General features: G+C 60.0%; 55 protein-coding genes and 1 riboswitch (2 of these 56 only partly in view). Of the genes, 26 read left to right on the forward strand and 29 right to left on the reverse strand.

What is annotated here, in order from left to right; genetic code table 11:
• On the reverse strand, positions 1–294 hold the start of the coding sequence (locus tag JNB91_RS15150) for an Nramp family divalent metal transporter (RefSeq protein ID WP_220326347.1). 1,047 nt of this gene lie to the left of the window's left edge; the window shows 294 of its 1,341 coding nt (coding positions 1–294); its start codon is at positions 292–294; its stop codon lies off the left edge, out of view.
• Between the two features lie 157 nt (positions 295–451).
• Between JNB91_RS15150 and JNB91_RS15155 the strand changes: the two genes are divergently transcribed.
• Both JNB91_RS15155 and JNB91_RS15160 read left to right on the forward strand, forming a co-directional pair.
• Complete coding sequence (locus tag JNB91_RS15155) at positions 452–1,318, forward strand: S49 family peptidase (RefSeq protein WP_220326348.1); 867 nt, start codon at positions 452–454, stop codon at positions 1,316–1,318.
• Between the two features lie 57 nt (positions 1,319–1,375).
• Positions 1,376–1,567: a hypothetical protein gene (locus JNB91_RS15160; protein WP_148142878.1), complete on the forward strand. Its 192-nt coding sequence runs from the start codon at positions 1,376–1,378 to the stop codon at positions 1,565–1,567.
• A 3-nt stretch (positions 1,568–1,570) separates the two neighbouring features.
• Here the strand turns inward: JNB91_RS15160 and JNB91_RS15165 are convergent, their stop codons facing one another.
• Both JNB91_RS15165 and JNB91_RS15170 read right to left on the reverse strand, forming a co-directional pair.
• Complete coding sequence (locus tag JNB91_RS15165) at positions 1,571–1,951, reverse strand: type II toxin-antitoxin system RelE/ParE family toxin (protein WP_346269343.1); 381 nt, start codon at positions 1,949–1,951, stop codon at positions 1,571–1,573.
• Positions 1,882–2,172: a hypothetical protein gene (locus tag JNB91_RS15170; protein ID WP_220326349.1), complete on the reverse strand. Its 291-nt coding sequence runs from the start codon at positions 2,170–2,172 to the stop codon at positions 1,882–1,884. Before JNB91_RS15170 ends, JNB91_RS15165 begins: the two co-directional genes overlap by 70 nt.
• Positions 2,173–2,316: 144 nt before the next feature.
• On the opposite strand from JNB91_RS15170, the gene JNB91_RS15175 reads away from it, so the two are divergent.
• From JNB91_RS15175 to JNB91_RS15225, 11 genes are all read left to right on the forward strand, one after another.
• Positions 2,317–3,267: a glycine--tRNA ligase subunit alpha gene (locus JNB91_RS15175; RefSeq protein ID WP_220326350.1), complete on the forward strand. Its 951-nt coding sequence runs from the start codon at positions 2,317–2,319 to the stop codon at positions 3,265–3,267.
• An 84-nt stretch (positions 3,268–3,351) separates the two neighbouring features.
• Complete coding sequence (locus JNB91_RS15180; protein WP_220326351.1) at positions 3,352–3,903, forward strand: LemA family protein; 552 nt, start codon at positions 3,352–3,354, stop codon at positions 3,901–3,903.
• Positions 3,904–3,917: 14 nt separating this feature from the next.
• Positions 3,918–5,840 carry a DUF2207 domain-containing protein gene (locus JNB91_RS15185; RefSeq protein ID WP_220326352.1) on the forward strand — a complete coding sequence of 641 codons (1,923 nt, stop codon included), beginning with the start codon at positions 3,918–3,920 and terminating at the stop codon, positions 5,838–5,840.
• Between the two features lie 48 nt (positions 5,841–5,888).
• Positions 5,889–6,173, forward strand: coding sequence for a type II toxin-antitoxin system RelE/ParE family toxin (locus JNB91_RS15190; RefSeq protein WP_220326353.1), 285 nt, complete (start codon positions 5,889–5,891; stop codon positions 6,171–6,173).
• Between the two features lie 12 nt (positions 6,174–6,185).
• Entirely contained in the window at positions 6,186–6,482 is a 297-nt protein-coding gene (locus JNB91_RS15195) for a HigA family addiction module antitoxin (RefSeq protein WP_220326354.1), read from the forward strand.
• Positions 6,483–6,574: 92 nt separating this feature from the next.
• Complete coding sequence (gene glyS / locus JNB91_RS15200; RefSeq protein ID WP_220326355.1) at positions 6,575–8,728, forward strand: glycine--tRNA ligase subunit beta; 2,154 nt, start codon at positions 6,575–6,577, stop codon at positions 8,726–8,728.
• 72 nt (positions 8,729–8,800) lie between these two features.
• Positions 8,801–9,121, forward strand: coding sequence for a type II toxin-antitoxin system RelE/ParE family toxin (locus JNB91_RS15205; RefSeq protein WP_220326356.1), 321 nt, complete (start codon positions 8,801–8,803; stop codon positions 9,119–9,121).
• 1 nt (position 9,122) lies between these two features.
• Positions 9,123–9,437, forward strand: coding sequence for a helix-turn-helix domain-containing transcriptional regulator (locus tag JNB91_RS15210; protein ID WP_220326357.1), 315 nt, complete (start codon positions 9,123–9,125; stop codon positions 9,435–9,437).
• A 52-nt stretch (positions 9,438–9,489) separates the two neighbouring features.
• The gene (locus tag JNB91_RS15215; protein WP_220326358.1) at positions 9,490–9,741 is read left to right on the forward strand and encodes a type II toxin-antitoxin system ParD family antitoxin; all 252 of its coding nucleotides are present in this window, start codon (positions 9,490–9,492) and stop codon (positions 9,739–9,741) included.
• Positions 9,734–10,039, forward strand: coding sequence for a type II toxin-antitoxin system RelE/ParE family toxin (locus JNB91_RS15220; RefSeq protein ID WP_220326359.1), 306 nt, complete (start codon positions 9,734–9,736; stop codon positions 10,037–10,039). The genes JNB91_RS15215 and JNB91_RS15220 overlap by 8 nt, the downstream gene beginning before the upstream one ends.
• Positions 10,036–10,530: a 2-thiouracil desulfurase family protein gene (locus JNB91_RS15225; RefSeq protein ID WP_220326360.1), complete on the forward strand. Its 495-nt coding sequence runs from the start codon at positions 10,036–10,038 to the stop codon at positions 10,528–10,530. The genes JNB91_RS15220 and JNB91_RS15225 overlap by 4 nt, the downstream gene beginning before the upstream one ends.
• A 154-nt stretch (positions 10,531–10,684) precedes the next feature.
• Here the strand turns inward: JNB91_RS15225 and JNB91_RS15230 are convergent, their stop codons facing one another.
• The 4 genes from JNB91_RS15230 to JNB91_RS15245 all read right to left on the reverse strand — a co-directional run bounded on the left by JNB91_RS15230 (position 10,685) and on the right by JNB91_RS15245 (position 15,013).
• Positions 10,685–12,517: a methyl-accepting chemotaxis protein gene (locus JNB91_RS15230; protein ID WP_220326361.1), complete on the reverse strand. Its 1,833-nt coding sequence runs from the start codon at positions 12,515–12,517 to the stop codon at positions 10,685–10,687.
• Positions 12,518–12,796: 279 nt separating this feature from the next.
• Positions 12,797–13,273 (reverse strand): plant virulence effector HPE1-like domain-containing protein, encoded by a 477-nt coding sequence (locus JNB91_RS15235; RefSeq protein ID WP_220326362.1) that lies wholly within the window; start codon positions 13,271–13,273, stop codon positions 12,797–12,799.
• Between the two features lie 126 nt (positions 13,274–13,399).
• Entirely contained in the window at positions 13,400–14,671 is a 1,272-nt protein-coding gene (purD, locus tag JNB91_RS15240) for a phosphoribosylamine--glycine ligase (RefSeq protein ID WP_220326363.1), read from the reverse strand.
• Positions 14,672–14,812: 141 nt separating this feature from the next.
• Entirely contained in the window at positions 14,813–15,013 is a 201-nt protein-coding gene (locus JNB91_RS15245) for a hypothetical protein (RefSeq protein ID WP_220326364.1), read from the reverse strand.
• 227 nt (positions 15,014–15,240) lie between these two features.
• Here JNB91_RS15245 and JNB91_RS15250 point away from each other — a divergent pair, with 227 nt between their 5' ends.
• The 3 genes from JNB91_RS15250 to ubiA all read left to right on the forward strand — a co-directional run bounded on the left by JNB91_RS15250 (position 15,241) and on the right by ubiA (position 20,140).
• A complete protein-coding gene (locus JNB91_RS15250) occupies positions 15,241–17,541 on the forward strand; it encodes a Tex family protein (RefSeq protein ID WP_220326365.1) in 2,301 nt (766 codons plus the stop codon).
• Between the two features lie 172 nt (positions 17,542–17,713).
• Positions 17,714–18,970, forward strand: a complete 1,257-nt coding sequence (locus tag JNB91_RS15255; RefSeq protein WP_220326366.1) for a class I SAM-dependent methyltransferase — start codon at positions 17,714–17,716, stop codon at positions 18,968–18,970.
• A gap of 219 nt (positions 18,971–19,189) precedes the next feature.
• Positions 19,190–20,140 (forward strand): 4-hydroxybenzoate octaprenyltransferase, encoded by a 951-nt coding sequence (gene ubiA, locus JNB91_RS15260; RefSeq protein WP_220326367.1) that lies wholly within the window; start codon positions 19,190–19,192, stop codon positions 20,138–20,140.
• Positions 20,141–20,221: 81 nt separating this feature from the next.
• On the opposite strand, the gene JNB91_RS15265 is transcribed toward ubiA, so the two are convergent.
• From JNB91_RS15265 to JNB91_RS15285, 5 genes are all read right to left on the reverse strand, one after another.
• Entirely contained in the window at positions 20,222–20,788 is a 567-nt protein-coding gene (locus JNB91_RS15265; protein ID WP_112457416.1) for a DUF6101 family protein, read from the reverse strand.
• Between the two features lie 315 nt (positions 20,789–21,103).
• Complete coding sequence (locus JNB91_RS15270; RefSeq protein ID WP_220326368.1) at positions 21,104–21,484, reverse strand: winged helix-turn-helix domain-containing protein; 381 nt, start codon at positions 21,482–21,484, stop codon at positions 21,104–21,106.
• The gene (locus JNB91_RS15275; protein WP_220326369.1) at positions 21,481–22,941 is read right to left on the reverse strand and encodes an FAD-binding oxidoreductase; all 1,461 of its coding nucleotides are present in this window, start codon (positions 22,939–22,941) and stop codon (positions 21,481–21,483) included. Before JNB91_RS15275 ends, JNB91_RS15270 begins: the two co-directional genes overlap by 4 nt.
• A 2-nt stretch (positions 22,942–22,943) precedes the next feature.
• Positions 22,944–23,936, reverse strand: a complete 993-nt coding sequence (locus JNB91_RS15280) for an L-threonylcarbamoyladenylate synthase (RefSeq protein WP_220326370.1) — start codon at positions 23,934–23,936, stop codon at positions 22,944–22,946.
• A 32-nt stretch (positions 23,937–23,968) separates the two neighbouring features.
• Positions 23,969–24,577, reverse strand: a complete 609-nt coding sequence (locus JNB91_RS15285; RefSeq protein WP_220326371.1) for a DUF6656 family protein — start codon at positions 24,575–24,577, stop codon at positions 23,969–23,971.
• A gap of 148 nt (positions 24,578–24,725) precedes the next feature.
• Positions 24,726–24,961: riboswitch (cobalamin riboswitch) on the forward strand.
• Positions 24,962–25,053: 92 nt separating this feature from the next.
• Between JNB91_RS15285 and JNB91_RS15290 the strand changes: the two genes are divergently transcribed.
• Positions 25,054–26,298 carry an aromatic ring-hydroxylating oxygenase subunit alpha gene (locus JNB91_RS15290; protein WP_220326372.1) on the forward strand — a complete coding sequence of 415 codons (1,245 nt, stop codon included), beginning with the start codon at positions 25,054–25,056 and terminating at the stop codon, positions 26,296–26,298.
• A gap of 54 nt (positions 26,299–26,352) precedes the next feature.
• Here JNB91_RS15290 and JNB91_RS15295 read toward each other — a convergent pair whose 3' ends face one another.
• A complete protein-coding gene (locus JNB91_RS15295) occupies positions 26,353–27,249 on the reverse strand; it encodes an NmrA/HSCARG family protein (RefSeq protein WP_220326373.1) in 897 nt (298 codons plus the stop codon).
• A gap of 90 nt (positions 27,250–27,339) precedes the next feature.
• On the opposite strand from JNB91_RS15295, the gene JNB91_RS15300 reads away from it, so the two are divergent.
• The 3 genes from JNB91_RS15300 (at position 27,340) to JNB91_RS15310 (ending at position 28,981) form a co-directional block, all read left to right on the forward strand.
• Complete coding sequence (locus JNB91_RS15300; protein WP_430736288.1) at positions 27,340–27,753, forward strand: winged helix-turn-helix transcriptional regulator; 414 nt, start codon at positions 27,340–27,342, stop codon at positions 27,751–27,753.
• Positions 27,754–27,853: 100 nt separating this feature from the next.
• Positions 27,854–28,327, forward strand: a complete 474-nt coding sequence (locus tag JNB91_RS15305) for a BA14K family protein (protein ID WP_220326374.1) — start codon at positions 27,854–27,856, stop codon at positions 28,325–28,327.
• Between the two features lie 180 nt (positions 28,328–28,507).
• The gene (locus JNB91_RS15310; protein ID WP_220326375.1) at positions 28,508–28,981 is read left to right on the forward strand and encodes a BA14K family protein; all 474 of its coding nucleotides are present in this window, start codon (positions 28,508–28,510) and stop codon (positions 28,979–28,981) included.
• A 56-nt stretch (positions 28,982–29,037) separates the two neighbouring features.
• Here JNB91_RS15310 and JNB91_RS15315 read toward each other — a convergent pair whose 3' ends face one another.
• The gene (locus tag JNB91_RS15315) at positions 29,038–30,042 is read right to left on the reverse strand and encodes a transporter (RefSeq protein ID WP_220326376.1); all 1,005 of its coding nucleotides are present in this window, start codon (positions 30,040–30,042) and stop codon (positions 29,038–29,040) included.
• 214 nt (positions 30,043–30,256) lie between these two features.
• Between JNB91_RS15315 and JNB91_RS15320 the strand changes: the two genes are divergently transcribed.
• Positions 30,257–32,050 (forward strand): acyl-CoA dehydrogenase family protein, encoded by a 1,794-nt coding sequence (locus tag JNB91_RS15320; RefSeq protein ID WP_220326377.1) that lies wholly within the window; start codon positions 30,257–30,259, stop codon positions 32,048–32,050.
• Between the two features lie 180 nt (positions 32,051–32,230).
• A complete protein-coding gene (locus JNB91_RS15325) occupies positions 32,231–32,986 on the forward strand; it encodes a crotonase/enoyl-CoA hydratase family protein (protein ID WP_220326378.1) in 756 nt (251 codons plus the stop codon).
• Between the two features lie 86 nt (positions 32,987–33,072).
• Here JNB91_RS15325 and JNB91_RS15330 read toward each other — a convergent pair whose 3' ends face one another.
• The 3 genes from JNB91_RS15330 to JNB91_RS15340 all read right to left on the reverse strand — a co-directional run bounded on the left by JNB91_RS15330 (position 33,073) and on the right by JNB91_RS15340 (position 36,860).
• Positions 33,073–34,674, reverse strand: a complete 1,602-nt coding sequence (locus JNB91_RS15330) for a peroxidase family protein (RefSeq protein ID WP_220326379.1) — start codon at positions 34,672–34,674, stop codon at positions 33,073–33,075.
• Between the two features lie 189 nt (positions 34,675–34,863).
• Entirely contained in the window at positions 34,864–36,108 is a 1,245-nt protein-coding gene (locus JNB91_RS15335; protein ID WP_220326380.1) for a class I SAM-dependent RNA methyltransferase, read from the reverse strand.
• Positions 36,105–36,860, reverse strand: a complete 756-nt coding sequence (locus JNB91_RS15340) for a TlyA family RNA methyltransferase (RefSeq protein WP_220326381.1) — start codon at positions 36,858–36,860, stop codon at positions 36,105–36,107. Before JNB91_RS15340 ends, JNB91_RS15335 begins: the two co-directional genes overlap by 4 nt.
• 195 nt (positions 36,861–37,055) lie before the next feature.
• Between JNB91_RS15340 and JNB91_RS15345 the strand changes: the two genes are divergently transcribed.
• The gene (locus JNB91_RS15345) at positions 37,056–38,162 is read left to right on the forward strand and encodes an OpgC family protein (RefSeq protein ID WP_220326382.1); all 1,107 of its coding nucleotides are present in this window, start codon (positions 37,056–37,058) and stop codon (positions 38,160–38,162) included.
• Positions 38,163–38,168: 6 nt separating this feature from the next.
• On the opposite strand, the gene dxs is transcribed toward JNB91_RS15345, so the two are convergent.
• The 6 genes from dxs to JNB91_RS15375 all read right to left on the reverse strand — a co-directional run bounded on the left by dxs (position 38,169) and on the right by JNB91_RS15375 (position 43,104).
• A complete protein-coding gene (gene dxs, locus JNB91_RS15350; protein WP_346269345.1) occupies positions 38,169–40,088 on the reverse strand; it encodes a 1-deoxy-D-xylulose-5-phosphate synthase in 1,920 nt (639 codons plus the stop codon).
• Between the two features lie 130 nt (positions 40,089–40,218).
• Entirely contained in the window at positions 40,219–41,142 is a 924-nt protein-coding gene (locus JNB91_RS15355; RefSeq protein WP_220326384.1) for a pirin family protein, read from the reverse strand.
• 9 nt (positions 41,143–41,151) lie between these two features.
• The gene (locus JNB91_RS15360; protein WP_220326385.1) at positions 41,152–41,487 is read right to left on the reverse strand and encodes a HepT-like ribonuclease domain-containing protein; all 336 of its coding nucleotides are present in this window, start codon (positions 41,485–41,487) and stop codon (positions 41,152–41,154) included.
• Between the two features lie 16 nt (positions 41,488–41,503).
• Positions 41,504–41,815, reverse strand: coding sequence for a nucleotidyltransferase family protein (locus JNB91_RS15365; protein WP_220326386.1), 312 nt, complete (start codon positions 41,813–41,815; stop codon positions 41,504–41,506).
• An 84-nt stretch (positions 41,816–41,899) separates the two neighbouring features.
• Positions 41,900–42,166: an exodeoxyribonuclease VII small subunit gene (locus tag JNB91_RS15370; protein ID WP_220326387.1), complete on the reverse strand. Its 267-nt coding sequence runs from the start codon at positions 42,164–42,166 to the stop codon at positions 41,900–41,902.
• A 5-nt stretch (positions 42,167–42,171) separates the two neighbouring features.
• Positions 42,172–43,104, reverse strand: coding sequence for a histone deacetylase family protein (locus tag JNB91_RS15375; protein ID WP_220326388.1), 933 nt, complete (start codon positions 43,102–43,104; stop codon positions 42,172–42,174).
• A gap of 126 nt (positions 43,105–43,230) precedes the next feature.
• Between JNB91_RS15375 and JNB91_RS15380 the strand changes: the two genes are divergently transcribed.
• Positions 43,231–43,635: an acyl-CoA thioesterase gene (locus JNB91_RS15380; RefSeq protein ID WP_220326389.1), complete on the forward strand. Its 405-nt coding sequence runs from the start codon at positions 43,231–43,233 to the stop codon at positions 43,633–43,635.
• A gap of 14 nt (positions 43,636–43,649) precedes the next feature.
• On the opposite strand, the gene JNB91_RS15385 is transcribed toward JNB91_RS15380, so the two are convergent.
• The 3 genes from JNB91_RS15385 to JNB91_RS15395 are packed head-to-tail and all read right to left on the reverse strand — an operon-like array spanning position 43,650 to position 45,535.
• Entirely contained in the window at positions 43,650–44,213 is a 564-nt protein-coding gene (locus tag JNB91_RS15385) for a biotin transporter BioY (protein WP_220326390.1), read from the reverse strand.
• Between the two features lie 30 nt (positions 44,214–44,243).
• Positions 44,244–44,849: a CbiQ family ECF transporter T component gene (locus JNB91_RS15390; RefSeq protein WP_220326391.1), complete on the reverse strand. Its 606-nt coding sequence runs from the start codon at positions 44,847–44,849 to the stop codon at positions 44,244–44,246.
• Positions 44,849–45,535, reverse strand: coding sequence for an energy-coupling factor ABC transporter ATP-binding protein (locus tag JNB91_RS15395; protein WP_220326392.1), 687 nt, complete (start codon positions 45,533–45,535; stop codon positions 44,849–44,851). The genes JNB91_RS15390 and JNB91_RS15395 overlap by 1 nt, the downstream gene beginning before the upstream one ends.
• A gap of 109 nt (positions 45,536–45,644) precedes the next feature.
• On the opposite strand from JNB91_RS15395, the gene JNB91_RS15400 reads away from it, so the two are divergent.
• Positions 45,645–46,838, forward strand: a complete 1,194-nt coding sequence (locus tag JNB91_RS15400) for a winged helix-turn-helix domain-containing protein (protein ID WP_220326393.1) — start codon at positions 45,645–45,647, stop codon at positions 46,836–46,838.
• On the opposite strand, the gene glgB is transcribed toward JNB91_RS15400, so the two are convergent.
• From glgB to JNB91_RS15415, 3 genes are read right to left on the reverse strand one after another with little or no spacing between them, the layout of a single operon-like run.
• Positions 46,839–49,046 carry a 1,4-alpha-glucan branching protein GlgB gene (glgB, locus tag JNB91_RS15405; protein WP_220326394.1) on the reverse strand — a complete coding sequence of 736 codons (2,208 nt, stop codon included), beginning with the start codon at positions 49,044–49,046 and terminating at the stop codon, positions 46,839–46,841.
• The gene (gene treS, locus JNB91_RS15410) at positions 49,043–52,345 is read right to left on the reverse strand and encodes a maltose alpha-D-glucosyltransferase (RefSeq protein ID WP_430736292.1); all 3,303 of its coding nucleotides are present in this window, start codon (positions 52,343–52,345) and stop codon (positions 49,043–49,045) included. The genes glgB and treS overlap by 4 nt, the downstream gene beginning before the upstream one ends.
• Positions 52,346–52,368: 23 nt before the next feature.
• Positions 52,369–55,623, reverse strand: a complete 3,255-nt coding sequence (locus tag JNB91_RS15415) for an alpha-1,4-glucan--maltose-1-phosphate maltosyltransferase (RefSeq protein ID WP_220326395.1) — start codon at positions 55,621–55,623, stop codon at positions 52,369–52,371.
• Positions 55,624–55,950: 327 nt separating this feature from the next.
• On the opposite strand from JNB91_RS15415, the gene JNB91_RS15420 reads away from it, so the two are divergent.
• Positions 55,951–56,059 carry the 5' end (the start) of a Gfo/Idh/MocA family protein gene (locus tag JNB91_RS15420; protein ID WP_220326396.1) on the forward strand. The gene runs 890 nt beyond the window's last position, so the window shows 109 of its 999 coding nt (coding positions 1–109); the start codon lies at positions 55,951–55,953; its stop codon lies beyond the right edge, outside the window.

Raw genomic sequence — 56,059 nt, forward strand, 5'->3', positions numbered from 1 at the left:
TGCGATCGCTAGCCGGGCGCAGAGCGATTGCAGCACGATCGCCATCAGGTTTGAAAGCAGCGCGACCGAAAGCAGCGCGTAACCGAATTTCGACCCGCCGGCGAGCGAAGTCGCCCAGTTGCCGGGATCCATGTAGCCGACTGCGACAAGGTAACCCGGACCGGCAAAGGCGAGCACGCGCCTGAGCTTAGAACCGTGACGGGTGACATTGACCGATTGGTAGACATCCGACAGCGACGCCTCGCGGGCATCCTGCCGCCAGCCATTCTCGGTCTTTATGCGGGAGAGATCCATATGATCCTCGGATAGGAGATGCAGGTATCATGCTTGTTTGGAATGAAATTGCAAGTCATTCGCAATAAGCCGTGAACCTTCGTTGGAACACAGCGATTGCACTTGCCGTTCCAATGCCTACATGCATTGCTGAACCGATATTCTGGAAGGATCTTATATGGCTGGCTTGTTCAATCGTCTGCTCCCGAAGCGTTTTCGCAAGAAGGGATTGGCGATACCCGTCGTTCGTCTGCATGGGGCGATCATGACGGGGGGCAGCCAGTTCAAGCCGACCTTGAGCCTGGCGACCGCAGCGCCGATACTGGAAAAGGCCTTCGCCAACAAGGAGGCGCCGGTCGTTGCGATTTCGGTGAATTCGCCGGGCGGCTCGCCGGTGCAGTCGCGGTTGATCTTCCAGCGCATCCGGGCGCTTGCCGAGGAAAAGCAGAAGAAGGTGCTGATCTTCGTCGAGGATGTCGCGGCCTCCGGCGGCTACATGATCGCGCTTGCAGGCGACGAGATCTTTGCCGATCCGACCTCGATCGTCGGTTCGATCGGCGTCGTTTCCGGCGGCTTCGGTTTTCCCGAAATGCTGAAGAAGATCGGTATCGAACGCCGCGTCTATACCGCCGGCGAAAACAAGGTCATCCTCGATCCGTTCAAGCCGGAAAAGGATTCGGATATCGAATACCTGAAGACACTACAGGTCGAGATCCACAAGGTCTTCATCGATATGGTCAAGATGCGCCGCGGCGAGCGGCTGGCCGATGACGGCGAGATTTTCTCCGGCCTGTTCTGGACGGGTGGACGAGGCCTTGAACTCGGCCTGATCGACGGGTTGGGCGATATGCGCGAAGTCTTGAAACGTCGTTTCGGCAAGGATGTCCGTCTCGAACTGATCGGCAGCGCCCGCACGCTGTTCGGCAAGCGGCTGCCCGGCGTCGAAATGACCACGCCTGCCTTTGGTGAAATCGCTGCGCAAGCGGGGGCGGGACTTGCCGCCAGCATCGAAGAAAGGGCATTGTGGAGCCGATACGGGCTCTGACGCCCGACACGTCCCGTTTGAGAGCGGGGCGCATTTTCATAAGGACTTCGAGGGGAAATGGCCCAGCTCATATTCATGGCCGTGCTGATCTGCGGCGGATGGATGCTTTACAAGCGCTTCATCAAGGACGCGGAGAAACTGACGGCACGCCGCAAGCAGCAGGAAAAGGAACGCCAGACCGGCGCCGTCGGCACGCTGGAAAAGGATCCAGTGACGGGAGAGTATCGGGTGAAGAAGGAAGAGGAATAGCGGTTAGCGACGCTCTTTGACCATTTGTTCCCAATCGGATCCCGCGTAGCTGATGCAAAGGATCATAACTGTACGGGTGTCATCATCGACGGTGAAGCAGACGACGGCTTTTTCCGATGCAGGAACGGCGCGCAAATTCGGCCCTAATTCATTCCTGATCGATCCGATCTTCGGGAAATCGCTGAGTTTCGATATGAAATCCACGATTTCATCGACTTTGGCTTTGCCGACATTGAGGCCGGCATATGAAGATATATAGGCGGTGATGTCGAAAAGATCGGCTTCGACGAGTGGATGCTTGATGATCCGATAGGTCATCTGCGAGGCTTGTATTTCTCGTCGAGCTTGGTCTTGACTCGCTCGGCCATAGCCTTGCCATCCCACGGAAGGAATTCTTCAGGCTGAGTGGTCATACGTCGGCGTATCTCATCCCCCATCGCGGCAAAAGAAGCGCTTTGCTCCGGCGTCAATTCATCGGCTCGCATCAATTCCTCAAGCCCGGCCTCCACCACTTTTTCGACTGAGGGAAATTGGCCGTCTTCGACCATCTGTTCAGCATAGCGCATGTAGCGCTCAGAGAGGGTCACGGTGTTTTTGATATTCATGGTTACGGCTCCGGAATGTAACGTAAGCTTATCACGGATTTCGCCTTGGCATCAGGACAGATCTAATCGCATCGATAATCCTTGACCCGTTCTCCCTCGCGTGGCACTCGTCCGCATCCTCAATCAAACGATGCCGATATGCCCATGACCGATCTGCCAGAACATATGGACCCCAAGCGCTCTTTCCAGGCGCTCATCCTGACGCTCCATAACTACTGGGCGGACAAGGGCTGCGCCGTGCTGCAGCCTTACGACATGGAAGTCGGTGCCGGTACCTTCCACCCGGCCACCACCCTGCGCGCGCTTGGCCCCAAGCCGTGGAAGGCCGCCTACGTTCAGCCTTCGCGCCGTCCGTCCGACGGCCGTTACGGCGAAAACCCGAACCGCCTGCAACATTATTATCAGTATCAGGTCATCCTGAAGCCGAACCCGTCCAACCTGCAGGAGCTTTATCTCGGCTCCCTGAAGGCGATCGGCCTCGATCCGCTTCTGCATGACGTGCGTTTTGTCGAGGACGACTGGGAAAGCCCGACGCTCGGTGCGTGGGGTCTCGGCTGGGAATGCTGGTGCGACGGCATGGAAGTCTCGCAGTTCACCTATTTTCAGGCCGTCTGCGGCATCGATTGTTCGCCGGTTGCCGGTGAGCTGACCTATGGTCTTGAGCGCCTGGCCATGTATGTCCAGGGCGTCGACAACGTCTATGACCTGAACTTCAACGGCCGCGAAGGCGAAGAGAAGATCTCCTATGGCGACGTCTTCCTGCAGGCAGAGCAGGAATATTCCCGCCATAACTTCGAATACGCCAATACCGAAATGCTGCATCGTCACTTCATCGATGCCGAAAAGGAATGCCAGGCGCTGCTCGCTGCCGGTGCGCCGGGCGATGCCAATACGCTGCACAAATGCGTTTTCCCGGCTTATGACCAGTGCATCAAGGCATCCCACGTCTTCAACCTGCTCGATGCCCGCGGCGTGATCTCCGTCACCGAGCGCCAGAGCTACATCCTGCGCGTCCGCACACTTGCCAAGGCCTGCGGCGAGGCATTTCTGCTAACGGATGCCGGTGGTGCCAATTTCGGCGAAAAGGCCGCCTGAGGCTGCCGATCTTCAATTTCCGGTGACAATCCGGTCTTGGCGACATAGTCTCCCCCGCGGTTTAGCTACCTCGGGGGATTTTTTATGTACATCGCACTCGGCCTTGTCGCGCTCGTCGCTCTCTATGTGATCGTCATCTACAACGGCCTCGTACGTGCGCGGCAGATGGCGGAAGAGGCCTGGTCCGGCATCGACGTGCAGCTTAAGCGCCGCGCCGATCTCATCCCGAACCTGATCGAGACCGTGAAGGGTTATGCGGCGCATGAGAAGGGGACGCTCGAAGAGGTGGTGAAGCTGCGCAACCAGGCGCAGGCGGTACCAACCGGCGATGTCGCCGGCCGCGCGCAGGCGGAAGGCCTGCTATCCCAGGCGCTCGGAAAACTCTTCGCGCTCGCCGAAGCCTATCCCGATCTCAAGGCTAACCAGAACTTCGCCGAATTGCAGACCTCGCTGGAGACGATCGAAAGCGAGATCCAGATGGCGCGGCGTTATTACAACGGCTCGGCGCGCGACCTGAACATCAAGGTCGAGAGCTTTCCCGCCAATCTCGTGGCCGGTCCATTCGGCTTTTCCAAGCGCGAATACTTCGAGATCGAAAACGAGGCCGATCGCGCCGTTCCCAGCGTGAAATTCTGAAGCGGAGCCCGCTGATGTTTCGGCGCCTTGTTATCGCTCTTGCCTTGGCTCTGGCGGTTAACCTTCCGGCCGCTGCGGAGGAATATATCCGCAGCTACAATTCGGACATCAGGATCGCCGCCGATGGCGAATTGACCGTTACCGAGACGATCACCGTCAATGCCGAAGGCAACCGCATTCGCCGCGGCATCTTTCGCGATTTCCCGATGACGATGGAGGATGCGAAAGGCCGCACCATCAGGGTCGGTTTCGAGCCTGTCTCCGTCACCCGTGACGGCCGCCCGGAAGCATTTCATACGGAAACCATCGCCCGCGGCATCCGCATCTATGCCGGTGGCGAAAACACGTTTCTGTCCCCCGGCGTGCACACCTTTGCCATCACCTACCGGACCAACCGGCAGATCCGTTATTTCGACGATCATGACGAGCTTTACTGGAACGCGACCGGCAATGGCTGGCAGTTCCGTATTGCGCAGGCTTCGACGCGAGTGACGCTGCCGGGTGGCAGGGTCACGGATACCGCCGCCTTCACTGGCACCTACGGTTCCACCGCCCGCGATGCCCGCGCAAGCGCATCTGGCAATCAGGCGACATTCGCCACGACCCGGCCGCTGGGCAGTGAGGAAGGGCTCACCATCGTCGTCGGCTTCCCCAAGGGCATCGTTGCAGCGCCTTCCGCGGATCAGGAGAGCGCCTGGTGGTGGCGTGACAACCGCAACCTGTTCCTCGCCCTCGGCGGCCTTGCCGTCGCCGCACTCTATTACGTCATGGTCTGGCGCAGCGTGGGGCGCGACCCGCAAGGCGGCGTCATCGTGCCGCGCTGGGATACGCCGGCCGGCATTTCGCCGGCGCTGGTCAACTATATCGACAACAAGGGATTTTCCGGCGGCGGCTGGACGGCGTTTTCGGCAAGCCTGCTCGATCTCGCGGTAAAGGGCTATCTGACGCTCGAAGACCTGAAATCACGGGTCGTGGTAAAGATCAGCGGTAACGAGCGGGCGATCAAGCAACTTCCTCCCGGTCAGGCAGTACTGCTGTTCCAGATGGGCGCTGCTGGTGAAAGCTTTGCCATCGAAAAATCGAATGGCGAACGGGTGCAGGAGATCGGCAAAGCTTTCCGCCAGGCGATCGAGAAAGAGCATCGCGGGAAATATTACAGACACAACACGGTCTATGTCGTGCTCGGCGTACTGCTCAGCCTGATGGCGGCCGGCGCATTACTGATTTTCGGCGACATCGATCCGGATGATCTCGGCCTATTGCTCCCCTCTGTGCTGTTCGGAGCCTTCTGGTCCTTCTTCGCCGTCAAGGCGGGTAAGTCGCTGCTGCAGAAAAGGACGGTGGCCGCCCGCATCGGCGCGATCATCTCGCTGGCCATGTTCGGGCTTGTCCTCTTTTCCGTTGGCGGCACCTTTATCGTCGGTGCGATCGAAAGCATCGCGGATGGCCAGTGGCCGGTTTTCGCCGGCATCGGCGGCCTTGTCCTTATCAACGTCGTATTCTTCTTCCTGATGGGGGCGCCGACCCCGCTCGGCCGAAAGCTGATGGACGAGATCGAGGGCCTGCGCACCTATCTGACGGTCGCCGAAAGGGACCGGATGAACATGGTCGGCGCCCCTTCCATGTCGCCGCAGCATTTCGAAAAACTCCTGCCCTATGCCGTGGCGCTCGGCGTCGAAAAACCGTGGAGCGAGGCGTTCGAGGCATGGCTGGCAACAGCCGTTGCCGCCGGTGCCGCGGCCTATACCTCGACTTGGTATCACGGCGACGGTTTCGGCAGCTTCGGCGACCGCATTGGCGGTTTCTCGTCCTCCATGTCGCAGACGATCGCCTCCACCATCCCGACGCCGAAATCCTCGTCGTCTTCCTCCGGCTTCTCGACAGGCGGCGGGTTCTCCGGTGGTGGAGGCGGGGGAGGCGGTGGTGGAGGGTGGTAGTGGAGATGTTGTGATGTGTATCGTGTTGTGATACATTGAGGTTAGCTGATGGTCATTCGATCTTATGCCGACAGCAGAACGAAGGAAGTCGCCTACGGCAACGTTCCTAAAGGCTTTCCGGCCGATCTGGCAAGAAGAGCCGTGCGAAAGCTGGCAATGATAGAGAGTGCAAGAGAACTGACCGACCTGCGTTCGCCGCCGGGAAACCATCTGGAGGCATTGAAGGCCGACCGTCGGGGACAGCACTCGATAAGGATCAATGATCAGTGGCGGATTTGTTTCGTCTGGACGGATGCAGGCGCGGAGAATGTTGAGATTGTCGATTATCACTGAAGGATTTCAACAATGATGAGTATATTGCCCCCAGTCCATCCCGGCGAAATTCTCCGCGAGGAATACCTCATCCCACTGAAGCTGAGCGCAGGCATGCTGGCGAAAAAGCTGAATGTGCCCAGAACCCGGATAGAACGGCTGGTGTCGGAGCAGACAGCGGTAACGTCTGATACGGCGTTGAGACTGGCCCGATTTTTCAATACGACGCCCGAGTTCTGGATGAACCTCCAGACGAGTTACGACCTTAAAATCGAAAGCAAGACAAAGGCGGCGGAGATCGCAGCCATACCAGTCATGACGGCGGCCTAGCCGCCACTTTCCCAATCAGACCTGATGACTTTTGCGGATGGGCTTGCTAAGCCCGCCACGTCATTATTTTTAAGCGCAAAGACTTGAGCCCCATGCCCGACCTGCTTCTAGAACTTCGCTCCGAGGAAATTCCTGCCCGCATGCAGCGCAAGGCGGCGGGTGACCTGAAAAAGCTCGTGACCGACGCGCTGGTGGATGCAGGCCTGACCTATGAGGGCGCGCGCGAATACTGGACACCGCGTCGCCTGACGCTCGATATTCGCGGCCTGACCGCCCGCTCCGCCGATCTGCGCGAGGAAATCAAGGGACCATCCACCAAGGCGCCGGAACAGGCGATCGCCGGTTTCCTGCGCAAGGCTGGTCTTTCTGATATTTCGGAAGCCCAGGTCGCGACTGATCCGAAGAAGGGCGATTTTTATGTCGCCATCGTCTCCAAGGCCGGCCGCGCGGCGGAAGAGATCATTGTAGACGCGATGCCCGGCATCATCCGCTCCTTCCCATGGCCGAAATCGATGCGCTCCGGTTTTGCCTCCATGCCGAAGGGCTCGAGCTATGGCGGCATCGAGGGCAAGGGTTCGGAAAGCCTGCGCTGGGTGCGCCCGCTGCAGTCGATCATCTGCACGTTCGGCTCCGAGCATGACGAGACCAAGGTCATCCCCTTCGTCATCGACGGCATCACCGCCGGCAACGTCACCTTTGGCCACCGTTTCCATGCGCCGGAAGCCATCACCGTTCGCCGCTTCGACGATTATGTGGCAAGTCTCGAAAAGGCGAAGGTCATGCTCGATGCCGACCGCCGCAAGGACATGATCCTGCACGATGCGCGTGATCTGGCTTTCGCAAGCGGTCTCGATCTGGTCGAGGATGAAGGCCTGCTCGAAGAGGTCTCCGGCCTCGTCGAATGGCCGCATGTGCTGATGGGCACGTTCGAGAAGGACTATCTCGAAATCCCGGCCGAAATCATCCGCCTGACGATCAAGACCAACCAGAAATGCTTCGTCACCCGGCCTCAAGGCGCGGAAGAGGGCCTTTCCAACCATTTCATCCTGATCTCGAATATCGATGCCAAGGATGGCGGCAAGGAAATCATTCACGGCAATGGCAAGGTCGTGCGCGCACGCCTCTCCGACGCCAAGCATTTCTGGACCCGCGACCAGGGCGACCTGCCGGATCTCGGCACGCTGGTGGAGTCTGCCAAGAAATTCGATCTCGACCTGAAGAAGCCGCTCGACCAGCGCATGGCCAAGCTCGACGCGCTGAACGTCACCTTCCATGCCAAGCTCGGCACGCAGGGTGAACGCGTTACCCGTATCCGTGCTCTTGCAAAGGAGTTGGCCCCGATCGTCGGTGCCGACCCGATCCTCGTCGATCGTGCAGCCGTGCTCGCCAAGGCCGATCTTCGCACCGAAGCCGTCGGCGAATTCCCTGAACTTCAGGGCCTGATGGGCCGCCGTTATGCCGGCCTGCAGGGCGAAAACGAATCCGTCGCGATTGCCATCGAGGATCACTACAAGCCGCAAGGCCCGTCCGACCGCGTGCCGAAGGACAAGGTTGCTATCACCGTCGCGCTCGCCGATAAGCTCGATACGCTCGTGGGCTTCTGGGCCATCGACGAAAAGCCGACCGGCTCGAAGGACCCCTATGCGCTGCGCCGCGCGGCTCTCGGTGTGGTGCGCATTCTGCTGGAGCGGAGTGTCGAGTTGCCGCTGCTGGCGACCACGAAGGATGCCGACCTCCTGTCCTTCTTCCACGACCGCCTGAAAGTCTATCTGCGCGATATGGGCGCCCGTCACGACATCATCGATTCCGTGCTGACGCCACATACCGATGATCTCCTCCTCGTCGCCCGCCGTGCAGAAGCGCTGACCTCCTTCATCTCCTCCGAAGACGGCCAGAACCTGCTCGCCGGCACCAAGCGCGCCACGCAGCTGCTTGCCGCCGAAGAGAAGAAGGGCACCGCTATTGCCGAAGGCGTTTCCGACGAACTCCTGAAGCTCGATGCCGAAAAGGCGCTTTGGGCTGCGGTCCAGGTGGCCTCGAAGGAAGCCTCCGAAGCGGTTTCGAAGAAGGAATACCGCTCCGCCATGGAAGCCCTGTCGAAGCTTCGCGCGCCGGTCGACAAATTCTTCGAGGATGTTCTGGTCAACGACGAGGACACCGCCATCCGCGCCAACCGCCTGGCCCTCCTGAAGGCCATCCGCGAGGCGACCGGCACGGTTGCGGATTTCTCCAAGATCAGCGGGTAAGGTGCCAAAGCCCTTTTAACGCAGGGTAGTGTGATCTCTTGTCAATGGTGACATAAGTGTTACCATTGACCAATGAGGATCACCGAATATCTGGATGGGAAGGGACTTAGCCCATTCGGGCGGTGGTTTGCGAAGATCGATGCTCGCGCGGCGTCGAAGGTGACGATTGCTCTGGCCCGCATAGACCAAGGCAATCTCTCCAACGTCAAGCCGGTCGGGTCCGGTGTGCTGGAATACCGGATCGATTACGGACCGGGTTACCGTGTCTATTTTGGCCGCGACGGTGACGAACTCGTGGTCTTGCTGGTCGGCGGAACCAAGCAGCGGCAGCAGGATGATATCAGAGCAGCTCAGGCCTACTGGCGAGACTACAAATCTCGAAGAGGAGTTTAAGATGCCGTTGACCCGACAATTCAAACAGACGGTGAAGGAACGTCTTGATAGTGACGCAGCATTCCGCGCGGCTCTGCTTTCGGACGCAGTCTCTCTCCTGCTTGAAGGCGATCTGGAAACCGGCAAGAGCGTCCTGCGTGATTTCATCAACGCCACTATCGGCTTCGAAGCATTGGCGCGTGAGGTCGGCATGCCGGTCAAAAGCCTGATGCGCATGTTCGGCCCCAAGGGTAATCCGAGGGCCGACAATCTTTTTGCCGTCATCCGTCAGCTTCAAGAGAGTTCCGGCGTGCAGCTAGCGGTCGCCGCAGCCTGACAGCGCTTCCGATAGATGATAGATTGTGGGCTGTAGCCCACAGGAGCCTTCGATGAACAAGCCCGTGCAAGTGACCGTCAGCGATCAGGCCGCAAGCTTCGTCACGCGTGAACTGGAAAGCGGACGCTTCGAGACCGTTGACGAGGTTATCGAGGCCGGTCTTCGCATGCTCGAGGAAGAGCAGATGAAGATCGAGAGGCTGCGCGAGCTTTTGATCGAAAGCGAGAATAGCGGGCCTGCTGAGCCGTTTGATCGTGAGGCGTTGATGGCATCGGTTCGTGCATCATGGGCTGAACGTGGTTGAGATCAGGCTACGTCAAACAGCCAAGAGTGATCTGAGGGGCATCGCCCGCTATACCCGCGAGCAATGGTCGGAAAATCAGGCTGAACTCTATGTCGATCAGCTTCTGGATGTGATCGAGCAGATTGGGGACCATCCTTTTTCAGGTCAGGATATGGTCGATATCCGTTCAGGCTATCGCCGCCGTGCAGCGGGTCATCATTATGTGTTCTACGCCGTTATGGATGACGGGTCCGTAGAGATCGCCCGTATCCTCCACGAAAAGGTCGATATCCGCCGCCATCTCGACGAACAGCAATGACAGTTTCCAAAATCCTCATCAGCGCCTGCCTTCTCGGCCATGCCGTCCGTTATGATGGGAAGGGAAAGCCGCTTCACCATCCGGCGATCGATCGCTGGCGCCAGGAGGGGAGGCTGGTGACGATCTGCCCGGAGCTTGCCGGTGGCATGAGCGTGCCGCGGCCGCCTGCAGAGATCGAGAAGGGCATGACTGGGGCCGATGTGCTTGAGGGGCGGGCGCGGGTGATGGAGATCACCGGCGGTGATGTGACCGAGGCGTTTGTCGCGGGGGCCCGTCACGCTTTGGAATTTGCGCAGGCGCATGGCTGTACCCACGCGCTTCTGATCGATGGCAGCCCATCCTGTGGCTCCGGCTTTATCTATGACGGATCGTTCGGCGGGATGAAACACGCAGGCAACGGCGTGACGGCAGCGCTTCTGGAGCAGGCGGGCATCGTCGTGCGGTCCGATCGTCAGCTGGAAGAACTGGTCGAGTTGCTGGCAAAAGCCTGACGCCGCCCATTCGCAGCTATCGCGCTGATCACGAAGAAGTTCGGAAAAAGAGAAAGCCGCCGGACCATATTGTCCGGACGGCTTTCTTCCCCGCGTCCCCCGCGTAACTTTAAGAGAACCCCACCCGAGTTGGACGGAACCTCGATAGTGAAAATCAGCTTGCCATGCGCATCTGACCGGCCATGTCGCGCAGGCTGTCGGCATGCTTCGAACCGCTGACGCGGAAGCCGCGGATCAGGTTCAGCAAGTCTTCCGTGTCGACTGCGAGCGCTTCGGCGGAAGCCGTAGTCTCTTCCGCCATGGCGGCATTCTGCTGGGTTGCCTGGTCGAGATGGTTGAGCGACGAGGAGATCGAACGCAGCGTCGAATCCTGTTCTGCGGCGGAATCGGCGATCTTGCTGACGATGTCGCTTGCAGCCTTCACCTGGCTCGAGATGCGCTTCAGCGCTTCGCCGGCTTCACCTACCAGACGCACGCCGTTTTCCACCTGATGCGAGGAATGCGAGATCTGGTCCTTGATCTCCTTGGCGGCGGCGGCCGAACGCTGGGCGAGTTCGCGCACTTCCTGGGCGACGACGGCAAAGCCCTTGCCACTTTCACCGGCGCGCGCGGCCTCGACACCGGCATTGAGTGCCAAGAGGTTGGTCTGAAAGGCGATCTCGTCGATGACACCGATGATCTTTGAAATCTCGCCGGAGGACTGCTCGATGCCGCTCATCGCCTCGATCGCTTCGGCAACCACGGCATCGCTGCGGTTGGCTTCGCCGCTGACGGTGACAACACGCTGGGCTGCCTCGCGGGCGCCGTCGGCAGTCTGCTTAACGGCAACCGTCAGTTCGTCGAGAGCAGCCGACGTTTCTTCCAGGCTAGCCGCCTGGCGCTCGGTGCGCTGCGACAGTTCGTTGGAAGCACGACGGATTTCATCCTTCGAGCCGCCGATATCGATGCCCTTGGCATTGACCTTGGACATGGCCGCTTCGAGATGGCCGAGTGCTTCGTTGAAGTTGTCGCGCAGGCCGGCATAGCGGCTGCCGAGATCGCCGCAGCGAACCGTGAGGTCGCCCTTGGCTAGGTTTTCGAGAGCCGAGCCGATGGTGGAGACGACGCGGGCCTGCAATTCGGCCTCGTCGCGCTGCATGTCGAGGTTCTGCTGGCGCTCGCCGTCGAGTTCCTCCTGTTGACGTTGCTGGCGCTCTTCCATCGCATGGCGTTCGCGCACCTTCTGCTGCAGGGCTGCCGTGGCGCGGGCCATCAGGCCCACTTCGTTGGTCATGCCGGTATGCGGGATTTTCAGGTCGACATTCTCGTCGGCAACGGCGTTCAGCGCATTGCGGATATCGCCGAGCGGGCCGGAAATGTTGCGGATGACGACAAGCGCGAGAAGGGCAGCGATGACGAGGATGCCTGCGCCGATGCCGACCGCCTTCATGATGTCGCCGCGGATCTGGGCTTCCAGATCGTCGACATAGACGCCGGTGACGAGAACCAGCTGCCAGGGCTCAAAGGAAAGCGCATAGGAGCTCTTGCGGAAACCATCGCCCTGTTCGCCGGGCTTGGGCCCAAGGAAGTCGGCAGTGCCGCCGCCGGCGCGGCCGATCTTCACCAGCTCGTCGCGATACATGAAGCCCTGGCTGTCGGGCTTGCCCTTGAAATTCTGGCCGAGACGTTTGGGGTCCGGATGCAGGCGCATCGTCACGTCATAGTCGTAGGCGTAAAGATAACCGTCCGGCTTGAAGGTCATGGCGGCGACGGCTGCGAAGGCCTGTTTCTGTGCGTCTTCGCGCGTCAGCTCGCCGGCCGCTTCACGTTCCTGGAATTTCTTCAGGATGCCGATGCCGGATTCCACCTGGCTGCGCAGCATTCCGTAACGCTCTGCATAGATGGCGCTGGTGGATGCCCGCAGTTCGAAATAGGTGCCGACCGCGAAGGCGACCATTAATGTCAGCACGAGCAGGACGAGCTGATGGGAGATCTTCAGGTTCTTCATGGAATCCTCGCGACCGTACGGACCGCCATTGTCCGGCAGCCGAATAGACTTCAAGTGTTAGGAAGGAGCGCATCCTGCGCAAAATTCGTGCTGCATCGCACAAGGCTAAAAATGCCCTGTATATTTGAATAAAAATTTAAGGTTTTGCCGAATGGCCACCGATAACGGATATATTATCGATCGTTATCGCGATTTTTCTGCCGGACGCAGAATTTAGCAAGTCTGGGTAGAAGTATTGGTAATATTGTATCTTGCTGATGTCGAAATAAGTAATTCGAGTTATTCGCTCAACCTCAGTGGAGTCTCTTTGATTTGTTGCTCGCTGGAGGTGTTGTTGTCAACGGCGCCTGTCTTTGATTCCAGGTCGATCTGATCCGTTTGAAGGCCGGTAACCTGGACTTCGGTCTGAACGAATTTGCCGTTCTTCGTCGCAATGACCGCCTGCAACTGATCGACATTCATCCAGTCCGGAACCTTGCTGATATGGACGACCGGCGAACCGCCCATCCAGGCATCGGTGCGCACGATCTTCTTCTGGCCGTCGATCTCCATGATCGAAACCGATTGCACGCCGCCCTTCAGCGCGGGCACCTTGTAGTTGCTTTCATCGGCCTTTTTCAGAGGAGGGCAGGTCTTGCATGTCATGGCAAGCATGCTTGGTGTCGTTCCCTGCGTGTTGCCCGAAAACGGCAGGACAGACTGCGCCTGGGCAGTACCGGCGAAAAGCACGAAGGCTGTGAGGGCCAGATGGCGCATGATGCAAATCCTCTCTTTGCATCAAGCCTAGTCCATCAGTGGTTTCGATCCCGTCAGGAGAATCGGTAAATAACGGCTTAACCTGTAACGATTGGCCACATCACCCAAAGGCATGCGGCCGAGCCGTCAGGAATTCTCGCGCGCAGCAGCCCGCCAGCCGATATCGCGGCGGCAGAAACCGTTGTCCCACTCGATCCCCTCGACGAGAGAATAGGCCCCGGCCTGTGCCTCGCGGACATTGTGGCCGATTGCCGTGACGTTCAGCACCCGGCCGCCGGTCGCAACCAGTTGCCCGTCCTTGATGGCAGTGCCGGCATGGAAAATCTTCTCGCCTCTGCCGGTTGCCGGCAGCTTGGCGATCGGCGTGTTCTTGTCATAGGCGGCGGGATAACCCTTGGACGCCATGACCACCGTCAGCGCCACGTCGTCGCTCCACAGCGCTTCGACCTGATTGAGCGTGCCGGTTGCGGCGGCATACAGCAGTTCGAGAAGATCGCTCTTCAACCGCATCATCAGAACCTGGCATTCAGGATCACCGAAGCGGACATTGTATTCGATCAGTTCCGGACCCTTCTGGGTAATCATCAGGCCGGCAAAGAAGACACCGGTGAACGGATGGCCGCTTTCCGCCATGCCGCGGATCGTCGGCTCGATGATTTCCTTCATCGTCCGCTCGACCATTTCGGGCGTCATGACCGGGGCAGGGGAATAGGCGCCCATGCCGCCTGTGTTCGGGCCGGTATCGCCGTCGCCGACGCGCTTGTGGTCCTGCGCCGTTGCCAGCGCCAGCGCCGTCTTGCCGTCGGAAAGGCAGAAAAAGCTTGCCTCTTCGCCATCGAGATAGGCCTCGACCACGACTTCCGCACCGGCCGCCCCGAAGGCGCCGTCGAAGCAGTCGTCGATCGCGGCAAGCGCTTCCTCGACCGTCATTGCCACAGTGACGCCCTTGCCGGCGGCAAGCCCGTCCGCCTTGACGACGATCGGTGCGCCCTGCTCGGTCACATAGGCCTTGGCTTCCTCACCATTGGTGAAGCGGCGGTAAGCACCGGTCGGGATATTGTGGCGGGCGCAGATATCCTTGGTGAAACCCTTGGAGCCTTCGAGCTGGGCGGCTGCGGCCGATGGTCCGAAGACGACGATGTTCTTGGCGCGAAGCACGTCGGCAAGGCCGGCCACCAGCGGGCCTTCCGGACCGACAACGACGAAGTCGATACCATTGGTCAGGCAGAATTCGGCAACTGCGCCGTGATCATCGACATCGAGAGAAGCGATCTCGGCATGTTCCGCGATACCGGGATTGCCCGGAGCAGCATAAAGGGCAGTCAGTTTGGGAGACTGTGCGAGCTTCCACGCCAATGCATGTTCGCGGCCGCCTGAGCCGATCAGCAGAACCTTCATAAACCGCCCTCATGGTTGTTTTCAGTGGGGCGGTTAAGGCCCGTAGCCGCAAAGGTCAAGGGTCTGCGCGCGATATGCTCCCGGTTGGCGGCCGGCCCCACAGGGATAACAGGGTCGGCACGGCCTTGATGTTGAATGTTTCTAGAGCGTGAAATGCTCGTACTGGCGCAACGCCAGCGTCGTTTCGAAAATCAGTCGGTTTCGATAGGCGAGGAAGGGAACCGGTTCGTCTCTTTTGGCTGCATCTTTTATCTTTTCGCTCAGGTAGATGATGGCGGCCTCAAGCTCCTCGGAGCCCACCGCCTCATCACCGGCGAGTTGGGTGGCGATTTTTCTGGGCATTCATACCTCCATGCGTGCCGCATCATGCGGCGCGGCTAACTATAGGTAGGGCGATGAATGCGAGAAGATGTCACGTCTTTATCCACCGGGTGACGGTTATCGCTTGGTGAACGCCGGCCCGTTTTGGCACAGGTCACGTCATCATCCTGTGAGCGCAGGGCAGGGCGGTGTTGTCTTGCCGCAAAGTTTGATTATGGTCGCGCCTCCCGATCCAGACGAGGACTTCCATGGCCGCCGATATCCAGAAACTCAGCATTGCGATCGCCGCAGAAATCAACGCGCGCCCGGATCAGGCCAAGGCGGCGATCGGCCTGCTGGATGAAGGCGCGACCGTGCCCTTCATCGCGCGCTATCGTAAGGAAGTGACCGGCGGCCTCGACGATACGCAGCTGCGAAACCTCGCCGAACGCCTCGTCTATCTGCGCGAACTGGAAGCGCGCCGCGTCTCGATCGTCGACAGCATCAATACCCAGGGCAAGATGACCGATGAGCTTGCGCGCAAGCTTGCCGGTGCCGCCACCAAGGCGGAACTCGAAGACCTCTATCTCCCCTACAAGCCGAAGCGCCGCACCCGCGCCGAGATCGCCCGCGAGCGCGGCCTCGGGCCGCTGGCCGAAGCCATTTGGGCGGATCGCAACGCCGATCCGGCAAAGCTTGCGCAAGACTATGTTCAGGGTGAAGTCGCCGATGTGAAGACGGCGCTCGAGGGCGCACGCGATATCGTTGCCGAAACCATTTCCGAAAATGCCGATCTTCTCGGTCGCCTGCGCCAGCACATGCGCGATGGCGCGGTTCTTCGTGCCAAGGTCGTTGATGGCAAGCAGGAAGCGGGCGCCAAGTTCGCCGACTATTTCGATCATACGGAGCGCTGGGCAACCGTTCCCGGCCACCGTGCGCTCGCCATGCTGCGTGGCTGGAACGAGGAAATGCTGACCCTGACGATCGATGTCGATGCCGACGACACATCCCCGGTCAAGCCGGCGCAGCGCATCATCGCCGCAGCCTTTGAAATCCGCGGCTCGGGCAAGGGCGACCTGTGGCTGATGGAAGCCGCCGGCTGGACATGGCGCGTCAAGCTCTCTGTCTCGCTGTCGCTCGACCTGATGCGGGAGATGCGCGAACGCTCCGAAGAGGATGCCATCCACGTCTTCGCCCGTAACCTCAAGGATCTGCTGCTCGCTGCCCCCGCCGGTTCACGCTCGACCATGGGCCTCGATCCGGGCATCCGCACTGGCGTCAAGGTCGCGATCGTCGATGCCACCGGCAAGCTGATCGACACTTCGACCGTCTATCCCTTCCCGCCGAAGAACGACCTGCGCGGCACCCAGGCAGAACTTGCCTCGCTGATCCGCAAGCACAATGTCGAACTGATCGCCATCGGCAATGGTACGGGCAGCCGTGAGACGGAAAAGCTGGTGGCTGACATGCTGTCATCCCTGCCGGGGGCCAAGCCGACCAAGGTCATCGTCTCGGAAGCCGGCGCTTCGGTCTATTCCGCCTCTGAGACCGCTGCCGCCGAATTTCCGCAGCTTGATGTGTCGCTGCGCGGCGCCGTCTCCATCGCCCGCCGCCTGCAGGATCCGCTGGCCGAACTGGTCAAGATCGAACCCAAGGCGATCGGCGTCGGCCAGTACCAGCACGATGTCGATCAGGGCAAGCTCGCCCGTTCGCTTGATGCCGTGGTTGAAGATGCGGTGAACGCCGTTGGCGTCGATCTCAACATGGCGTCTGCGCCGCTTCTGGCCCGCGTTTCGGGCTTGAGCAAGTCGATTGCCGAAGCGATCGTCGCCCATCGCGATTTGAATGGCGCTTTCGAAAGCCGCAAGGATCTTTTGAAGGTCGCGCGCCTTGGCAACCGCACCTTCGAACAGGCCGCGGGCTTCCTGCGCATCGTCAACGGCAAAGAGCCGCTCGATGCTTCCTCCGTCCACCCGGAAGCCTATGGCGTGGCGAAGAAGATCGTCGCCGCCTGCGGCCGTGACCTGCGCACCCTGATGGGCGACAGCGCGGCCTTGAAGGCTGTCGATCCGCGCCAGTTCATCGACGAGCAGTTCGGCCTGCCGACGGTGAAGGACATTATCGCCGAGCTGGAAAAGCCCGGCCGCGACCCGCGCCCGAGCTTCAAGACCGCCACGTTTGCGGATGGCATCGATGAGATCACTGACCTGAAACCCGGCATGCTGCTGGAAGGCACCGTCACCAATGTCGCCGCCTTCGGCGCCTTCGTCGATATCGGCGTGCATCAGGACGGTCTCGTTCACGTCTCTCAACTGGCCGACAAGTTCGTCAAGGACCCGCATGAAGTGGTCAAGGCCGGCGATGTAGTGAAGGTCAAGGTGGTTGAGGTGGACGTCAAGCGCAAGCGTATAGGCTTGACGATGCGCAAGGACGGAGGCGATTCAGCCCCGCCGCCGCGGGGTCCGGGCAAAAATGAACGCCCCGCCAATCAAAAATTCATGAAGACCGAAAAGCCTTCTTCACAAGGCGCTTTCGGTGCAGCGCTCGCGGAAGCTTTAAAAAAGCGCTGAATTTTACAAGCCAAAAGCTCATTGCTACTCTTAGGTGTGCGCCGTCAAACAACCCGTTTGACGGCGTTCTGTTTCGTGTCATTTTCATGACCGGAATGTGCTTGCAGTCCGAGGAATAGGCGCTAGATTTCGAAAAATAGTAAGGTTCCCTTAGTATTCAGGAGGTGGGTCCGTGAACTCGTCCCTTCACGATCTTCTTAGCAAAATCATCAAGGTAGGAACTCTCACCGTCCGTGGGACGGGAGGCGAACAGCGATATGGCGGAGGGGGAGGTCGCTCAGTCGCCATCCGCTTCACCGATGAAGCATCGGAACTGGCGCTTCTGCGTGATCCGCAGTTGCAACTCGGCCAGCTCTACATGGATGGCCGCCTTCTCGTGGAAGAGGGTGACATTTATGAATTCCTGGCCCTGATCAAGGACAACACCCTGTCCGAAGGCCTGACATTCGGCATGATCGTCCGCGGCATCGGCCGCATGATCGAGGCGCAGTTCCGCAATCGCGTGCCGATCAACCACAATCGCAAGAACGTCTCGCATCACTACGATCTCGACGAAAAGCTGTTCTCGCTGTTTCTTGACGAGGACTGGCAGTATTCCTGCGCTTACTTCAACCCGCCCGGCATTTCGCTGGACGAGGCGCAGATCGCCAAGAAACGCCATATCGTGGCAAAGCTTCTGGCTAAGCCCGGCCAGAAGGCGCTGGAAATCGGCTCCGGCTGGGGCGGCATGGCGATGTATCTGTCGGAGAGTTCCGGTGTCGATGTGACAGGCATCACGCTATCGACCGAGCAGCTGAAAATCTCCCGCGAACGCGCCGCCAAGCGGGGCCTCGCCAACAGCGTGCGCTTCGAGCTGCAGGACTATTATTATCTGCCGCCGACCAGGAGCTACGATCGCATCGTCTCGGTCGGCATGTTCGAACATGTCGGCCGGCTGAACTACAGGAAGTTCTTCAACAAGGTGAATGACGTGCTCGCCGATGACGGCGTCATGGTGCTGCATTCGATCGGCCAGCCGTATCCGGCGATCTACAACAATCCGTGGATCGAGAAGTACATTTTCCCGGGTGGTTACATTCCGTCTCTGGCAGAGGTGCTTCCGGCGATCGAAAAGGCGGGACTACTCGTCTCCGACGTGGAAATCCTGCCGATGCACTATGCCTACACGCTGCGCCACTGGCGCGAGCGCTTCATGGCCAACAGGCAAAAAGCGGCGGCGCTTTATGACGAGCGTTTCGTCAGGATGTGGGAATTCTACCTCGCAGCTTCCGAAATGGCCTTCACCCACGAAGCCTTCCACATCTTCCAGATCCAGATCGTCAAGAAGCGCCAGGCGGTGCCCGATACCCGCGACTACATCTACGAGCGGGAAGCGGAGTTGCGGGCGTTTGAACAGAGCCGGTTGCCGCTGGACAAGATTGCGGTGTGATGCTGCCCGGCTGGGGGAAGAAGACCCCTCCCAACCCTCCCCAAAAGGGGGAGGGCTTAACCCAGCCGGCCTCTCCGGTGAGAAATTGGCGAGAAGCTGCCACGGGTCTTCTCCCCCCTTGTGGGGGAGATGGCCGGCAGGCCAGAGGGGGACTTGAAGGCGATGATCTTCCCATCTCCTTGACCACCCCAAATCCCCGGCGCTAGAAACTCGGCCATGATGACCAACACCCCAAATGATGCCGCCCGTGTGGCCGATGCTCCTTCCGACAATTTTGTCTATCGCGTCCTGCCGCGATCGCTGTGGGGATATTCCCAGCTTGCCCGCTGGGACCGCCCGATCGGCTGGCAGCTTCTGTTGTGGCCGTGCTTCTGGTCGATCGCTCTTGCGGCGGACGCGGCACCCGATGGCCTGGAGCCTTCGGCGGGCACGATCATCTTCTACCTCTTCCTGATGTTCGTCGGCTCGGTTGCCATGCGTGGCGCAGGCTGTGCCTATAACGATCTCGTCGATCATGACATCGACATGGAAGTGGCGCGCACCCGTTCACGCCCGTTGCCCTCAGGCCGTGTGTCCCGTTTCGGCGCTAAAGTGTTCATCGTCCTGCAGGCACTGGTGGGGCTGCTTGTCCTCATTCAGTTCAACACCTTCTCGATCGCGCTCGGCATCGCCTCCCTGGCCGTCGTTGCCATCTATCCTTTCGCCAAACGCTTTACCGACTGGCCGCAGTTCTTTCTGGGGCTTGCTTTCTCCTGGGGTGCCTTGATGGGTTGGGCTGCAATCTTCGGATCGCTTTCCTGGGCGCCGGTGTTCCTCTATATCGGCGCCGTCGCCTGGACGATCGGTTACGATACGATCTATGCCTATCAGGATATCGAGGATGACGAGCTAATCGGTGTCCGATCGACGGCCCGTCTTTTCGGCGACAACGCCAAACCCTGCATTTTGGGCCTCTACGGCGTGACGGTGTTTTTCTTGCTGTTTGCCTTCATTGCAGCCGGTGCCGGTTTCTTCGCCTATGTCGGACTGATGGCGATGGTCGTCATGCTAGGCTGGCAGATCCTCATTCTGGATATCCGGAACCCGGCTCAGTGCCGCGACCTGTTCCTGTCCAACAATCGCGTCGGCGCAATTCTCTTTGCCGGTCTGCTTCTCTCGCTGATCTTCTGACGCAAGGAATATCCGAACAGAAAAAGCCCGGCTTCAAGAAGCCGGGCTTCGCGCTGCGCCTTGCAGGTTTAGGGGACGGTCCTACCGGCGCGCGATGATTTCCCGGCCCTCGATCTTCATCGCAACACCGAGCGTGCCGGTCGTGCGACGGACGAGGAAACGGGGACGCCTTGCGGCGAAATAGGAGTGACGGCGGCGCTGCTTGGTGCCATGGTCACGCACGTCGCCGATATGGTTTTCGAGCGGCCGGGCAACGCCATCGGCCTCCACCATCAGCATCGGAATGCGGAAGGCTTCCGACCACGAGCGCCAGTCGGCGGCGATATCGCAGAGATCATGGGCGACGAGAAGCGGGATGCAGAGATCCGGATCGTCGTGATGGAGTTCGAGCGTGACGGTAACTTCGCCGTCGCCATGGTCGATCGCGCGGGCGGCGACACCCTTGAAGGCGCGGGCCGGCAGGGCGAAGGACAGCGGTAGGCCGCTACCCGGAAGGATCTTGCGCAGCACGGCGCCGCGCTCGTCGATGGTGATCGTGACATTTCCTGAGGTCTCGCGCAGCGCATAGGTAATCTGCTGCGGAAAACGAGACGGATCGAGCCTCAATGTCGACCCTGCCCATTCGGGCTTCAGAACGGTTTTGCTCATCGCTTTATGCTACCCTTGTTTTACCTGAGAGCCGCTTCCGGTTTCCCGTATTCGTTTCTCTGCGGGACTTTTGTCCTCTGATGGGCTCACATTAGGCGGCGGGGTTGCGAAAACCCCTTAAAAATCGCGGTTAAGGAAAGTTTGCTTTGGTGGATGGTTACCGAATGCCGCAATTATCTCGGTTTCCGAAGGGTGAACGCGCGTCTTTGCATTGAAGGCGTATCGCAGCGGTACAGCCCGCGGCGGCCGCGGTTTCGGAGCTGTGGAAAACCGCCCGGATTGCCGATCATGCAGGCCGAAAGCCCGGGACAAAAATCAGCTGTCGTCTTTTTTGGAAGGGGGTGTGAAGGCCGCGTCGATATTGGACGACAGCCATGCCAGATCCGCATCGGCGGCCTTCAGCATGGCGGCTTCCATCCGTCGATAACGGGAAAGAAGCTCTCGGCCGAACTCGGTCAAGCCGGCACCTCCGCCGCTTTTTCCACCATGGCGAGTAAAGATCGAGGGTTCGCGGAACATCCGGTTAATCTCGTCCGAAAGCAGCCATGCGCGCCTGTAGGACATGCCGATCGAAGCTCCCGCGGCTCGGATCGAACCGTGTTCCTCGATCAGTTCGAGCAGTTGTGCCTTTCCCGGCCCGAGCCTGACGCCGATGTCGAAATCGATGCGGATCGTGGTTTTCCGGATATGGCTCATGGGGCGATGATCACCTTGTCCGGGTTCATGATGCCGGCCGGATCGAAGGATTTCTTGATCCGGGCCATCAGCTCCATCTCGATCGGCGAGCGGATATGTGCAAGCTCGTCGCGTTTCAACTGGCCGATGCCGTGCTCCGCCGAAATCGACCCGCCCGCGGCAAGCACGATTGTATGGACGATCTCGTTGATCTCACGCCAGCGGTCGAGAAACGCCTGCTTGTCGGCCCCAACCGGCTGGGAGATGTTGTAGTGGATATTGCCGTCGCCCATATGGCCGAAAGCGCAGACACGGGCGCCGGGCATGGCGGCCAGAATCGCCTTTTCGGCTTCCGCCATGAATTGCGGGATTTTTGATACCGGCACCGACACATCGTGCTTGATCGAACCGCCTTCCGGCTTTTGGGCACCGGACATGCTTTCGCGCATCGTCCAGAGCGCCTTTTGCTGGGCAACCGACGAGGCGATCACCGCATCGCGAACGAGGCCCGCCTCAAAACCCTGTTCCAGCAGCGAATGGATCATGACTTCGGCAGTCTGAGCCGAGTCTGAGGTCGAGATGTCGATCAGCACATACCACGGATGCGGCTCCGACAGCGGATCGCGCACGCCGTCGATATGCCGCGAGGTGAATTCGATGCCGATCCGCGGCATCAGCTCGAAACCGGTCAGGGCCATGCCGCAAAGCGTCGAGGCCTTGTCGAACAGCGCGAGCGCATCCTCTGTCGAGGCAACACCGGCGAATGCCACCTGATGACCAACCGGGCGCGGAAAGAGCTTTAGCACCGCGCCGGTAATGATGCCGAGCGTGCCTTCCGCGCCGATGAAGAGATCGCGCAGGTCGTAGCCGGTATTGTCCTTCTTCAGCCGCCGCATCCCGTCCCAGATCTCGCCGGTCGGCAGGACGACTTCCAGCCCGAGGCAGAGCTGGCGCATGTTGCCATAGGCAAGCACAGCCGTGCCGCCCGCGTTGGTCGAAAGATTGCCGCCGATCCGGCAGGAGCCTTCGGAGCCGAGCGAGAGAGGGAACAGCCGGTTCACCTCTTCCGCCGCCTTTTGCACATCGGCAAGGATCGCGCCGCCATCGGCCACCAGCACATTGGCCACCGGATCGACATCGCGGATGCGGTTCATCCGGGCAAGCGAGACGATGATGTCGTTACCGCCGGCACGCGGCGTCTGGCCGCCGACAAGCCCGGTATTGCCGGTCTGCGGCACGATCGCCGTGCCGGTTTCGCTGGCGAGTTTCAGGATCGTCGAAACTTCCTGCGTCGATCCCGGCTTCAGAAGCAGTGGCGAGGAACCTTTGTAAAGACCGCGATCCTCGACCAGATGCGGGGCAAGACCTGCCGCATCGCGGATGACATTGGCGTCTCCGACAATCGCGGCAAAACGGTCGATCAGTCCCGCAGCCATCTCGGAACCGGCTTTTGTGCTCTCTCCCGCGGAACCGTCCATTATCACTCTTCTCCGTCGCGTGGTGCGGCTGCGCGTGCCAGCCTGTCGTTGATCGCTTCGCCCAGTCCTTCGTTCGGGATAGGTGTCACGGCGATACTGGCGGCACCGCTGGCATCTGCGCGCTTCAGGTATTCGAACAGATTTGCTGCAGCCTGCGCAAGATCGGCTGATGGGCTGAGGTCGAGATCGAGCGCAGCCTTTTCCGCACCCGCAACCGGCTGGCCGCCGAAGCGGATCAGCGCTTCGCCCGGTTCGATCGTTGTTGCGTTAAGACGCACGGTGGCGCCCGGCGCATAATGCGAGGCGAGCATGCCCGGTGCCTCGATGATCGCGGCAGGGCCGGCGCGTCGCTCAAGGTCACGCCCGGCAGCATCGGCGATATGCATGGCCGCAAGGCCGCCGGGCCTCAGAAGCAGGATCGCGCCCGTTTCGGGATCGACGCGGATAATCGTCGACTCGACGCCGACAGGCGAATAGCCGCCGTCGATGATTAGCTGCAGCTTGTCGCCGAGATCTTCCATCACATGGCGCGCAGCGGTCGGGCTGACCCGGCCGGACGTGTTGGCGCTCGGTGCAGCAAGCGGCCGGCCGAAATCGCGGATCAGGTCGTTGGCAAAACCTTCCGGGCAGCGAAGCCCGACCGTTTCCAGCCCCGCCGTTGCCAGCGGATGGATGGTACTGTCTTTCCTGAGCGGCAGGACAATGGTCAGCGGGCCGGGCCAGAAGGTTTCCGCCAGCTTTCGCGACGCCGGATCGAACACGGCGTAACGCTCTGCCATTTCGATATCGCAGACATGGCAGATGAGCGGATTGAATTGAGGCCGCCCCTTGGTCTCGTAGATGCGCGAGATCGCGTCGGCGCGTGTCGCATCCGCGGCAAGTCCGTAGACCGTCTCGGTCGGGATGGCGACGGGAAACCCGTCATGGAGCACGCGGCTTGCCTCGCTGATGGCGCGCTGCGGCTCAAGGGTGATGTTGATGATTTCGGCTGTCATGCCGCTGTCAATACAGCGGAGTGCTTAGCTCTTCAAAGCCTTTTGACGATTTCGCGCACTGCGGCACTCGGCGCGCCGAGCATCAGCACGTTGCGCATCGCCTCGCGCGGGCTGTTGGTCTGGAACAAAAGCCCGTTCTTGCGCCATGTCCGGTCGATCCGCGCCGGTTCGCCCGCCTCGCCTTCAACAGCGACGGCAAAATACATGCGGGAGTTTCTGGGGTTGATCCGCGCGAAAAACACCTCGTCACCGCCGATCTCGGAAGAGAAGTTGGCAATATAGAAGGACCAGCTGACCATCGCATCCTGCGAAAAGAAAGTGCGCGCCGCCGTGACATGGCAATAGCCCAGATGTGGGCTGCCCTCGAGCGTGCGATGGAAAATGATCTTCGGCAGATGGATCGACCGATGAAAGCTGTTCAGCCGCTTATGCGTGGTTTCCCCGGCGGCTTCCAGTTTATTGCCTGTCCTCTCGGCCACTTCGTCATGGGTAAGATACCGGCGTTCGTCGGGAACCCAGACGGGACGGGAGCGCGGAATTCTGCCTGTGCGCAGAAATTCGGTATGGGCATTACCGCTGCTTGGCGGCACCATCAAAGGTCTCTGTCTGTTGACCTCGTAATACCGGAGCTGTCCTGGCATGGTGCGGCTCTTCCTCATGAATTTTGATGAATACTATTAGCAAGACCTTAACAGTCTGTTTCTCGGTATAGGCTGCCGGAGAACCTGTCGTCGTCAATGCATTCGCCGATGTCGCAATGTCGTCTATGCGACAGGCCTGCGCCCCGCTTAAATATGACAAAGCTCAAGGTGCCACCTTGCTAGGGAAGGTGGAGAATTGGGAAGCCGGCAGGTCTAAGAGATCTATCCGGCGCTGCCCCCGCAACGGTGGTGGAGTTGAAGGCATGGCTTGGGGGATAATCCCGCGCCACTGGGACAGAGCCGAACGGCCGCCCGGGAAGGTGCCATGCAGTCCTTTTGGGACAACTCCTCAGCCCGGAAACCAGCCTGAGCTTGATGAAGACCGGTCGCGGAGGGCGCACGGGACGGGAATTGGCGGCGTTAAAAGCTGCCGGCTTGTCCATGTCCTGAAGCTTAGCTGTATGGCGAGGAAGCATATGGACATTCATAATCAGGTTCTGCGGCAGCTGAAGAACCGCCGCGAAGGTTTCAGTCTCGAACAGCCTTTCTATATCGATCCCGATTATTACAAGCTCGATCTGGAAATGATCTGGTATCGCGACTGGCTGTTTGCCGGCCACGATTGCCAGATCAACAAGGCGGGCATGTATTTCACCATGCAGATTGGTGACTATCCTGTTCTCGTCATCCGCACCCGTGAGGGGGATATCCGCGCCTATCACAATACCTGTCGCCATCGCGGCCACCGGGTCTGCACCAAGGAGACCGGCTCTGCCACCCGTCTCGTCTGTCCCTATCATCAGTGGACCTACCAGCATGACGGCTCGCTGATGTCTGCCCGCCACATGGGCGAGAATTTCGACAAGAAGCAGTTCGGCCTCAAGCCTGTCCACTGCCAGGTGGTCGGCGGCTACATCTTCGTCTGTCTTGCCAAGGACGCCCCGGATTTCGCGCCGGTTCGCGCCACCGTCGAGCCCTATATGGCGCCGCATCATCTCTCCGAGACGAAAGTTGCCGCCCAGAACACGATCATCGAGAAGGGCAACTGGAAGCTGGTCTGGGAAAACAATCGCGAGTGCTATCACTGCGCCGGCAACCACCCGGAACTCTGCCGCACCTATCCGGAGGCACCGACAGCCAGCGGTGTGCAGGGGGCTGCCGATGATCCCGTGATCGCCGAGCATTGGGTGCGTTGTGAAGCGGCGGGCCTGCCCAGCACATTCACCCTGTCGCCGGATGGCCAGTTCCGCGTAGCGCGCATGCCGCTGATCGAGGGGGCGGAAAGCTACACGATGGACGGCAGGCGCGCCGTGCAGAAATCCCTCTCGGATGACGTGGAGATCTCGCATATCGGCACGATGCTGCTGTTCCATTACCCCACCACCTGGAACCACATGCTTATCGACCATGCGATCTCCTTCCGTGTTATCCCGATCGGGCCGGAAGAGACGGCAGTTACCACCACATGGCTGGTCCACAAGGATGCCGTGGAAGGTGTCGACTACGATGTCGAGCAACTGACCCATGTCTGGAACATGACCAATGATCAGGATCGCCAGATCGTCGAAGAAAATGCTTTCGGCATCCGCTCGCCGGCCTATGAGCCCGGGCCTTATTCCGAGGCGCATGAAGGCGGTGTTATGCAGTTCGTCGAATGGTATTCGAACTTCATGATCGACCGGCTGCAGGGCAAGGACGGCACGCTCCACGCAGTAGCTTGAGACACGACGCTCTTCCACGGCCATGGCTGGTGGCTGCGGAAAACTTGGCCCTCGTCATTTCTCGGAAATACCCCCGGTCCCGATTGCCGCCTGGAATGCCTTTTTTCCGCTCGTTGCCAGCCAGGACCGGAACGACAGGATGTCGGGATTGATGTTGCGCATGGCATCCAGGTCAACGTGCTCGGCCAGCGGTCCGTCATCCAGTATCTTCGCAAGCGAGCCGAGAGCATCGTTTGCGGCAAGAACGTCGTCGCCAAAACGCGAATAGGCGATCGGTTTGCCGGCGGCCTCGCTGAAGATCGCAGCCAAGCCGTCTCCCGTCACGGTGTCGCTGGCGAGCTTGATCGTCTTGCCGCTAAACCGTGGCCGGTCGCAGAAGATCGCCGTGACGAATTTCCCGATATCCTCCACGGCCACGAGCTGCATCGATTGCTCCGGCCTCAGAAGAAATGTGTATCGCCCTTCGTTGAGGCCGAAGACAGGGGCAAGCAGCATCTCCATGAAAATCATCGGCCTGACGATTGTCGCGTTCAGCGGCAGGCTACGGATATGGGCCTCAACGCGCGGTTTGGCGTCAAAGCGCGCGACACCGGTAGGCTTGTCTCCACTGCTTGCTCCCGAAGAATAGACGAGATGCGAAATCCCTGTCTCGGCGGCAAGATCGGCAATCATGCATCCTGTCTTAACCTCCTCCTGCTCTTCGAGATATCCGGGCAGGACACTGAAGACACCGTATGCATCCCGCATCGCTGCGCGGAGCGTATCTATCTCGGCGAATGTGCCCTGCACGATATCCGCACCGGCCTGACGTAAAACAACCGCGTTTTCAGAAAGCGGATCCCGCACCAGAGCACGAACCGGCCAGCCGCGATCAAGCAAGGCCTTGGCGACCGCTCCGCCCTGGCGGCCCGTTGCGCCGAATACCAGGATCGTAGGTTTTTCTTGTCTCATTGGAGAACCCTCGTGGTGAACACGGGGTCTCCATATATACTGTTGAAACGCAGCCGGAAGACGGCACTATTTTCAGCCTCGGGCACAGGGGTGATACTCTTGGACAATTCAGGCGAGAGCCGGGCCGCAAGACAGCCGACAGGCGAACAGGCCTTCCTGCCGCAAGCGTCGAACGGAATATGCGGGCGTCTGGGCGACAAGTGGACTGTTGAAGTCATCTGGCGCCTCTCGCTGGCTGATCACCGAAGGCTTCGTTTTTCGCATCTGAAGAGGGAGAGCAAGGGCATCACGCAGCGCATGCTGACACTGACCTTGCGCAATCTGGAGCGCGACGGCTTCGTCAGGCGCCACTATTTTCCCGAGGTCCCGCCCCGCGTCGAATACGAACTGACCGAGTTGGGCAGCGGCATATTGGCTTCCCTGCAGGAACTTAATCTCTTCATCAGGGACAACCTGCCCCACATCGAGGAAAACCGTCGCATCTACGATGAAGCAGGTGAATAAACCTGCCAGTTCTCAATGGTCCGGCTCGATGATGGGTTGGAACAAAATCGCGATATCTCGCGTTTTAGATCGCTGATCTATATTTCGAGGAAACGTTCCCATGAATGCATTTCGCATGCGCATTGCCACGGCCTTGACGGCGGCGGCGGTACTTGCAACCAGCTTTGTTCCCGTCTCCGCGATGCCGTTGGCGCCTTCCGCTCCCATGGCGGTTCAAACGTCAGCCAGCCAGGCGACAGAGGTTCAGTACCGCCGCGACGAACGCCGCCATTACCGCGACGAACGACGTCACTATCGTCATGATCGCCGAATTTACCGCCAGGGTTATTACAACGGGCATCGCGGTTATCGGGAGCGCCGTAGCGGCTACCGCTATCACAATGGCTACTGGTACCCTCTGGCCGCCTTCGCTACCGGTGCGATCATCGGCGGCGCGATTGCCAACCAGCCCCGTGCTTCGGGTAGCAGCCACTACCAGTGGTGCGCCAACCGTTATCGGACCTATCGCGCTTCGGACAACACCTATGTTCCGAGAGCGGGAGTCCGCGCTACCTGCGTTTCGCCCTACCGGTAAGTCCATCTGATAGTGAAAAAAGCCCGGACGCTTTGGCGGCCGGGCTTTCACATTTGCGCGCGAATTTTACATTCAGGATAAAAATCCTAGCGTTGTGGAATGATTGGTGACTATCGTGTGAGTTGGTGGCGCGGGAGGCGCCATCGAAACTGTTCAAATTGCGGGATGGAGAATTCTGAAATGCCTCTGTTCAAGACATTTGCTGTCGCAGCCGTTTCAATGATCGTGCTGGCCGGCACAGTGGGTACCACACAGGCGCTGCCTTTGCCGGCTGTACCGAATGCGCCGGTCGTATCCGATGTCAGCACGGTGCAGTATTATCGCGACCGTGGCTGGCGTGGCGATGGCCCGCGCCGCGGTTGGTATGGCGGTCATCGCGGTTATCGTTATCATCGCGACGGTTATCGCCGTCACAGCGATGGATACTGGTATCCGCTGGCAGCCTTCGGTGCCGGTGCCATCATCGGCGGTGCGATCGCCTCGCAGCCGCGCTATGTCGAGCCTGCACCGAGACCCGCTTACGGCGGCGGCGATGGCCTGAACCCGCGCCATTACGAGTGGTGCTCGGGTCGTTACCGGTCCTATGACGCCTATTCCAATTCGTTCCAGCCTTATAACGGCCCGCGCCAGACCTGTTATTCGCCCTACTACTGAGTGGGGCTATCCGTTTAAGAGCAGCAGACCCGCGCTTCGGCGCGGGTCTTGTTGTTTTATAGAATGCCGACGCGCCTGAGCAGCCACCATGCGGCGGCGACCGAAAGCCCGATCGCGCCGAAGGCGAAGAGGGTGCCATGCTCCAGATGCGCAAATGGCAGTCCTTCCGTATTCATCCCGAAAAAGCCCGTGACCAGTGATGGCGGCAGCAGGAAGGCGGTCATCAGCGACAGGATGTAAAGGTGGCGGTTGGTTTCCGACGAAAGCTTGGAATCGATTTCTTCATGCAGCAGCCGCGCCCGTTCCTGCAGCGCATAGACGTCATGATCGACGGCTTCCAGACGGCTGATCAGCCGCACTGCGGCATCGTCGAAACCATCCGGCATCTCGTCTTCGTTGGAAGCTGCGGCTCGCCGCATCAGGGTCAATACCGTCCGTAAATGTCGGTGCAGCCGAACGACGGTGCGGCGGACGGGCGCGAGCTTGCGGCGTTCGTCGCGCGGCGCGTTGTCGTAGACGAAATCCTCGATCAGGTTCAGCTCTTCCGTCAGCTCCATAACGAGCGAGATCAGTGTCCGCTGGAATTCCGCCACCAGCGTCTCGAACACGTCGATCGGCCGTTTGAAGCGCGCCGCATTCTTCTCCATCTGGGCCTTGAGCCGATCGATCGAGCGCAGCGGCTGCAGCCTTGTGGTAATGATGATGCGGTCGGAGACGAAGAAATGCAGCCAGCCGATATCGCGCGTTTCGCTGTCGAACTCCTTCTGGAAGTCGATCAGCGTGCCATAGATCAGCTGTTCGTCGAGAATGATCGCCGCATGGGTGTCTCGCGTTGTCAGCGCCGCAAGTGCCGACGGCGTCACGCCGGGAAGGTTTTCCAGAAATGCCGGCACCCGGCTGTCGGCAAGGTTCAGATGCAGCCATAGGAAACCGTCGCCGCTATTCAGCTCTCTTGCCGTCGTCTCGAGTGGTAACCGCGCACAGGAGCGCGTCGGCGCATCGAAACGGTAAGCCCAGACGAGGCCGGGAATGGCAGGCGTCATCAGCGGTGGCGTATCCATCGGCAGAACTCCGGTATCCTGATCGCTTTCTAGATCAAACTCGCGAAGGATTCTTTAGCGCGGCATGCTGTCTGCCCTTTATCATTTTTCTTTCCCCTCATGCGCGTCTGCTTCATGATGGAACAACCTGCCGATTGACAACCTTCCTTACGTTTACGTAAAAGGAATTTCTTGTCTGGAGAGGCAAGGCTGCACTGCTGATGAGGAGGATCATATGTACAGCGCCCCGGTGGAGGAAATTGCCTTCACGTTGAACCACGTTGCCGGTCTTTTCGCAGCCCTTGAGGAGGGGCGCTTCGGCGATCTCAGCGGCGATCTTGTTGCGGCGATCCTTGAGGAAGCCGGACGCTTTGCCTCGAGCGAGATCGCGCCGCTTGGCGAAAAGGGTGACCGCGAAGGCGCGAAACTGGAAGACGGCGAGGTGACGACGCCGAAGGGCTGGCCCGATCTTTATCGCCGATGGCGCGAGGGCGGCTGGAACGGCCTGACCGCGCCGGAAGCCTATGGCGGCCAGAATCTGCCGCATATGCTCAATGTCGCAGCGCTCGAAATGTGGAACTCGGCCTCGATGGCCTTTGCGCTTGCCCCGACGCTGACGATGGGCGCGATCGAGGCGCTTGCCGCCCATGGCTCGGATGAGCTGAAGCAGGTCTTTCTGGAAAAGATGGTGTCCGGCGAATGGACCGGCACGATGAACCTGACGGAACCGCATGCCGGCTCCGATCTCGGCGTGCTGAAAACCCGCGCAGAGCCGCGCGACGACGGCACCTATCGTATCTTCGGCCAGAAGATTTTCATCACCTGGGGCGAGCATGACGCCGCCGACAACATCATCCATCTTGTTCTCGCCCGACTGCCGGATGCGCCGGCCGGCACGCGCGGCATCTCGCTATTTCTGGTGCCGAAATTCCTGGTCAACGAGGATGGGTCGCTCGGCGAGCGCAACGATGTTCTCTGCCACTCGATCGAGCACAAGCTCGGCATTCACGGTTCCCCCACCTGCACGATGATCTTTGGCGATGGCCGGTTCGGTGAGGAATGGGGGGCGGTCGGTTATCTTGTCGGCGAGGAAAACAAGGGTCTCGCCTGCATGTTCACGATGATGAACAACGCACGCCTCGCGGTCGGTATCCAGGGTGTCGCGATTGCCGAAGCCGCCACCCAGAAGGCGATTGCCTTTGCCAAGGAACGCACGCAGGGCAAGGCGCCCGGCTGGTCGGGAGACGGCAAGAACGGGGGAATGAGCCCGATCATCGAGCATCCCGATGTCGCCCAGATGCTTTTGACCATGAAGGCGCTGACGCAGGGCGCGCGCGCCATTTGTTATGCCTGCGCCCATGCGACCGACATGTCCCATCACCATGAGGGTGACGAGGCGCGGCATTGGGCGGAGCGTGCAGCGTTGCTTACCCCGATCGCCAAATCCTTTTCCACCGATATCGGCGTCGATGTTGCCTCACTCGGCATCCAGGTTCATGGAGGCATGGGCTTCATCGAGGAAACCGGTGCCGCCCGCTACCTGCGTGATGCCCGGATCGCCCCGATCTATGAAGGCACCAACGGCATTCAGGCTATCGATCTCGTTACCCGCAAGCTGCCGCTTTCCGGCGGCGATCAGGTGAAGGGGCTTCTTTCCGAGTTGAAGCAGGTGGCCGAAGAGGTCGCCGCCCGGAATAATCCCGACTTCGGCGAAACCGGTGACCGGCTTCGCGCCGCCATCGCCGCCCTGGAGGCTGCAACCGCGTGGTTGCTGGTCGCGCAGGCGGATGGCCGAACGGCCGATGCGCTTTCGGGCGCGACGCCGTATCAGCGCCTTTTCGGCCTCGTCCTGACCGGTGCCTATCTCGCCAGGGGCGGGCTGGTCGCAGCCGATAACGGCGAGGGGAGCGGGCGTGTCAGCCTCTGCCGCTTCATGGCGGAGAATCTTCTGGCCGAGACCTCCGCGCTCAAGGATCGCGTCATCGCCGGCTCTGCCAGCCTTGCCGCCGCCCGAAGCCTGCTGGACTAAATGCCGTTTCAACAGCGTGGCGAACTACACAAGAAGAGTCCCCGCCCCACATAGGAAAGGGCTTAACCGGGCCGCACCTCCATGCTGTGATTTGTTGGTGGAGGTGCCGCAGGTCTTCTCCACTTGTGGCGGGGATGGCTAGCAGGCCAAAGGAGAAAAGCCGCGGATAGAGGAGTTAACGTGACCGAACACATTATCGTTGAACGCACCGACGCCTATCCCGGTGTCCTGGTCATTCGCTTCAACCGGTCGGAAAAGAAGAACGCCATTACTGCCGCCATGTATCAGCGGATGACGGCAGCGCTGGAAGAAGCCAACACCGATGACGAGGTGAAGGCGGTCGTGTTTCTCGGCACGGAAGGCTGCTTTTCAGCCGGCAACGACATGGGCGATTTCGTCGGCTACGCCATGTCGGGCACCACGGAGCCGCCGGCCGGAGCCCTGTTCATCAAGGCGCTGGCACTGGCTGAAAAACCGCTCGTCTCCGGTGTCGATGGTCTGGCGATCGGCATCGGCACGACGCTCAATCTTCATTGCGACCTGACGGTCGCTTCCGGCCGTAGCGTGTTCAAGACACCCTTCGTCGATCTCGGCCTGGTTCCGGAAGCGGCATCTAGCCTGCTCGCGCCGAGGATCATCGGTCATCAGCGAGCCTTTGCGCTTCTGGTTGCCGGCACAGGTTTTTCAGCTGAGGCAGCACTTGAGGCCGGCCTGATCTGGAAAGTTGTCGGGCCGAACGAGGTGGAAATGGAGGCGCTGGCAATCGGCGCGGAATTGGGCAAGAGACCGCCCCAGGCACTGCAGATCGCTCGCGATCTTGTCCGCGGTCCACGTGACGAGGTGCTTGCCCGTATCGACGAGGAACTCGTTCATTTCTCCGCGCGGCTGAAAAGTGCGGAAGCGCGGGCAGCCTTCGAGGCTTTCCTACAGCGCTGACATCTTACGCAAGATCAGCCTGCCGATGCGACGTTAACGTCTGCACCGGCAGGCCTTGCCTGCGGGCGGGCAGGCAATCTCGATGTTTATGGTTGCGGCTCCAGTGCCTGCTCCAGCGCGGTGCCGACCGGGTTGATGTCGCCAACGAAGCGGATCAGGTCCGCCATGGTGAAATGCCCGGCCTTGGCGCTCGGCAGTTCCGGCTTCCAGTCGGATTGCTGCCAGAGGAATGAAGCATGGTCGCCATGCACCATGCCGAGAAAGGTTTCGGCAACGATGGTCGAGGCCATCGGGCCGAGGCGTTCGCCCTTGTGGAAATGTTCCGCTTCCTTCAGCGCGTAATACCAGAGCGGCGTTTCCTCATGTAGGCCATGTTTCTTGGCCGCCTTGCCGTCAGGTCCGGTCGCGACCTGTGCCGGTTTGAGCGGCGTCAGGCCCATCGCCCGACAGACCGCCTGGCCCGACGGAAGCCCGATCTGCACGCCACGGCGCAGGTTGCGGAAGGCGAGATTGAATTCTCTCACTGCAGGGGCGGGAACGCCATCGCTGGCGGGAAGCGTATGCAGCGCCGGCGTCAAAAGCGGATCGATGCGGCGGCTGTGGTTGAGCGCAAAATTGCCGCCAGCGGGCGTGCCGAGATCGAAATACCGCCGCCAGTCGATCACCCAGTTGGAGGGAAGCGTGTTCTGCGCGGCAGGCGGCGGGGCGGGCGGCACTGGTGCCAGTTCGCCGGTTATCGATCCCGATTTGCCGGTGAAGAAGAACAGGAGCCCCAATGTGCCGTTGGCGATCGAATCCGCCGTCGGGTTGAACACCTGGTTGTGGCTGTAGGTCTGCCGTACCATCGAGTGTCCGAGCCGATAACAGGCTGCGGCAAATTCTGCCGGCATATAGGGCCGTTGCTTGAAACGGTAGAAGCGTCGCCCCTGATGCTTGATTTTCTGGATCAGACCCGGTTCGGTCAGTCGCTCGACGAAATCGAACAGGACAATCCACTGGTAGTGCCAGGTGACAATCCGCCTTGTTTCCTTGAACAATGCATCGTTGCTGAGCCCGGGTTTTTCCGCCGCCACCTTGTCGAACACCTTATTGTGGAACTTCAGCATCAAAAGATGCATCTGCGCCACCAGCAGGTTCTCGTCATTGCGCTCGTCGAAGATCAGCGCATGACCGACCTGATTGCGTGGCAGATCGTTGGGCAAATTCGGGACGGTGCGTCCGTTCTGGTCGGGTGATTGCGCTGCATGCCCGATCAGCATCTTGCCGATGATGCCGAGTTTGGCGGGATCGCGCTGGTAGAGATAGGGATGGATGCCCGGCCCGTCGCCATAAAGCGAATCCAGATCGAGCGCCGGGGTGCGGAAATTGACCGTCGCCAGCGGATCGGCCTTCTGCTGGTCGAGCGGCGTCGTGTCCAGCGTGATGTCGTGGTCGATGAACTGACCGAGATAGGTGTAACCGGCCGGGATGTTCATATTGTCGCCGGCTGGATCGGGATTTCCCGCCGCGTCGAGCTTGTCCAGCATCGCCGCTGCCAGCTCCGCCAATGCGTCATCGCTGGCGGAAAGCGGCAGAAGATTTGGAAACATCACCCCGAATTTGCCGGGATCACCGATACCGTCGAAGGAATGCAGCGTCTCCGGTCTCATGCCGCGCACGCCATGCCCATGCATCGCTACCTCTGTCATGATTTCCCCTCCCGTCGCAGCAAAGCAAGTCATTTGCTTCCACAGGCTGCGAGGCGGCGAAATATGCGCCCGTCCTAATGTTCGGTAAATCGGAGCGAATTCAAAAGTGCCGAAAGCAATACCGGAAGGTATATCTTCGCGGCACTTCAGAACGGGTCTGCCCCGAACTGGAGCGGGATTTGCGTCAGATTAGCGCGAAAGCAGTGCCACGGCCTCGACATGCGGCGACCAGAGGAACTGGTCGATCGGCGTCACCGACTTGATGCGATAACCGGCATCGACGAGGATCTTGAGGTCTCGGGCAAGCGTCGCCGGGTTGCAGCTGACAGCAACGACCGTCTTGATGCCGGAACGCACCAGTTCCTTCACCTGCACTTCTGCGCCCGCCCGTGGCGGGTCGAAGACGGCCGCATCATAGACCTTCAGCTCCTGCGCCGTCATCGGTCGACGGAAGAGGTCGCGTTTTTCCACGGTGACCGGCTTCAGCCCTTGCGTATTGCGCGCGGCAAGATCGAGCGCCTTGATCGACTTGTCTTCGCCCTCGACCGCATGCACCTTCGCCTTGCGGGCGATCCGGAGCGAAAACGTGCCGGAACCGGCAAACAGATCGATCACTCTTTTGGCCTTGCCGAGATGGCTCATCACCAGTTCCGCCATCGCCTCTTCCGCAGGCTTGGTCGCCTGGGTGAAAGCGCCGGGCGGCGGCGAGACGTTGACGCCGCCGAACTCGATGATCGGCTTTGTCGGTTCGAGAATGATCTCGCCATTCACCGAAACCCGCGCAATGCCTTTCAGCGAAAGCACTGCTTCGGTGACAGTACGACGCTGCTTGTCGTCGAGCTTCTTCAGCCCATCAGCCGCCAGATCAAGCCCGGAGAGCGTCTCGAGCACCGTCAGGTGGAAGCTTTCGGACCCTTGTGCAAGCGCTGCCGCCACCGTGCGGATCGCGGGAAGCCTCGCCACGATGCCGGGCGAGGCGATGGGACATTCCTCGATCGAAACGATGTGATTGGTCTCGGCGCGATTGAAACCAAGCAGCAGTTCCTTCTCGGTGCGGCGCACGGAAAACACGGTGCGGCGTCGCTCGCCCGGATGGCATTCAATGGTTTCGCCGACCTCCGGCGTCAACCCGCGTGCCTTCAGCGCATCGATGACGAGTTCGCGCTTGAAGGCGTTATAGGCCGGTGCCGCCAGATGCTGCAGCGAACAGCCGCCGCAATTGTCGCCATCGGGATTGAAATGCCGACAGACCGGCTCGATCCGGTCCGGCGAGACATTGGAGGTCGACATGACGGTGCCGTAATCGCCATTGCGAGCGATGGCCAGCGTTTCGCCGGGCAGCGCATTCGGCACATACACCGTTCCGTATTCGCTTTCGGCGACACCATGGCCCTGAGCGCCGAGCTTTTCGATCGTGATTGTGACGGTGCTCATGAAGGCTTCCTTCCGCCGAGCAGGAATTCGACATTGCCGTCGCCGCCTGCGATCGGTGAGGGGATCATCCCGAGGCTTTCCCACTCCATCTCTTCGACAAGCCAGCGTTCAAGCTCCGCCGCCACATCCGGCGCGGTCTCCGGCTGTTTCAGCATGCCGCCCTTGCCGACGTTTTCGCGGCCCGCTTCGAACTGCGGCTTGACCAGGAGCACGCAATGGCTGCCCGGTTCCGCCAGTTCCAGAGCCGGTGGCAGGGCAAGCTTCAGCGAAATGAAAGAGACGTCGGAGACGATGAAATCGACCGGCTCGTCATCGATGTCGTCCGCCGTCATCTCCCGGGCATTCAGCCCCTCGATATTGGTGACGCGCTCGTCGCTCAGCAGCCGCTCATGCATCTGGTCATGGCCGACATCGATAGCGATGACATGCGCCGCGCCACGCTCCAGCAGGACTTGGGTAAAGCCACCCGTCGATGCCCCGACATCGAGGCAGGTGAGGCCTTCCGGATCGAGGCCGAAATGGTCGAGCGCCGCAATCAGTTTCAGCGCTGCGCGCGAGACATAGGTGCTTGCCGGATCATCGACGACGATCTCGGCTTCTGCCGAAACGTTCTGCGCCGGCTTGGTCACGACCTTGCCGTCGACCTTGACGGTGCCGCGCGCAATCGCGTCACGCGCCCGCGAACGACTGTCGAAAAGGTCGAGCGTGACCAGCAACTGGTCGAGACGGACTGATGAGGAATGTTGGTTCATGCGGCTTCTCTTGGCGTTTTCCTTGCCGCAAGGCAAGAACAATGACGCTTCCTTGCTGCAACCAATGAAAAATCCCGAAATCGGTCAGAAGTCGCAGATCGGTAAAATGATGCGAAGCTCGTAAGGTGATCGGTAGCGATTTTTGTATAGGACCGGTGCCGCGACATTCATGACGACTGTGTAGCGGAGACACCCATGGGAATTCAACGCGAAGTCAGGATCGATCTTCTGCGCGGCATTACGCTGCTGTTGATCTTTATTGGCCACGCCGAGTTCACCTTTTCCACTACCTTCCAGCATTCACGCGGCTTCGCCGATGCTTCCGAACTCTTCGTTCTGCTCGCAGGTATGTCATCTGCGCTTGCCTATTACCGCCCGCAGGCCAGTCTTTCTCTGTCACGTCCCTGGCGGCGTGCCTGGCGTATCTATCTCGTCCATCTTCTACTTTTCCTGACCATGTCAGCGCTCGCCGCGTGGCTGATAGTCGCCTTTCCGTCCACGGAAGCCGCCAAGGACATGGCGGGCTTTCTGGCAGAACCGGGCATTCGTGGCCTGCAGGCAATCCTGCTTGCCTACATGCCGGGCAATCTCGATATCCTGCCCATGTATGTCATCCTGATGCTGGCCGCGCCGTTCGTCTTCATTCTTTACGACCTCAGTCCTGCCTTACTGGCGGCGATTTCGGTAGCGATGTGGCTGGTTGCGGGGCTCGGTCACATCAACCTTACCAATCTCGCACTTGAAACCGGCCACTGGTTCTTTGATCCGTTGTCCTGGCAGGTGATTTTCATCTTCGGCATCGTGCTCGGCATCCGCATCAAGAGTGGATTGGACCCGCTGCCCTATCATCGGGCCGTTTTCGCACTTGCAGCCGCTTTCGCGATCATCGCGATCCCGATCAACCTCGTCGTCTTCTTAGGCTGGGCCACTCCTCCGTTTCCCGGGTTCTACAAGGAACTGGTCTCCAAGACGAATGCCGGCCCGCTTCGCATTGCCGATGCGGTTGCCATTCTCTATCTGGCCTGGAATATCGAGGTCGTGAAAAGAGCGGCCAGCTGGTCGCTGTTACGACCGGTCTCGATGATCGGCCGCCACAGCCTGCCTGTGTTTTCCGTCGGCATTTTCCTGTCGGCCCTCGCGAGCATCTATATGGGTCTCAACCCGCGAGCGTCGATCATGACCCAACTGGCGATACTCGTTGCGGGATGCGCCGTACATCTGGCGCTCGGTTGGGCATTGGAAAGGAAAAGACTACGTAATTCGCCTGCCCGTGTTCAGATCAGCAAGCCCAACGCCGCCTGATAGGGCTCAGCCTGCCGCACCCACGCCGACCACGGTCTTGCCGAGCGCGCCGAAGACGGTTTTGACGATGCCGGCGCGGTCGAGGCCGGCCTTGGCATACATCACATCCGGGCTTGCCTGTTCCATCCAGATATCCGGCAGAACCATAGAGCGGACCTTCAGCCCGTGGTCGAGCAGGCCTTCGGAGCTCATGAACTGCAGCACATGGCTGCCGAAACCGCCGGCGGCGCCTTCCTCGATGGTGATCAGCACCTCGTGGTGGCGGGCAAGCTGGCGGATCAGGTCATGATCGAGCGGCTTGGCGAAACGCGCATCCGCAACCGTCGTCGAAAGCCCGGCGGCCTCAAGATCCTCGGCGGCAAGCAGACAGTCCTTCAACCGCGTGCCGAAGGAGAGGAGGGCCACCTTCGAGCCTTCCTTGACGATACGGCCTTTGCCGATCTTAAGGATTTCGCCGCGTTCCGGCAATTCGACGCCGACGCCTTCGCCGCGCGGATAACGGAACGAGATCGGGCCGTCGTCATAGGCGACGGCGGTGCGCACCATATGTTTCAGTTCCGCCTCGTCGGCGGCGGCCATGACGACCATGTTCGGCAGCGTGGCGAGGAATGTCGTGTCGAACGAACCGGCATGGGTCGGCCCATCGGCACCGACGAAACCGGCGCGGTCGATCGGGAAACGCACCGGTAGCCCCTGGATCGCCACGTCATGCACGACCTGGTCGTAACCGCGCTGCAGGAAGGTGGAATAGATGGCGCAGAACGGCTTGAAGCCTTCGGTCGCAAGGCCGGCTGCAAAGGTAACCGCATGCTGCTCGGCAATTCCGACATCGAAGGTGCGCGACGGATAGGCCGCGAGCATCTTGCCGAGACCGGTACCGTCCGGCATCGCCGCGGTAATACCGACAATTTTGTCGTCGAAGCCTGCTTCCTGCACCAGAGCGTCACCGAAGACGCTTGTATAGGAAGGGGCATTCGGCTTGGCTTTCGCCTGCGCGCCGGTGATCACGTCGAACTTGTTGACGCCATGATATTTGTCGGCCGCAGCTTCCGCCGGCGGATAACCCTTGCCCTTCTGGGTGACGACATGGATCAGCACCGGGCCATGCGCATTGTCACGCACATTGCGCAGCACCGGCAGAAGGTGATCGAAGGAATGACCGTCGATCGGGCCGATATGGTAGAAGCCGAGTTCCTCGAACATCGTGCCGCCGGTCACGTACCCGCGCGCATGCTCGACGGCGCGGGTGATCGCGCGATCGACGGAGCGGCCGAGATAGCCGGTCAGCTTCTTGCCGACTTCGCGCACGCCCATATAGGCGCGACCCGATGCAAGTCGCGCCAGATAGGCGCTCATCGCGCCGGTCGGCGGAGCAATCGACATGTCGTTATCGTTGAGGATGACGATCAGTCGCGCATCCAGTGCGCCGGCATTGTTCAGCGCTTCGAACGCCATGCCGGCCGACATCGAGCCGTCGCCGATCACCGAGATCACGTTGCGCTTGGTGCCGGCGAGTTCCGAACCGACCGCCATGCCCAGACCGGCCGAAATCGAGGTCGAGGAATGTGCGGCGCCAAAGGGATCGTATTCGCTTTCCGCCCGGCGGGTGAAGCCGGAAAGGCCGTCTTCCTGGCGTAGCGTACGGATCCGGTCGCGGCGGCCGGTCAGGATCTTGTGCGGATAACACTGGTGGCCGACATCGAAGATCAGCCGGTCTTCAGGCGTGTTGAAAACCTTGTGGATGGCGATCGTCAGTTCGACGACGCCGAGCCCTGCGCCCAGGTGACCGCCCGTTTTCGACACCGCATCGATCATCTCGTCGCGCACTTCGCGGGCAAGCTTCGGCAGGTCGCGATCATCGACTTTCTTCAGATCTGCGGGGAGCTTGACGGTGTCGAGCAGCGGCGTCGCGGGCAGGGAAGTCACGGAAGCTGGCTTTCTCTTCTTGTTTTCTTGTAAAGGCGTTTCGTCCCAGAAGATGAGCAGAAAACGGCTTTTTTCAAGTTTCACGAACATCCGGTTCTAATCGATTTTAGCTTCCGGGCAAGCGGAAAGCCTATGGCGAGGGCAAAGGAACGAACTCTTCCTCGTCGCCCGGAACGATGTCGAAACGGCCTGTTCGCCACTCTTCCTTGGCTTTTTCGATCCGTTCTTTCGAGGAAGAGACGAAGTTCCACCAGATATAACGTTTCGAATTGAGCGCCGCCCCGCCGAACAACATGACATGACAGCCGAGCGGCCCGGCCCGAAGCGTGATCTCGTCGCCGGCGCGAAACACCAGCAACTGATCGGCTGCGAACCGGTCGCCGGCGATCTCCAATTCGCCTGCAAGGATGTAGAGCGCCCGTTCCTCATGGCCGGCGCCGAACGGAAAGCTCTTGCCCGGCTCAAGCCGCAGGTCGACATAAAGCGTGTCGGTAAAGGTCGAAACCGGCGAGGCAAGTCCCTCGAATGCGCCGATCACCACGCGTCCATGCGCGCCGTCCCATTCGATTTCGGGCATCACCTCCCGGCCGGTATGGGCAAAGGCGGGGTCGATTTCTTCCTTGTCGTCCGGCAGCGCCAGCCATGTCTGCAGCCCGGACATGGAAAGGGGATGCCCGCGCAAATTCTCTGGTGTCCGTTCCGAATGGGTAATGCCACGCCCCGCCGTCATCAGGTTGATGTCGCCGGGCTTGATCACCAGTTCTGTTCCCAGACTGTCGCGATGCTTGATCTCGCCGTCGAACAGATAGGTGACGGTCGACAGCCCGATATGCGGATGCGGCTTCACATCCAGCGCCTCGTCGGGCTTCAGTATCGCCGGGCCCATGCGGTCGAAAAAGATGAACGGCCCGACCAGCCGCCGCTGACGGCTGGGCAATGCGCGCCTCACCGAAAATCCGCCGATATCGGAAGAGCGCGGAATGATCAGGTTCTCGATCGCATCACAGGCAAAGGCATCGCCGGGGGCAGGGTCAGTTCCGGGGAAAAAGGACATTGGGCCTCGCTAGAGTGTTTCCTGATCTTCGGGATATTTGGCGAGAAATGCTTCGAGTTCAACGATGAGGGAGGGGAGGCGGTCGGCGATCATAGTCCAGATCATTCTGTCCAGCAGATCGGGATAATCGTGCCGCAGAACGTTGCCGAAAGCCCTGATCCCGCGCCAGTCTTGGACAGGGAACAATTCCTCGGCAATCGGTCCAAGCTTGACGGCAGCCTCTGAAACCCTTGATAGGCATCGCTCACTGGCATCCTTTACCAGGCGGTTCCGCTGGTAGTCCGCAAATTGCATGCCGGATGTGTATTCGAGAATGGCTTGGCCATTCTCTACAATGTCTCGCATGCGCGTCAGAGGTCGCTTAGTAGGCAATGGCGCGATCCCGTTCGACGTTTCGGCGGAAACGCTCCTTTTCCAGCGGCTCGGAAATCACATCGACACTGTTCGCTCCGGTAATTTCGGTAATCAGCGTTCGCAGGTCTTCCAGCGCACTGAAATATCCCCAGCCGGACTGGATGACCGGCTCTGAAAGTTTCACCAGCACATCGAGATCGGACTCCTCGGTCGCCTCGCCACGCGCCACCGAGCCGAAGATCGACATGCGCTCCGCACCCGCAGCGCGCAGTTCCGTCTCGTGCTCTCTCAGCTTGGCGATGACCTGATCCTTGTCCATGCGGATAATATAGGAAGGAACAGTGTTACAGTCGAGTGAAAGTCGCGACAACAATCTATGGTTTAAGTGACCTCGAAAGGATAACTATTCGCCGTCGAGCGGCTCGACGCCCTGCACCTTGCCGGCGCGGTCGAGGCGGATCTTTTCGATCCGGTTTTCAGCGGCGTTGAGCAGCTTTTCGCAATGTTTCTTCAGCGCTTCGCCGCGCTCGTAGATGGCGATGGACTCGTCCAGCGCCACGTCGCCGCGTTCCAGCCGGGCCACGATGCTTTCGAGTTCGGCCACGGCCTTTTCGAAGGAATAGCCGCTTACATCGCCAACGGACTTTTGCGTCTCGGTGGTTTCGGTCATGTCCTTCATCCTCTCATCAGTCTTACGATATGCATGCCGGCGGATTCTGCCAGTCCTTCCAGATCATAACCACCCTCAAGCAGGCTGACGACCCGGTTGTTGGCATATTTCCCAGCAATTTCCATCAGTCGCCCGGTTGCCCAGTCGAAATCGTCGCCGACAAGGTTGATCTGCGCTAGCGGATCGCGGTGATGTGCGTCGAAGCCTGCCGAAATGATGATGAAATCCGGACGAAAATCGTGAAGCCGCGGCAACACGCGGTCCTTGAATGCATCGCGAAAATGATCGCTGCCGTCATTGGGCGAAAGCGGTGCGTTGACGACGGTGTTCTTCGCACCCGTCTCGTTCTTCGCGCCCGTGCCGGGATAAAGCGGCATCTGATGAGTGGAGCAGAACAGCACCGACGGATCGTCCCAGAATATGTCCTGCGTACCGTTGCCGTGATGCACGTCCCAGTCGATGATCGCGACACGCTCGACGCCATAGGTCTGCTGGGCATGGCGCGCCGCGATCGCCGCATTGTTGAACAGGCAGAAGCCCATCGCTTTGGATTTTTCCGCATGGTGGCCGGGAGGCCTTGCCGCGACAAAGGCATTGTCGACCGCACCGGTCATCACATCGTCGACGGCCGCCATCGCGCCGCCGATACCGGTGAGCGCCGCCTGCAGGCTTTTCGGCCCGACATAGGTATCCGCCTCGACCTGATGGATCGTGTCCTCTTCCGGGATCTCGCGCATCACGGCGCGAAGATGCTCCTCCGGGTGTGCCAGGAGAACAGCGTCCTCGTTGGCCTGCGGGGCTTCCTTCCGCGCGAGGTCGGAAAAATTCGGATGCTGGAGCGCAATCGCAAGCGAGCGCAGCCGATCCGGCCGCTCAGGGTGGCCTTCGGGTGCAGGATGTTCGAGAAAGATCTGGTGTTCGTAAAGGCGGGTGGTCATGGAACGTGTCCCCGACGGTCTGTTGCCCACGACATGGCGCATCCGCGGCATTTTTTCAAGCAGCGGCCCTTGCCCTCGGACCGGTTTGGCCGGAAAGAATAGGCGTCAAGAAATGGCTGTTCAGAGGTGAGCGTGGCCAAGGATACGATAAAGGCGTCGGATTTTCGCGTTGCTTTCCGCGACGTCGACATGAATAGCCAGATGTTCCGCTCGGTCTATATCGACCGCGCCGAAGAAGCCGTTGCCGCCTTCTGGCGTCGCCGCAAGGCCAGGGAAGATGATCCATTCTTCATCACCGGCAAGGTCGCCGGCACATTTCATGTGCCGCTTTCAGTCGGGGATATCGTCCACACCCATGTCGGCGTCAGCAAGATCGGCGGAAAATCGGCCGGTTTCCTTGTCCGCATGACCCGTGGCGAAGAACCTGTCGCAGAAGTCGAGATCGTCTGGGTCGCAACAGATGGAAAGGGCGGCAGCTCAGTCGCGCTTCCGGAAGAACTGCGCGACTGGCTCTATTCGTTTCTTGATTAAGCCCTAGGCTCTCTTCATGTCCTCTGGGGCAGGAGCGGGTAACCGACCATGACGGCGCGGCCGGCAAGCGCTGCGATCACTGCTTTCAGGATATCGCCCGGAATGAAGGCGAGTGAACCCATGAAGGCCTTGGAAAAGCCGAGGCCGGTGACCAGCGCCAGATAGCTGATGCCGCAGACGTAAAGAACGATCACGCCGCCGAACAGCGCTGCGACGAAGAAATTCACCGTCTGCACGAAGCCAGCCTGGCTGTGGCTGACGAGAAGCTGCGACAGATAGCCGGTGGTGAGAACGGCGAATACCCAGCCGATCAGATAGCCGGTGGTCGGCGCCATGAACACGGCAAGGCCGCCACGGCCGCCGGAAAGAACCGGAAGCCCGATCGCGGCAAGCACCAGAACGAGCAGCACCGAAATCGTGCCGCGCTTGGCGCCGAGCACGACGCCTGCCAGCATCACGCCAAGCGATTGGGCGGTGATCGGAACCGGAATGAAGCCGAGCATGATCGGCGGAACGAGGCCGAGAGCCACGATAATGGCGGCAAAAAGCGCTGAAAGAACGAGGTCGCGGGTTGCCATGATTTGGGGTTCCTTAAGGCTTGCAATTCGTCACTTCTGACTGCGGATGCCGCGGGCGTCAATGGCGGCTGCAATCTCATCCGCGCTCTTGAGCGTGGTGATGATCAGCGGAACGATCAGCGATACCGGGCGCGGCTTCAGCCCGCGGGCGTAATGCGCATCCCGGATCACCTCGTAGCGGCTAAGGATTTCCGGCACGAAACGGATGACAAGACCGATCGAAAGCCCGACATCCCGCGCTTTCAGAAGGCCCAGCCGCTCGAGCGGCATCGCCGCCCTGGTGATCACGCCGATGAAATCACCGGTCGTAGTGGTTGCCGTGACAAGGCTAGCGAACAGCGCCAGTGCTGCCAAACGGAAAAACGCGGTCAGCCCTTCGCCCGTGCCGTTGAAAACCGCGGTAAACAGCGCAACCACGACAACGATCAGCACGAACGGGCGCATCCGGCGCCAGATCTCCGTGGCGCTGATCCGTAGCAGCACGTGGCCGGCAAGGCCTGCAAGCGCCGCACCTGCCAGAAATCCTGCATTGTCGATCATGAAGAGAACGAGGCTGATGACGGCCAACGCTGCCAGCTTCGCAGCCGCGGGCAGCCGGTGCAGAACGCTGTTGCCATCGATATGCAACGAGCGCATCAGGCTTTTGCTCCTTGCATCGCCCTGTACAGGCCGATGACTTCGCCCGGTCCGCCATCGGCTGCTATGCGTCCTTCATGAACCAGCAGCACGCGGTCCAGACCGGCTACGAGATCGAGATCGTGGCTGATAACAATGACGTCTTCCGGCAGTGTGCGGATCGTCTTTTCCACCAGGTTGCGGTTCTTCAGATCGAGCTGGTTGGTTGGTTCGTCCATCACCAGGATTTTCGGTTCGGTGACGAGCACAGAGGCAAGCGCTGCAAGCTGCAATTCCCCGCCGGAAAGCTCGTGCGCGCGCCGGTCGCCGAGATGCTTGATGCCGAAACGGTCGAGTATCGCGTCAACCGCCGCCGTCACTTCCTGCTTTGTCAGTTTCCGTGATTTGAGGCCGAGCGCGATATCTTCGCGCAAAAGCGGCAGAATGATCTGGTTCTGCGGGTTCTGGAAAATGAAGCCGCTCTGTCCACGCGCCTCGTCCTGCCTTTCGACCGTATCGAAACCGTTGACCGTCACACGGCCGGAGGATGGCTTGACCAGCCCGTTGATCATCCGGGCAAGCGTGGTCTTGCCGGAGCCGTTCAACCCGATAATGCCGACCCGCCGCCCGCCTATCGTCAGGTCGAGCGGATGGATGACGGTGCGGCCTTCGAAGCGAACCTCGACCTTTTCAAAGTGGATATCCAAACCAGATCCTCAAAATCCTCCCGCGTCTATACCCCCCCAATGGCAACAAAGGAATTCGGAACAAAAAAAGAACATTGCAAAGGTTGCATTAAGTCCATAGTCTCCCGCCATGGCTATTTTGATCGACAACGTGCAGGCACGGCGGATCTTTCTGGAACGGCAGCAGCTTTGCGCTCCGCCCGGTCGCGCGCTGGCCAAGGCCGATCTGCTGCAGCTGATCGACGATCTCGGCTTCGTCCAGGTGGATAGTATAGCCACCGTCGAACGCGCCCATCACATGATCCTGTTTTCCCGCAACCAGACTTATCGGCGGGAGCATCTGACAGCGCTTCTCGAAAAGGATGGCGAGCTTTTCGAACACTGGACGCATGACGCCTCGATCATCCCGGCGCGGCTTTTCCGCTACTGGAAACACCGATTCCGCCGCCGCGAACCTATCCTCGCGGAACGCTGGCGCAAATGGCAGGGCGAGGGTTTCGATTCCGCTTTCGAGGAAACGCTTCGCTATATTTCCGAAAATGGTGCGATCATGTCACGCGACATGAAGGTGGAGGACCACAAGTCCGGCGGTTGGTGGAACTGGCATCCGAACAAGACGGCGCTCGAATATTATTGGCACACCGGCAAGCTGGCGATCGCAGGGCGGGTCAATTTTCAAAAGGTCTATGATCTTACCGAACGCGTCATAGCAACCCATCATCACGAACCCGAAGTCGAACATGATGAATTCATCGACTGGGCATGCCGCAGCGCGATGAAAAAGCTCGGTTTTGCCACATCCGGAGAACTTGCCGCCTTCTGGGATATCGTCACGCCGGAAGAAGCAAAGGCCTGGGTGGCGAGCCATCGCGACGAACTGACCGAAGTGGTGATTGAGGCTGCTGACGGCAGCCGCCCACGCGCCTCCTTCGCGCTTCTCGGTTTTGCGGACCATCTCGGCGACATTCCCGATCCACCGGCGCGCATCCGGGTTCTGAGCCCGTTCGATCCGCTGCTGCGCAACCGGGACCGGGCCGAGCGCCTGTTCAACTTCTTCTATCGCATCGAGGTCTTCGTGCCCGAGCCGAAACGGCAATACGGCTATTACGTCTTTCCGCTTCTGGAAGGCGACCGGATGATCGGCCGGATCGACATGAAGGCGGACCGCAAGGCGGGCGTGCTCGACGTCAAGCGCCTGTGGCTGGAAAAAGGCGTTCGCGCCTCTGCCGGGCGGCTGGAAAAGCTCGACGCGGAACTGCAGCGGGTGGGCCGCTTCGCCGGTGTCGAGAAGGTCGTCTACCAACCGGACTGGCGAGGGGAGTAGTTACTTTCTCCATCTTAAAAACACCGTCGAAAGCGGTGGCAGGTCGAGCGCTACGGAGAACGGTTTTCCGTGTTCCTGAGAGCGCTGTGCCCAGGCATCCATCTGGCCGAAATTCGAGCCGCCATAGATTGCTGCATCCGTGTTGAGTACGACCTCCCAGCGCCCTTCTTCCGGCACGCCGACCCGGTAGCCGTACCGTGGAACCGGGGTCATGTTCGACATCACCAGCATATGTGACGCGCGATCCTGCGATGAGCGCAGCATGCCGTAGACGGAGTTTTCCGCGTCATCCGCCACGGCCCACTGAAAGCCTTCGGGATGCAGGTCGCTGAATTGCAATGCCGGCTCGGCGGCATAAAGCCGGTTGAGGTCGCGGATCAGGAACTGAATACCTGCATGGTCCGGCCGATCGATAAGATCCCAGACGACGGAGCCGTCGTGATTCCACTCCGTCTCCTGGGCGATCTCCTGGCCCATGAACAGCAGTTTCTTGCCCGGATGGCCCCACATGAAGCCGTAATAGGCGCGCAGGTTGGCAAGCTTTTGCCAGCGGTCGCCCGGCATCTTTCCGAGCATCGAGCCTTTGCCATGCACCACTTCGTCGTGGCTGATCGGCAGCATGAAGCGCTCCGAGTAGGCATAGATCATTCCGAAGGTCATGCCGCCATGGTGATGCTTTCGATAGACGGGATCATCCGAGATGTAATGCAGCGTGTCGTGCATCCAGCCCATATTCCACTTGAAATCGAAGCCCAGCCCACCGTCTTCCGGCTTTTTCGTTACGCCCGGCCATGCGGTGGATTCTTCGGCAACCGTAAAGGCATGCGGGCAGCGATCATGGATGATGCTGTTGAGATGTTTGAAGAACTCGACGGATTCGAGATTCTCTCGCCCGCCATACTGGTTAGGTACCCATTCGCCTTCATTACGACTGTAATCGCGATAAAGCATCGAGGCGACGGCATCGACCCGCAGAGCATCCACATGGAAATGCTCAAGCCATTCCAGCGCCGAAGCGATCAGGAACCCTTTCACCTCGTTGCGGCCGAGATTGTAGATCAGGGTATTCCAGTCCTTGTGAAACCCTTCGCGTGGATCGGCATGTTCATAGAGCGCTGTCCCGTCGAAACGGGCAAGCCCCCAGATATCGGTCGGGAAATGCGCCGGCACCCAGTCGAGGATGACGCCGATACCCGCCTGATGGCAGCGGTCGATGAAATAGGCAAAATCCTCCGGCGTGCCGTAACGTCCGGTCGGGGCAAAAAGGCCGAGCGGCTGGTAACCCCATGAGCCGCCGAACGGATGCTCCATGATCGGCAGCATCTCGATATGGGTGAAACCGAGAGACTGGACGTAGGGGATAAGTCGCTGGCTGAGTTCAACCCAGTCGAGCGAACGGTTGCCTTCCTCGGAAATCCTCACCCAGGAGCCGAGATGGACCTCGTAGACGGAGATCGCGCCCTCGCGGGTGTTGTCCTCGCCCTGCTGTTTCATCCACTCCGCATCATTCCAGCGGAACGGCTTTGCCGAGGCAACGATTGAAGCGGTCAAGGGAGCTGCCTCCGATGATCGCGCCACCGGGTCGGCGCGTTGCGGCAGCAGATTGCCATGGGCATCCAGCAGTTCGAACTTGTAGCGCTCGCCATGCGTCAGCCGTGGAATGAACAGCTCCCATATACCGGCCTGGGGGCGAAGCCGCATCGGGTTGCGTCGCCCGTCCCAGGCATTGAAATCGCCGACCACGGAAACCCGCCGGGCATTCGGCGCCCAGACGGAAAAGCGTACGCCCTCGACTCCGTCTATCTCCATCGGTATCGCGCCGAGCGTTCGGCCAAGCTCGTAATGGGTGCCCTGGCTAATCAGATGCAGGTCAAGCTCACCGAGCAGGGGCGGAAATAAATAAGGGTCTTCCGTCTCCTGAACGGCGTCCGGCCATTCGATCCGCAGACGATAGGGCGAGGTGCTGCCCACAAGCCCGGCAAAAATGCCGACGTCATGGATCGGCTCAAGCTCCGCCATCACCCGCCCAGTCTCGCTTTCGATAACCGAGACCGACAGCGCTCCGGGAAGCAGTGTCCTGACCACGGTGAGGTCACCATATTGATGCCGTCCGAGCATGGAGAAGGGATCTCCGTGTCGCCCCTCAGCAAGCGCCTGCAGGCCTTCCTGCACCATGCCGGTCATCAGCTCTGCGCGTTCATATCTCATCGGTCAGTCTCCAGAAGTCGGGAGGCAATCGCCGAAAAACCGGCAAGCGGAAGGGGCAGCCAGTGCGGCCGGCTGCGGACCTCGTAAGCCACTTCGTAAGCGGCCTTTTCGAGCAGGAAGAGATCGAGCACCCGGTCACGGTTCTCGTTCGACTGCACCAGTGCGTCGGATTTCTCCACAGCGGTAAAATAGGCGCTCAGAAATGCCGGTTCGGCGAGTTCTATGAAGCGCGTAATCAGTTGGCGATGGCGGATATCATCTACCTCGCTTACCACCTCTCGATCCATGTCCGCCGCCGCCGCGAGATAGCTCAGCGAGCGCAATAGTCCGGCCACGTCACGCAGCGGGTTGGTCTTTGCCCTGCGCTCGACAAGCGTTTTCGTCGGTTCGCCTTCGAAGTCGATGATGTAGGCGTCGCTTTCGGCAACCAGGATCTGGCCGAGGTGGAAATCGCCATGATGGCGCGTTTTCAACGTACCACCCGTGGCTTCCGTCAACCGGCTGGCGAGCGCAGTTAGCTCATCGCGCCGGGCGATAAGCGACTTTGCGATCTCGGCAAGCTCGCCTTCCAATCCGGGAACCGTAGCTTCCAGAATGGTAAGGCTCTGGCCTATCTGGTCGGCCACGGCGCGCCGTGCCGCGGCAACATCCTCCTTCGTGCCCCATTCGGGCTTGAAGGCCTCGTCATCGGTATTTTCGGCCAAGGCCACATGCAGCTCGCCTAGCCGCGTGCCGATCGTCCCGGCGAAATCGACCAGCGGCTTGAAATGCTCGTCAGCTGCTTCGTTTTCCAACCCGGTCACAACGATCTCGTCGATCGAGCGGCGCAGGTTTCCGAGCATCCAGTTCCACGCATCGCCCTGATTGCGGATCGCTTTCTGCACGATGATCAGCGTGTGGCGCGTGCCATCCGGCCCGGTACGGGCGACTTCGCCCAGAAGCTGCGCCGTGTTCCGGTACCCCACCTTGGTGAGGTGCCGCGTCATCTCCACCTCCGGATGGATACCCGGAAAGATATGGCGGATCAGCTTCACCATCGCCAGATCGCCGACGATCAGCGAACTGTTCGATTGTTCGGCGGAAAGCCAATGCACCGGCAGGTCGTCGGTAATGTCCAACCTGTCGAGATGATCCGTGCCGATGAATTCGAGCGCCCCCGTGCGGCCTGTAATGACGGCTCGTTCCGAGAGGCCACGCAGAATGGCGCGGGCGAAACTCTCATGGGCAAAACCGTCCGTGAGGAAGCCGACGCGGCGGCCTTGCCGCAACCGTGCCATCGAAAGCTGCTGGGCGAGCGCCGATGGAAAACTGTCGTCCCAAGAGACTGCGAGCGGCAGAAGATAGCTGTCCATCCTTCCTGCGACATCCGCTTCCAGCTCGCCGAGCAATATGTTGTTGGCGAATGGCAGGGGCGTTGCCGAGACCAATGAGGCATGGTTGAGGATCTCACCCTTAGAGCCGAACCAGCGCCGCATGGTCAGATAACCCGGCAGCACCTCATTCGACATCGTCTCGGCCAATTTCGGCTGGTCGATCAGTTCCTGCAGGTCGCGGCGTACCACCATGGTCACCATGTCCTGCACCTGTTCCGGCGGCGCCTTGCGCCAGCTCGGCCCGTCCGATTCCGGCGATAGCTGGAACCAGAAGAAACCGTAGGGCGGCAGTGTCAGCAGATAGGTCAGCTGCCCGATCGGCGGAAAGGGCGACATGCCGGTCAGTTCGATCGGCACGGAGCCTTCGAACTGCGCCAGATCCAGTTCCACGGCCTGCGGCAGGCGTGAAAGATTGGCAACGCACAGGATCGTCTCGCCGTCGTATTCGCGCAGATACGCCATGATCTTGCGGTTGCCCGGCGTCAGGAACCTGAGCGAACCGCGCCCAAAGGCCGGGTGCCGGTTGCGCAGGGCGAGCATTCGCCGCGTCCAGTTCAGAAGCGAATGGGCATCCGCGCCCTGTGCCTCGACATTCACCGCCTCGTAACCGTAGAGCGGGTCCATCACAGGCGGCAGCACCAGGCGGGCAGGGTCGCCCTTGGAAAAGCCGCCATTGCGATCCGGCGACCATTGCATCGGAGTGCGCACCCCGTCGCGGTCGCCGAGATAGATATTGTCGCCCATGCCGATCTCGTCGCCGTAATAGATCACCGGCGTGCCGCGCATGGAAAGGAGCAGCGCATTCATCAGTTCGATCCGCCGCCGGTCGCGTTCCATCAGCGGCGCCAGACGCCGGCGGATGCCGAGATTGATGCGGGCGCGACGGTCTGCGGCATAGGTGTTCCACAGATAGTCGCGCTCCTCATCGGTCACCATTTCGAGCGTCAGCTCGTCATGGTTGCGAAGGAAGATTGCCCATTGGCAGTTATCCGGAATCTCCGGCGTCTGGCGCATGATGTCGGTGATCGGGAACCGGTCTTCCTTGGCGATCGCCATATACATGCGCGGCATCAGCGGGAAATGAAACGCCATGTTGCATTCATCGCCCTCACCGAAATATTCGCGGGTATCCTCCGGCCACTGGTTTGCTTCGGCGAGCAACATCTTGCCGGGATGGCTTTCGTCCAGGGCGGCACGGATCTGCTTCAGGATATCATGCGTCTCGGGCAGGTTCTCGTTGTTGGTCCCCTCCCGTTCGATGAGATATGGAATGGCATCGAGCCGAAAACCGTCGATCCCGGTGTCCGCCCAGTAGCGCATGACTTCCAGCAATTCCTCCAGCACCTGCGGATTGTCGAAGTTGAGATCCGGCTGGTGCGAATAGAAACGATGCCAATAATAGGCGCCGGCAACCGGATCCCAGGTCCAGTTGGATTTCTCCGTATCGATGAAGATGATCCGGGTTTCGGGAAATTTCTGGTCGCTATCGGACCACATGTAGAAATCGCGCTCCGGCGAGCCGGGTGGCGAATGGCGCGCTCGCTGAAACCAGGGATGCTGGTCGGAAGTGTGGTTGATGACGAGTTCGATGATGACCCGGATCCCGCGTTCATGCGCAGCATCAACGAAGGCGCGAAAATCCTCCATTGTCCCATAGTCGGGGCTGATATTGCCGTAATCCGCGATGTCGTAGCCGTCATCTCGGCGCGGAGATGGGAAGAAGGGCAGCAGCCAGATCGCATTGGCGCCGAGCGAGGCGATATGATCGAGCTTTTCCGTCAGCCCCTTGAAGTCGCCGATCCCGTCGCCATTCGAGTCGTGGAACGACTTTACATGCAGTTGGTAGATGATCGCATCCTTGTACCACAGGGGGTCGTCGCCCTGTGGCTGCTGCTGGGCCATCGCATCGGTCAGGCTGTTGGTCATGAAGTCCACGGCGCATTCCTCCCTTATCTGACGCGCCAGATGGCGAACGGCAGGCCTGCCTGCGGGTCGAGCCGCAGGCGCTGGATCTTTCCTGTCCAGGTGAACCGGTTGCCGGCGATCAGGTCTTCCAGTTGAAGCGATCCATGGTCGGGCTGGTTCCACGACCAGAGCGGAATTTCGACATCCGCCTCGTGTGCGTTATGGGGATCGAGGTTGACGGCGATCAGCAGAACGTTCTCTCTGCCGGCGCTCGCCTTCTCGAAGAACATGATATTCTCGTTCCAGGCGGTCAGAAGCTGCAGCCCGAGATGCGAATGCAGCGCCGGATTTTCGCGGCGGATGCGGTTCAGAAGCGCGATCTCGCCCTTGATATTACCGGGTCGGTCATGATCCCAGGCGCGGATCTCGTATTTCTCCGAATCCGCATATTCCTTGCGCTTGGCGTCCGGCCGGCCTTCGCACAGCTCGAACCCGTTATAGACGCCCCACAGACCAGACAGGGTGGCGGCGAGCGCTGCGCGGATGAGATAGGCGGGACGCGGCGCATTCTGCAAAAAGTCCGGGTTGATGTCATGCGTGTTGACGAAGAAATGCGGCCGGAAGAAATCCTTCGGCTCTTCCGTGGTGATCTCGCGCATATACTGTTCGAGTTCCCACTTGGCGTTGCGCCAGGTAAAATAGGTATAGGACTGGGAGAACCCGACCTTGGCCAGCCGATACATCACTTTCGGCTTGGTAAAGGCTTCCGACAGGAACACCACATCCGGATGCCTTGAGCGGATATCGGCAATCATCCACTCCCAGAACGGGAAGGGTTTGGTGTGAGGATTGTCGACACGAAAGAGCTTTACACCGTTATCGACCCATTTCTGCACCACATCGCGCAGCTCGATCCATAGCGAAGGCACGGCCTCCTTGGCGTAAAAATCGACGTTGACGATGTCTTCGTATTTCTTCGGTGGGTTTTCCGCATAACGGATTGTCCCATCCGGTCGCCAGTCGAACCAGCCGGGATGCGATTTCAGCCATGGATGATCGGGCGATGCCTGAATGGCAAGATCGAGGGCAATTTCCAGCCCGTGATCGCCCGCGGCATCGACCAGCCGACGAAAGTCTTCGAATGTGCCGAGTTCGGGATGGATCTCGTCGTGTCCGCCATCCGGCGAGCCGATTGCATAAGGGCTGCCCGGATCATCGGGACCGGGCGTGAGTGTATTGTTTTTGCCCTTGCGGTTGGTTTTGCCGATCGGATGGATCGGCGGGAAATAGAGGACATCGAAGCCCATCTCGCGAATGGCGGGAAGGCGGGCAATCACGTCGTCGAACGTACCGTGGCGGGCCGGATCGCCGCTCTGGGAACGTGGAAAGATCTGGTACCAGCTGGCAAAACTTGCCGCCGTCCGCTCGGCATCGACGGGGATGATCTGCGATCGGACACGGTGAGGCCGGCGATCAGCTTTGGCCATCAGTTCGGCGGTTTCCGGCAAAAGCAGGGTCCGCACCCGTTGTTTATCATGCTCATCGGTCAGCCGGTCGAACAACTTTTGCAACGCCGGCTTTAGTTCGCCTGAGGCATGATCCAATGCATCGAGCACCAGATTGATGCCTTCCTGGATTTCCAATCTCAGGTCGAGGCCTGCCTCATGTTTCTTGGTGAACTCGTAGCGAAAAATCTGGAACGGATTTTTCCAGCCCTCTACGGAAAATTCGTGCCGTCCCATGCGCTTCAGCGGAAACTCCGCCTGCCAGCGATCGTTGAGCACAAGCTGCATCGGCACTTCCTGCCAGTTCTCGTCATCGGCACAGCGATAGAGCAGGGCGGCCGACAAAGGATCATGCCCATCGCCAAATATGTCGGCCTCGACTTTCAGCGTCTCGCCCACCACGCGCTTGACGACAAACCGGCCTTCATCGACCGCCGGGGTGATCTTCTCGATTGCAAGGCGCGGCGTGGCGGCGGCTTCGTTGGCAGTCTGCACCGGCACGGCGTCGACGATCGGTTCCGAAACATAACCTTCAAATATGCGCATCTCGCCAGGCTTGAGCTTCAGCCTCGCGTCGAATATTTCCGTCTCGTCTTCCGGGGCCACGAGCGGCAGGAAAGGAGAGGCGGCTTCGCGTAATACGTTGAAGGGGGCTGTCGCGGTTTTGCGCAGATCCCGGTTCAACAGTACGACCCGCATTTTTTCCGAGGCACGGCTGTCTTCTTCGTCCGTTTGGAACAGCCCGACTACCGGTCCCTGGCTGGCCGAAACCAGTTTCAACGGGCGACGGGCGAAACCGGCGGCGGTCTTGTTGGGCGCCTCAATGATCTCGCGGATTTCGGCTAAAAGATCATAGGAACCCTGATCCTTCATTCCACGTAAGCCAGCACCGTCGCCATAAAGCGGATCGAGCGGCAAGGCCACGCCATATTCGAACCCCATCGGGATCATCAGCCCGCTGGTAAAGGTAGAGGCGAGCTTCAACGCTCGCACTGCCTTGCGCTTCAGCACCTCGCAGCCATCCGTGCCATGTGCGATGCGCTTTCCGAACGGCGCCTCAGGGAAGGCAATCTGGTAACCGAGATCACGCTGGATCTGGTACTCGTCCATAATCCAGCGTTCTTCCATGTCCCACCAGGCGAGCGATGAGAAACTGCCGTCCATGCCCGCACCCTTCAGCGCCTGCCGGTCGGCAAAAGCGCTGCCGGGCGTCCAGGCGACGAAGATCGTCTCGGGTCTGGTTCGACGCGTATGGGCGATCAGCTCATGCCAGGCTTCGGGCGCTACCCGGCCGATGCCGATGCAGCGGAAACCCGCAATCCCGAGGCCAACGAGCGAGACCAGCCGCTTCCGCCAGCCTTCGATATGTCGGGCGTCAGTCAGAAAATCGATCCGTCGCGCGCCCATCTGTTGTGGTTTCATCCGAGGATCGGCAGCCACCCGTAAGGCATCTGGTCGATCCATCGCGATCTGATCGACCACCAGATCGAGCATAAGTTTCAACTCATGCTTTTTCGCGATTGCAGCCAACGCGGCAATCCCCTCTTCCGGATCGTCTCCCAGCCCGAGTGCCGGATCCAGCCGCTCAAAACTCTGCGTGGTGAAAATGGCTGAGGCGGCGCCGCGTTGATAGAGCGGGCCGGAGAGCACCGTGTCGAAGCCGAGATCGCGGGCATGGGCAAAGGCCTCTTTCCAGGCCTCCATTCCGTGCAAGGCGAGAGGATGGACATAATAGATCTGCGGCGGCAGGTCGGTAAGCGGAATGCGGGATGCAAATTGAGGGCGCGTGTTCATCGGTCCTGCCTTGCCTTTGATGGTTGGGGCACTTGATCGGAGCCACGAATTTCTTCGACTAACTGCATTCCAACGGCGCTGGTTCCGATAAAATTGTCCAAGTCCGGTGCGCGTTCGTTGGCCGGTGACCGCGCCCTCTACGGAAGATGTTGAAGAAAAAGAGCAATCACGGGTTGCTTGGAAATCGCTTTCCTGTTCGATTTCAGCCGGATCATAACAAGCGACCATTCGCCACGGTTGGGCGATGTTCGTTGATGAACCGTCGGCATCGCAAAGCGACAGTGATCCGGCTAAGTCTTGGTCGCGGGATTTCAGGAGGAGTGCGACATGGCGAAACTGCGGGTGGCGATGATTGGTCTGGGCATGGCGGCGGGGCACCACGCCCGCGCATTGCTCGATCTTGCCGAACAGGTCGAATGCGCTGCAGCCTATAGTC

It is taken from the genome of Aliirhizobium wenxiniae (assembly GCF_019511445.1).
Classification (GTDB): domain Bacteria; phylum Pseudomonadota; class Alphaproteobacteria; order Rhizobiales; family Rhizobiaceae; genus Neorhizobium; species Neorhizobium wenxiniae_A.

Bases quoted from the DNA above. Each gene is read 5' to 3' on its own strand.
- JNB91_RS15155 (WP_220326348.1), top strand. From the start codon at position 452: ATGGCTGGCTTGTTCAATCGTCTGCTCCCGAAGCGTTTTCGCAAGAAG.
- JNB91_RS15160 (WP_148142878.1), top strand. From the start codon at position 1,376: ATGGCCCAGCTCATATTCATGGCCGTGCTGATCTGCGGCGGATGGATG.
- JNB91_RS15170 (WP_220326349.1), bottom strand. From the start codon at position 2,172: ATGAATATCAAAAACACCGTGACCCTCTCTGAGCGCTACATGCGCTAT.
- JNB91_RS15175 (WP_220326350.1), top strand. From the start codon at position 2,317: ATGACCGATCTGCCAGAACATATGGACCCCAAGCGCTCTTTCCAGGCG.
- JNB91_RS15180 (WP_220326351.1), top strand. From the start codon at position 3,352: ATGTACATCGCACTCGGCCTTGTCGCGCTCGTCGCTCTCTATGTGATC.
- JNB91_RS15185 (WP_220326352.1), top strand. From the start codon at position 3,918: ATGTTTCGGCGCCTTGTTATCGCTCTTGCCTTGGCTCTGGCGGTTAAC.
- JNB91_RS15190 (WP_220326353.1), top strand. From the start codon at position 5,889: ATGGTCATTCGATCTTATGCCGACAGCAGAACGAAGGAAGTCGCCTAC.
- JNB91_RS15195 (WP_220326354.1), top strand. From the start codon at position 6,186: ATGATGAGTATATTGCCCCCAGTCCATCCCGGCGAAATTCTCCGCGAG.
- glyS (WP_220326355.1), top strand. From the start codon at position 6,575: ATGCCCGACCTGCTTCTAGAACTTCGCTCCGAGGAAATTCCTGCCCGC.
- JNB91_RS15205 (WP_220326356.1), top strand. From the start codon at position 8,801: ATGAGGATCACCGAATATCTGGATGGGAAGGGACTTAGCCCATTCGGG.
- JNB91_RS15210 (WP_220326357.1), top strand. From the start codon at position 9,123: ATGCCGTTGACCCGACAATTCAAACAGACGGTGAAGGAACGTCTTGAT.
- JNB91_RS15215 (WP_220326358.1), top strand. From the start codon at position 9,490: ATGAACAAGCCCGTGCAAGTGACCGTCAGCGATCAGGCCGCAAGCTTC.
- JNB91_RS15225 (WP_220326360.1), top strand. From the start codon at position 10,036: ATGACAGTTTCCAAAATCCTCATCAGCGCCTGCCTTCTCGGCCATGCC.
- JNB91_RS15230 (WP_220326361.1), bottom strand. From the start codon at position 12,517: ATGAAGAACCTGAAGATCTCCCATCAGCTCGTCCTGCTCGTGCTGACA.
- JNB91_RS15235 (WP_220326362.1), bottom strand. From the start codon at position 13,273: ATGCGCCATCTGGCCCTCACAGCCTTCGTGCTTTTCGCCGGTACTGCC.
- purD (WP_220326363.1), bottom strand. From the start codon at position 14,671: ATGAAGGTTCTGCTGATCGGCTCAGGCGGCCGCGAACATGCATTGGCG.
- JNB91_RS15245 (WP_220326364.1), bottom strand. From the start codon at position 15,013: ATGCCCAGAAAAATCGCCACCCAACTCGCCGGTGATGAGGCGGTGGGC.
- JNB91_RS15250 (WP_220326365.1), top strand. From the start codon at position 15,241: ATGGCCGCCGATATCCAGAAACTCAGCATTGCGATCGCCGCAGAAATC.
- ubiA (WP_220326367.1), top strand. From the start codon at position 19,190: ATGACCAACACCCCAAATGATGCCGCCCGTGTGGCCGATGCTCCTTCC.
- JNB91_RS15265 (WP_112457416.1), bottom strand. From the start codon at position 20,788: ATGAGCAAAACCGTTCTGAAGCCCGAATGGGCAGGGTCGACATTGAGG.
- JNB91_RS15270 (WP_220326368.1), bottom strand. From the start codon at position 21,484: ATGAGCCATATCCGGAAAACCACGATCCGCATCGATTTCGACATCGGC.
- JNB91_RS15275 (WP_220326369.1), bottom strand. From the start codon at position 22,941: ATGGACGGTTCCGCGGGAGAGAGCACAAAAGCCGGTTCCGAGATGGCT.
- JNB91_RS15280 (WP_220326370.1), bottom strand. From the start codon at position 23,936: ATGACAGCCGAAATCATCAACATCACCCTTGAGCCGCAGCGCGCCATC.
- JNB91_RS15285 (WP_220326371.1), bottom strand. From the start codon at position 24,577: ATGCCAGGACAGCTCCGGTATTACGAGGTCAACAGACAGAGACCTTTG.
- JNB91_RS15290 (WP_220326372.1), top strand. From the start codon at position 25,054: ATGGACATTCATAATCAGGTTCTGCGGCAGCTGAAGAACCGCCGCGAA.
- JNB91_RS15295 (WP_220326373.1), bottom strand. From the start codon at position 27,249: ATGAGACAAGAAAAACCTACGATCCTGGTATTCGGCGCAACGGGCCGC.
- JNB91_RS15305 (WP_220326374.1), top strand. From the start codon at position 27,854: ATGAATGCATTTCGCATGCGCATTGCCACGGCCTTGACGGCGGCGGCG.
- JNB91_RS15310 (WP_220326375.1), top strand. From the start codon at position 28,508: ATGCCTCTGTTCAAGACATTTGCTGTCGCAGCCGTTTCAATGATCGTG.
- JNB91_RS15315 (WP_220326376.1), bottom strand. From the start codon at position 30,042: ATGGATACGCCACCGCTGATGACGCCTGCCATTCCCGGCCTCGTCTGG.
- JNB91_RS15320 (WP_220326377.1), top strand. From the start codon at position 30,257: ATGTACAGCGCCCCGGTGGAGGAAATTGCCTTCACGTTGAACCACGTT.
- JNB91_RS15330 (WP_220326379.1), bottom strand. From the start codon at position 34,674: ATGACAGAGGTAGCGATGCATGGGCATGGCGTGCGCGGCATGAGACCG.
- JNB91_RS15335 (WP_220326380.1), bottom strand. From the start codon at position 36,108: ATGAGCACCGTCACAATCACGATCGAAAAGCTCGGCGCTCAGGGCCAT.
- JNB91_RS15340 (WP_220326381.1), bottom strand. From the start codon at position 36,860: ATGAACCAACATTCCTCATCAGTCCGTCTCGACCAGTTGCTGGTCACG.
- JNB91_RS15345 (WP_220326382.1), top strand. From the start codon at position 37,056: ATGGGAATTCAACGCGAAGTCAGGATCGATCTTCTGCGCGGCATTACG.
- JNB91_RS15355 (WP_220326384.1), bottom strand. From the start codon at position 41,142: ATGTCCTTTTTCCCCGGAACTGACCCTGCCCCCGGCGATGCCTTTGCC.
- JNB91_RS15360 (WP_220326385.1), bottom strand. From the start codon at position 41,487: ATGCGAGACATTGTAGAGAATGGCCAAGCCATTCTCGAATACACATCC.
- JNB91_RS15365 (WP_220326386.1), bottom strand. From the start codon at position 41,815: ATGGACAAGGATCAGGTCATCGCCAAGCTGAGAGAGCACGAGACGGAA.
- JNB91_RS15370 (WP_220326387.1), bottom strand. From the start codon at position 42,166: ATGACCGAAACCACCGAGACGCAAAAGTCCGTTGGCGATGTAAGCGGC.
- JNB91_RS15375 (WP_220326388.1), bottom strand. From the start codon at position 43,104: ATGACCACCCGCCTTTACGAACACCAGATCTTTCTCGAACATCCTGCA.
- JNB91_RS15385 (WP_220326390.1), bottom strand. From the start codon at position 44,213: ATGGCAACCCGCGACCTCGTTCTTTCAGCGCTTTTTGCCGCCATTATC.
- JNB91_RS15390 (WP_220326391.1), bottom strand. From the start codon at position 44,849: ATGCGCTCGTTGCATATCGATGGCAACAGCGTTCTGCACCGGCTGCCC.
- JNB91_RS15400 (WP_220326393.1), top strand. From the start codon at position 45,645: ATGGCTATTTTGATCGACAACGTGCAGGCACGGCGGATCTTTCTGGAA.
- glgB (WP_220326394.1), bottom strand. From the start codon at position 49,046: ATGAGATATGAACGCGCAGAGCTGATGACCGGCATGGTGCAGGAAGGC.
- treS (WP_430736292.1), bottom strand. From the start codon at position 52,345: ATGACCAACAGCCTGACCGATGCGATGGCCCAGCAGCAGCCACAGGGC.
- JNB91_RS15415 (WP_220326395.1), bottom strand. From the start codon at position 55,623: ATGAACACGCGCCCTCAATTTGCATCCCGCATTCCGCTTACCGACCTG.